49 protein-coding genes, 2 tRNA genes and 1 riboswitch (1 of these 52 only partly in view) are annotated in these 56,472 nt (G+C 68.7%); of the genes, 21 read left to right on the top strand and 30 right to left on the bottom strand.

What is annotated here, in order from left to right; genetic code table 11:
- Nucleotides 1–2,161 (bottom strand): isopeptide-forming domain-containing fimbrial protein (locus WFH23_RS13630; RefSeq protein ID WP_336662935.1); only part of this gene is annotated, 2,161 nt, incomplete at its 3' end.
- 268 nt (nt 2,162–2,429) lie between these two features.
- Between WFH23_RS13630 and WFH23_RS13635 the strand changes: the two genes are divergently transcribed.
- Nucleotides 2,430–3,698, top strand: coding sequence for an MFS transporter (locus WFH23_RS13635; protein WP_336662936.1), 1,269 nt, complete (start codon nt 2,430–2,432; stop codon nt 3,696–3,698).
- 1,328 nt (nt 3,699–5,026) lie between these two features.
- Here the strand turns inward: WFH23_RS13635 and WFH23_RS13640 are convergent.
- The 4 genes from WFH23_RS13640 to WFH23_RS13655 form a co-directional block, all read right to left on the bottom strand.
- Nucleotides 5,027–5,117 (bottom strand) — tRNA-Ser (locus WFH23_RS13640).
- A gap of 61 nt (nt 5,118–5,178) precedes the next feature.
- Nucleotides 5,179–6,510 (bottom strand): LCP family protein, encoded by a 1,332-nt coding sequence (locus tag WFH23_RS13645; protein ID WP_336662937.1) that lies wholly within the window; start codon nt 6,508–6,510, stop codon nt 5,179–5,181.
- Between the two features lie 167 nt (nt 6,511–6,677).
- Nucleotides 6,678–8,288, bottom strand: coding sequence for a hypothetical protein (locus tag WFH23_RS13650; RefSeq protein ID WP_336662938.1), 1,611 nt, complete (start codon nt 8,286–8,288; stop codon nt 6,678–6,680).
- Nucleotides 8,289–8,402: 114 nt separating this feature from the next.
- Nucleotides 8,403–11,087 carry a LuxR C-terminal-related transcriptional regulator gene (locus tag WFH23_RS13655; protein ID WP_336662939.1) on the bottom strand — a complete coding sequence of 895 codons (2,685 nt, stop codon included), beginning with the start codon at nt 11,085–11,087 and terminating at the stop codon, nt 8,403–8,405.
- 95 nt (nt 11,088–11,182) lie between these two features.
- Between WFH23_RS13655 and WFH23_RS13660 the strand changes: the two genes are divergently transcribed.
- The 9 genes from WFH23_RS13660 to WFH23_RS13700 all read left to right on the top strand — a co-directional run bounded on the left by WFH23_RS13660 (nt 11,183) and on the right by WFH23_RS13700 (nt 22,463).
- A complete protein-coding gene (locus tag WFH23_RS13660) occupies nt 11,183–12,061 on the top strand; it encodes an exodeoxyribonuclease III (RefSeq protein WP_090152843.1) in 879 nt (292 codons plus the stop codon).
- A gap of 83 nt (nt 12,062–12,144) precedes the next feature.
- Entirely contained in the window at nt 12,145–13,002 is an 858-nt protein-coding gene (locus WFH23_RS13665) for an exodeoxyribonuclease III (RefSeq protein ID WP_336662940.1), read from the top strand.
- 93 nt (nt 13,003–13,095) lie between these two features.
- The gene (trpS, locus tag WFH23_RS13670) at nt 13,096–14,103 is read left to right on the top strand and encodes a tryptophan--tRNA ligase (protein WP_090152850.1); all 1,008 of its coding nucleotides are present in this window, start codon (nt 13,096–13,098) and stop codon (nt 14,101–14,103) included.
- 32 nt (nt 14,104–14,135) lie between these two features.
- Complete coding sequence (locus tag WFH23_RS13675; RefSeq protein ID WP_336662941.1) at nt 14,136–16,292, top strand: bifunctional lysylphosphatidylglycerol flippase/synthetase MprF; 2,157 nt, start codon at nt 14,136–14,138, stop codon at nt 16,290–16,292.
- Nucleotides 16,293–16,428: 136 nt separating this feature from the next.
- A riboswitch (FMN riboswitch) is annotated at nt 16,429–16,569 on the top strand.
- Between the two features lie 59 nt (nt 16,570–16,628).
- Nucleotides 16,629–17,789 (top strand): bifunctional diaminohydroxyphosphoribosylaminopyrimidine deaminase/5-amino-6-(5-phosphoribosylamino)uracil reductase RibD, encoded by a 1,161-nt coding sequence (ribD, locus tag WFH23_RS13680; RefSeq protein ID WP_336662942.1) that lies wholly within the window; start codon nt 16,629–16,631, stop codon nt 17,787–17,789.
- Nucleotides 17,789–18,454, top strand: coding sequence for a riboflavin synthase (locus WFH23_RS13685; RefSeq protein ID WP_090152861.1), 666 nt, complete (start codon nt 17,789–17,791; stop codon nt 18,452–18,454). Before ribD ends, WFH23_RS13685 begins: the two co-directional genes overlap by 1 nt.
- Complete coding sequence (ribA, locus tag WFH23_RS13690) at nt 18,451–19,761, top strand: GTP cyclohydrolase II (protein ID WP_090152864.1); 1,311 nt, start codon at nt 18,451–18,453, stop codon at nt 19,759–19,761. Before WFH23_RS13685 ends, ribA begins: the two co-directional genes overlap by 4 nt.
- A gap of 60 nt (nt 19,762–19,821) precedes the next feature.
- Nucleotides 19,822–20,310, top strand: coding sequence for a 6,7-dimethyl-8-ribityllumazine synthase (ribH, locus tag WFH23_RS13695; RefSeq protein ID WP_090152869.1), 489 nt, complete (start codon nt 19,822–19,824; stop codon nt 20,308–20,310).
- Between the two features lie 179 nt (nt 20,311–20,489).
- Entirely contained in the window at nt 20,490–22,463 is a 1,974-nt protein-coding gene (locus WFH23_RS13700; protein WP_336662943.1) for an ABC transporter ATP-binding protein, read from the top strand.
- 21 nt (nt 22,464–22,484) lie between these two features.
- Here WFH23_RS13700 and WFH23_RS13705 read toward each other — a convergent pair whose 3' ends face one another.
- Complete coding sequence (locus tag WFH23_RS13705) at nt 22,485–23,612, bottom strand: acyltransferase family protein (protein ID WP_336662944.1); 1,128 nt, start codon at nt 23,610–23,612, stop codon at nt 22,485–22,487.
- A 40-nt stretch (nt 23,613–23,652) separates the two neighbouring features.
- Here WFH23_RS13705 and WFH23_RS13710 point away from each other — a divergent pair, with 40 nt between their 5' ends.
- Complete coding sequence (locus tag WFH23_RS13710) at nt 23,653–24,261, top strand: SOS response-associated peptidase family protein (protein WP_336662945.1); 609 nt, start codon at nt 23,653–23,655, stop codon at nt 24,259–24,261.
- A gap of 47 nt (nt 24,262–24,308) precedes the next feature.
- Here the strand turns inward: WFH23_RS13710 and WFH23_RS13715 are convergent.
- The 4 genes from WFH23_RS13715 to WFH23_RS13730 all read right to left on the bottom strand — a co-directional run bounded on the left by WFH23_RS13715 (nt 24,309) and on the right by WFH23_RS13730 (nt 28,140).
- A tRNA-Thr gene (locus WFH23_RS13715) sits at nt 24,309–24,383 on the bottom strand.
- A gap of 71 nt (nt 24,384–24,454) precedes the next feature.
- On the bottom strand, nt 24,455–26,056 hold the full coding sequence (locus tag WFH23_RS13720; protein ID WP_336662946.1) for an alpha/beta hydrolase: 1,602 nt from the start codon (nt 26,054–26,056) through the stop codon (nt 24,455–24,457).
- Nucleotides 26,053–27,222, bottom strand: a complete 1,170-nt coding sequence (locus WFH23_RS13725) for a DNA polymerase III subunit delta' (protein ID WP_090153052.1) — start codon at nt 27,220–27,222, stop codon at nt 26,053–26,055. The genes WFH23_RS13720 and WFH23_RS13725 overlap by 4 nt, the downstream gene beginning before the upstream one ends.
- 294 nt (nt 27,223–27,516) lie before the next feature.
- Nucleotides 27,517–28,140, bottom strand: a complete 624-nt coding sequence (locus WFH23_RS13730; protein WP_090152886.1) for a YigZ family protein — start codon at nt 28,138–28,140, stop codon at nt 27,517–27,519.
- A 52-nt stretch (nt 28,141–28,192) separates the two neighbouring features.
- On the opposite strand from WFH23_RS13730, the gene WFH23_RS13735 reads away from it, so the two are divergent.
- Together WFH23_RS13735 and WFH23_RS13740 are read left to right on the top strand one after the other, a co-directional pair.
- Entirely contained in the window at nt 28,193–28,573 is a 381-nt protein-coding gene (locus tag WFH23_RS13735) for an RNA-binding S4 domain-containing protein (protein WP_090152888.1), read from the top strand.
- A 110-nt stretch (nt 28,574–28,683) separates the two neighbouring features.
- Nucleotides 28,684–29,631 carry a 3-methyladenine DNA glycosylase gene (locus WFH23_RS13740; protein WP_336662947.1) on the top strand — a complete coding sequence of 316 codons (948 nt, stop codon included), beginning with the start codon at nt 28,684–28,686 and terminating at the stop codon, nt 29,629–29,631.
- On the opposite strand, the gene WFH23_RS13745 is transcribed toward WFH23_RS13740, so the two are convergent.
- Both WFH23_RS13745 and WFH23_RS13750 read right to left on the bottom strand, forming a co-directional pair.
- Nucleotides 29,628–30,677, bottom strand: a complete 1,050-nt coding sequence (locus WFH23_RS13745; RefSeq protein ID WP_336662948.1) for an Rv2578c family radical SAM protein — start codon at nt 30,675–30,677, stop codon at nt 29,628–29,630. The two genes, WFH23_RS13740 and WFH23_RS13745, sit on opposite strands and share 4 nt — an antisense overlap.
- Before the next feature lie 54 nt (nt 30,678–30,731).
- Nucleotides 30,732–31,664 carry a helix-turn-helix domain-containing protein gene (locus WFH23_RS13750; RefSeq protein ID WP_336662949.1) on the bottom strand — a complete coding sequence of 311 codons (933 nt, stop codon included), beginning with the start codon at nt 31,662–31,664 and terminating at the stop codon, nt 30,732–30,734.
- A gap of 213 nt (nt 31,665–31,877) precedes the next feature.
- Between WFH23_RS13750 and fdhA the strand changes: the two genes are divergently transcribed.
- Entirely contained in the window at nt 31,878–33,089 is a 1,212-nt protein-coding gene (gene fdhA, locus WFH23_RS13755; protein ID WP_200331989.1) for a formaldehyde dehydrogenase, glutathione-independent, read from the top strand.
- Nucleotides 33,090–33,163: 74 nt separating this feature from the next.
- Here the strand turns inward: fdhA and WFH23_RS13760 are convergent, their stop codons facing one another.
- From WFH23_RS13760 to WFH23_RS13780, 5 genes are all read right to left on the bottom strand, one after another.
- Nucleotides 33,164–33,466: a chorismate mutase gene (locus WFH23_RS13760; protein ID WP_090152909.1), complete on the bottom strand. Its 303-nt coding sequence runs from the start codon at nt 33,464–33,466 to the stop codon at nt 33,164–33,166.
- A 12-nt stretch (nt 33,467–33,478) separates the two neighbouring features.
- On the bottom strand, nt 33,479–34,765 hold the full coding sequence (locus WFH23_RS13765; RefSeq protein WP_090152914.1) for an adenylosuccinate synthase: 1,287 nt from the start codon (nt 34,763–34,765) through the stop codon (nt 33,479–33,481).
- Between the two features lie 106 nt (nt 34,766–34,871).
- The gene (locus tag WFH23_RS13770) at nt 34,872–35,288 is read right to left on the bottom strand and encodes a DUF3151 domain-containing protein (protein WP_336662950.1); all 417 of its coding nucleotides are present in this window, start codon (nt 35,286–35,288) and stop codon (nt 34,872–34,874) included.
- Between the two features lie 39 nt (nt 35,289–35,327).
- The gene (locus tag WFH23_RS13775) at nt 35,328–36,095 is read right to left on the bottom strand and encodes a hypothetical protein (protein ID WP_336662951.1); all 768 of its coding nucleotides are present in this window, start codon (nt 36,093–36,095) and stop codon (nt 35,328–35,330) included.
- 40 nt (nt 36,096–36,135) lie between these two features.
- Complete coding sequence (locus WFH23_RS13780; protein ID WP_090153057.1) at nt 36,136–36,624, bottom strand: YajQ family cyclic di-GMP-binding protein; 489 nt, start codon at nt 36,622–36,624, stop codon at nt 36,136–36,138.
- Nucleotides 36,625–36,888: 264 nt separating this feature from the next.
- Here WFH23_RS13780 and WFH23_RS13785 point away from each other — a divergent pair, with 264 nt between their 5' ends.
- A complete protein-coding gene (locus tag WFH23_RS13785) occupies nt 36,889–38,265 on the top strand; it encodes a dicarboxylate/amino acid:cation symporter (protein ID WP_336662975.1) in 1,377 nt (458 codons plus the stop codon).
- Nucleotides 38,266–38,485: 220 nt separating this feature from the next.
- On the opposite strand, the gene WFH23_RS13790 is transcribed toward WFH23_RS13785, so the two are convergent.
- From WFH23_RS13790 to WFH23_RS13800, 3 genes are read right to left on the bottom strand one after another with little or no spacing between them, the layout of a single operon-like run.
- Nucleotides 38,486–39,196, bottom strand: a complete 711-nt coding sequence (locus WFH23_RS13790; RefSeq protein ID WP_336662952.1) for a hypothetical protein — start codon at nt 39,194–39,196, stop codon at nt 38,486–38,488.
- Nucleotides 39,193–40,107, bottom strand: a complete 915-nt coding sequence (locus WFH23_RS13795) for an ABC transporter ATP-binding protein (protein ID WP_090152937.1) — start codon at nt 40,105–40,107, stop codon at nt 39,193–39,195. The genes WFH23_RS13790 and WFH23_RS13795 overlap by 4 nt, the downstream gene beginning before the upstream one ends.
- Nucleotides 40,104–40,463: a GntR family transcriptional regulator gene (locus tag WFH23_RS13800; protein WP_336662953.1), complete on the bottom strand. Its 360-nt coding sequence runs from the start codon at nt 40,461–40,463 to the stop codon at nt 40,104–40,106. The genes WFH23_RS13795 and WFH23_RS13800 overlap by 4 nt, the downstream gene beginning before the upstream one ends.
- 199 nt (nt 40,464–40,662) lie before the next feature.
- Here WFH23_RS13800 and WFH23_RS13805 point away from each other — a divergent pair, with 199 nt between their 5' ends.
- Nucleotides 40,663–41,481: a siderophore-interacting protein gene (locus WFH23_RS13805; RefSeq protein WP_336662955.1), complete on the top strand. Its 819-nt coding sequence runs from the start codon at nt 40,663–40,665 to the stop codon at nt 41,479–41,481.
- 206 nt (nt 41,482–41,687) lie between these two features.
- Here the strand turns inward: WFH23_RS13805 and WFH23_RS13810 are convergent, their stop codons facing one another.
- The 4 genes from WFH23_RS13810 to WFH23_RS13825 form a co-directional block, all read right to left on the bottom strand.
- A complete protein-coding gene (locus WFH23_RS13810; protein WP_090152945.1) occupies nt 41,688–42,326 on the bottom strand; it encodes a response regulator in 639 nt (212 codons plus the stop codon).
- Nucleotides 42,326–43,597 (bottom strand): sensor histidine kinase, encoded by a 1,272-nt coding sequence (locus tag WFH23_RS13815; RefSeq protein ID WP_336662957.1) that lies wholly within the window; start codon nt 43,595–43,597, stop codon nt 42,326–42,328. The genes WFH23_RS13810 and WFH23_RS13815 overlap by 1 nt, the downstream gene beginning before the upstream one ends.
- 273 nt (nt 43,598–43,870) lie before the next feature.
- On the bottom strand, nt 43,871–44,794 hold the full coding sequence (locus WFH23_RS13820) for an ABC transporter permease (protein WP_090152950.1): 924 nt from the start codon (nt 44,792–44,794) through the stop codon (nt 43,871–43,873).
- Nucleotides 44,791–45,675, bottom strand: a complete 885-nt coding sequence (locus tag WFH23_RS13825; protein ID WP_090152954.1) for an ABC transporter ATP-binding protein — start codon at nt 45,673–45,675, stop codon at nt 44,791–44,793. Before WFH23_RS13825 ends, WFH23_RS13820 begins: the two co-directional genes overlap by 4 nt.
- A 138-nt stretch (nt 45,676–45,813) precedes the next feature.
- On the opposite strand from WFH23_RS13825, the gene WFH23_RS13830 reads away from it, so the two are divergent.
- Nucleotides 45,814–46,884 (top strand): threonine aldolase family protein, encoded by a 1,071-nt coding sequence (locus WFH23_RS13830; protein ID WP_336662958.1) that lies wholly within the window; start codon nt 45,814–45,816, stop codon nt 46,882–46,884.
- 22 nt (nt 46,885–46,906) lie between these two features.
- On the opposite strand, the gene codB is transcribed toward WFH23_RS13830, so the two are convergent.
- From codB to WFH23_RS13855, 5 genes are all read right to left on the bottom strand, one after another.
- Entirely contained in the window at nt 46,907–48,196 is a 1,290-nt protein-coding gene (gene codB, locus WFH23_RS13835) for a cytosine permease (protein WP_090152962.1), read from the bottom strand.
- A complete protein-coding gene (locus WFH23_RS13840) occupies nt 48,193–48,699 on the bottom strand; it encodes a nucleoside deaminase (RefSeq protein ID WP_090152965.1) in 507 nt (168 codons plus the stop codon). Before WFH23_RS13840 ends, codB begins: the two co-directional genes overlap by 4 nt.
- A gap of 187 nt (nt 48,700–48,886) precedes the next feature.
- Nucleotides 48,887–50,425, bottom strand: a complete 1,539-nt coding sequence (locus WFH23_RS13845; protein ID WP_336662959.1) for a tripartite tricarboxylate transporter permease — start codon at nt 50,423–50,425, stop codon at nt 48,887–48,889.
- A 2-nt stretch (nt 50,426–50,427) separates the two neighbouring features.
- On the bottom strand, nt 50,428–51,084 hold the full coding sequence (locus WFH23_RS13850; RefSeq protein ID WP_336662960.1) for a tripartite tricarboxylate transporter TctB family protein: 657 nt from the start codon (nt 51,082–51,084) through the stop codon (nt 50,428–50,430).
- Complete coding sequence (locus tag WFH23_RS13855) at nt 51,081–52,082, bottom strand: tripartite tricarboxylate transporter substrate binding protein (protein ID WP_336662961.1); 1,002 nt, start codon at nt 52,080–52,082, stop codon at nt 51,081–51,083. The genes WFH23_RS13850 and WFH23_RS13855 overlap by 4 nt, the downstream gene beginning before the upstream one ends.
- Before the next feature lie 202 nt (nt 52,083–52,284).
- Between WFH23_RS13855 and WFH23_RS13860 the strand changes: the two genes are divergently transcribed.
- Both WFH23_RS13860 and WFH23_RS13865 read left to right on the top strand, forming a co-directional pair.
- Entirely contained in the window at nt 52,285–53,520 is a 1,236-nt protein-coding gene (locus tag WFH23_RS13860) for a sensor histidine kinase (RefSeq protein ID WP_336662962.1), read from the top strand.
- Nucleotides 53,517–54,263 carry a response regulator gene (locus WFH23_RS13865; RefSeq protein ID WP_336662963.1) on the top strand — a complete coding sequence of 249 codons (747 nt, stop codon included), beginning with the start codon at nt 53,517–53,519 and terminating at the stop codon, nt 54,261–54,263. Before WFH23_RS13860 ends, WFH23_RS13865 begins: the two co-directional genes overlap by 4 nt.
- A 20-nt stretch (nt 54,264–54,283) precedes the next feature.
- On the opposite strand, the gene WFH23_RS13870 is transcribed toward WFH23_RS13865, so the two are convergent.
- Nucleotides 54,284–54,901: a LysE/ArgO family amino acid transporter gene (locus WFH23_RS13870; RefSeq protein WP_090152989.1), complete on the bottom strand. Its 618-nt coding sequence runs from the start codon at nt 54,899–54,901 to the stop codon at nt 54,284–54,286.
- A gap of 87 nt (nt 54,902–54,988) precedes the next feature.
- Here WFH23_RS13870 and WFH23_RS13875 point away from each other — a divergent pair, with 87 nt between their 5' ends.
- Together WFH23_RS13875 and WFH23_RS13880 are read left to right on the top strand one after the other, a co-directional pair.
- Nucleotides 54,989–55,870: a LysR family transcriptional regulator ArgP gene (locus WFH23_RS13875; RefSeq protein WP_211649528.1), complete on the top strand. Its 882-nt coding sequence runs from the start codon at nt 54,989–54,991 to the stop codon at nt 55,868–55,870.
- A gap of 44 nt (nt 55,871–55,914) precedes the next feature.
- Nucleotides 55,915–56,472, top strand: partial view of an AEC family transporter gene (locus WFH23_RS13880; RefSeq protein ID WP_336662965.1) — the 5' portion only. The gene runs 426 nt beyond the window's last position; the window shows 558 of its 984 coding nt (coding positions 1–558); the start codon lies at nt 55,915–55,917; its stop codon lies beyond the right edge, outside the window.

The following is a 56,472-nucleotide window of genomic DNA, read 5'->3' on the forward strand; positions in this document are numbered from 1 at the left end:
CGAGCACGGTATCACCCGTGTTCTCAGCCGTCACCGTGTACGTCACCGTATCACCGGCATTCACCGCGGCACCCGATGCAGGATCAGCGGACTTCGACACCGCGAACCCGGAGGCGAGCACGGGATGCACCGTCTCAACGGGAGCAGGCACAATGGGCGTGCCCGGCACCATGGGCCCCTCGGGATCGGCGGGGTTCTGAGTCAGAGGCGTCGCTGATCCGCTTGCCACGTTGTTGAGCACGACGCTGGAAGCGTCTTCGGCGACCGTCACCGAGTAGGTGATCTCGACCGCGGCGCCCGCTTCGAGGGTTCCGCTCCAGTTCAGTTCGGTACCCGTGATCGTCACATCGCCGACGCTCGCCAGCGCATCACCGTTGTAGGTGGCGTTCGCGAGTACCTCTGAGAGGTCATCGGAGATGCTCACCGGATCGAGGAGCGTTGCTCCCGTATTGCTGCCGGTGACGGTGTACGTGATCGTGTCACCGGGCTCCACGACGGTGCCTGATGCGGGATCCGCAGACTTCGAGATGTCAAAGCCCGCGACCGGATGCTCGGTCACGACCGCTGGGGGTACGAGCGGATCGCCCGGCCCCGGCGGGGTGCCGGAGGCCGTCACGCGGTTCTCCAGCTGCTCCCCCTCGACACCGTCGTTGACGACGACCGAGTAGGTGATGGCCAAGGTCTGGCCGGGCTCGAGTGCGCCGCTCCAGGCGAGATCGTCGTCTGAGATCGTCGCGGGATCCGAAGTGATCTCGGTACCGTCGATGACCGTAGTCACGTCGTCCTGATACGTCGCATACTCGAACACCTGGGAGAGATCATCGGCGACCTCGACCGGGTCGAGCACCGTTTCTCCGGTGTTCTCGGCCTCCACCGTGTAGGTGATCGTATCGCCTGGCTCGACAGCAGCGCCGCTCGCCGGGTCCGAGGTCTTGCGCAACTCGAGCCCTGGGACAGCGGGCTCGACCGCGTCATTGGTGATCGTGCAGATCACATTCTCGCCGCGCTCCACCGTCGGGAAGACGACGCTCCACGATGGACCCGTTCCTGTCGTGGCCACTGGCGAGCCCGAAGAATCGACGCAGACCGCAGACGAGTTGTAATTCGCAAGGTCTGCACCGCCGGCTCCGATTTCGGACACCGTGTAGCTGCTGCCGCTCTCCACGAACACCGGGCCGGCGATCGCAGTCTGCAGGCCGTTGCTCGAACCGGTGGTGGTCGCCGCGTGGTTCTCATCAATCGTGTCGCCGTCGATGTCGAGCGTGAACTGATCGCCCTCGTCGAAGCGGTCGACGATGTTCTTCTGCACCGTGAGCGTGTTCGGGAAGGAGCAGCTCGACATGTCGGTGTTCGAGAAACCGGGTGTGGGGATCGTTCGCGTCATCTGCCCCGATGCAAGGTCGACCTCGCTGATCGAGGTGCTCTGGGACACGAACAACTTGCCGTTCGCACCGAACGCGATGCCATTGCCCTGCGTACCTGCGGGAAGCTGCGTGACTCGAGTCAGGGGGACGTCGTCCGTGCTCGCGGCAGTGGGCACGTTCTCTGGCTGGACGACGAAGATGTCGCGCTCCGCGAGCACGTAGAGTTCGCCGTTGGCACCGAATGCGAAGTCACCGTTGCCGTCCACTCCGGTGGCCAGTACACCCACCTGGCCGATGGCCTGGCCCGTCTCCGGATTGTAGGCGCCCAGGTAGGAGTTCGCGGAGCTGCCGGAGTAGTAGTAGATACCGGTGGTCGGGCTGACGGCGCCGCGGATGAGCACGCCGGGCACGTTCGGATCGCCGAGCGCTTTGGTCTCGGTCTGTTCCGTGGCGGCATCGTAGATTGCGAGCTGCTTGTTCGCTCCGCCGCTCCCATTGCTATTGTCAAGCGTGAATGCGAGGTTGCCGTCGCCGGAGATGCCGAGGGCGTTCGCGCGCTGGCCTGAAGCGTGAACGGCGCCGAGCCCGCCGCTGCCCGCCGAGACATCAACCGAACGGATCTGGCCCGCTGCGTTCTGCGTGTAGATCGTGCTCGCATCACAGGCGAACTGCGCCGCTGCGGCGGGGGACGAGCCCGCGCCTGCGGTTACCAGCGAAGTGGCGACCACGGCGGCAGAGGCGATGAGGGCACCCCACCGTTTCACCGCGCTACTTAATCTCTTACTCATGCTCTTCATACGCTCCCTGGCTTCGGCGGGCAAGACGTAACCCAGCCCTCGGCGACCGTAGCAACGACGATTCGTGCACCAGGAAGAGGCACTTTATGCGCGCTCATCGGGGGAATTGAGAAGTGTGAAGCCCCGAAGGGAGGCACGCAGACGCAGCGATTTCACCCTTTTCACGTCAAGATTCACCCTGTCGGAAAATGCCGCGTGTCGTAAGCTACATCGTGTTCAGCTCGCGACGACGAGTGACAGGAGCAGCGTAGATCTCGGGGAGCGCGACGTGCGAAATGTGGTGGTCTTCGCCGTCATCAATCTCGTCGTGCTCGGCTCACTCACCGGGCCTGCCGTCATAGGTCTGCCGATGCTCGTGGAGCGGCTCGTCACCGACGACACTCGCACCGCTACGCTCGCGTTCGTCATCACGTGCGGTGCTGTGACGGCGATCGTGGCGAATCCACTATTCGGCATCATCTCGGACTTGACCTCGGGTCGCTTTGGCAAGCGCCGCCCCTGGTTGATCGGCGGCGTTGTCGTCGGCCTCGGTGGGAGCGCGCTCGTGCTCACCGCCGAATCAGTAGCAGCACTCATGACCGCCTGGATCATCGCGCAAACCGGCTACAACGCTTCTCTCGCCGCAGTAGCCGGGCTGATCGGCGACCAGGTCGACGAGCGGCAGCGATCCTCGGTTTCGGGCGTATTCGGCGCAGCAGCGTTTCTCGGCACCCTTCCACCCCTGCTACTCGCCGCCATCATTCCCACGAGGCTCGATGTGATCATCCTCGCGATGCCCGTCGTGGCCGTGATAGTGGTCACTATCTGCTGCACGGTCGTCTCTGATCCGCCGCTGACACGTGACATGCGTTCCCCTCTTCCCCGCGGCGCCGCGCGTGAACTGCGGCGAATCGTGCACAACAGCCAGTTCATGTGGATCTGGCTGCAGCGATTTCTCATGCAGCTCGCCTTCTCGCTCGTCACCTCCTTCACCCTGTACTTCGTCATGCTCAGGGTCAGCCGGTCGCCCGAAGAAGCGACGCCCATAGTCGCAATCAATACTTTCATCGGCGGAACGGGAATCGTGATCGCAGCGGTAGTCGTCGGATTCACCGCGGGGAGACGCGGCAGTTATGGGCCGTACCTCGTCGCTGCGGCCTGCGGACTCGCCCTCGCGGGCGTACTGCGAGCGACAGCAGCGAGCGAGGCACATCTATGGATCGCAGCAGCGGTCGGCGGGCTCTCACTCGGAGGCTTCTTCGCGGTCGACCTCGCGCTCGCACTCCGCACGGTTCCGCGTGGATCTGCAGGAAGCCATCTCGGCATGCTGAACATCGCGGAGACCCTCCCCCAAGCGATCGCTCCGGCCATTGCCGTGACAATACTCGCCTCCGCAGGTCCAGGTCCACTCGCTGGAGTCTCTGACAACTACGGCACGCTCTACCTCACGGCTGCGCTCATCGCGCTCATTGCGCTCATCCCTATGGCTTTTCTGCGGAGAGTGCTCACTCGAACGGCGCCGGCAATTCCTTCACGACTTCAGCGGGCTCGCTCTTGAGCGTCATGGGGGTCAGTGCAGCGGATACCCGTGCGCGTTCCCATCCGGAGCTTCATTCGTTGGCACGCTTATGACCGACCGTGAGACCGTATGCTGCTGAAGGCTTCGTCGGAAACAATCGGTGCGTATAGCCCGTCAACTCAAGAGTCGGCCTGCGCTGGCCCTTCCAGACGCACGTCGCGCGCTCAACTCAGTGAAGGACGAACGTGAAGAAGTTGTTTGGTGTGTTGGTGTCGATCAGCATGGTATTGACGGCCGTCTACGTGGCTCTCGTGTTTCACACCGACCCGGCATGCCAGGTCACTCACCGGCTCTGCGTTGCGAAAGTCGCGTGGCTCCACTAGTCGGTTTGCCACAGGGGACTTGTGCAGCCGTCGCGCATGCCAAGTTCTTGCACTAAAGTGCGCCAGCATTTGGGCAAGAGGCCAGAAGTCGTTTCGAACTCGATGCTCCGGCGATCCCGCACAGAGGTCGTCGAGCGAGACATGGATCCGACGCCTGCGATGAGGAATCCACGCATATCAGCCTCGCTGAGAAGCCGATTACATCATGCTGGAACGAGAATGAACTGACACTTGCCGCATTCACCCTTTGGCTTCGTTTATTTTGGCCGGAGAGCCGCACCACAGGATGCAGGATGCAGGATGCAGGATGCAGGATGCAGGATGCAGGTACAACGTACGCCAACGGAGGTGCGATCGTGGTCTACCCGATGAGTCCTGAAATTCTCGCTCTTGAGCTTGGTCATAAAAATGGTCGACACCCTGGAGAGAGGGTGCGGAGATTTCTTCGTTCAAGGTATCCCGACCACCCTAAGTATCAGCCGTGGATCATCAATCAAGACATGGCTGACGCCGCTAGGGCTCACTTCACGGTCCGCGCACATTTCGACCGTCGTTCTGGCCGACGCCCGAGGATTCTCTGACAGTAGCTTCGTTCGACCTTTGACCAGGCGGGTCTATCACGTGCGCCGCGCGCTGCGCGGAATACGCGAGACAACTAACACGCCTCGCTCTCGGTCTTGACCGCAGTAACCCCGGCGGAGGTCTTCCTTATCGAGCTACGCGTTCACGACGACCCAAAGAGCTACACCTAGGAAAATTCGAAATCCTGCTCGCTCGGACACGCTTCTGCGACAGCGACAGCGACAGCGACGTGTGCCCTGACCCATTTGACAATGACCTGGAAGCGCTCACGGATTGGGTTGATGCGGCGACCACGGCGCAAGGTGTTGCCAGTTTGTTGCCAGAAGCTCGCAGGCAAAACAAAAGAACCCCCGAACTCCGCTGATCTCTCAGGGCGTTCGGGGGTTCTGTGTGTTGTTCAATTGGCGGAGACGGGGGGATTTGAACCCCCGGTCGAGTTAACCCCGACCCTTCATTAGCAGTGAAGTCCATTCGGCCGCTCTGGCACGTCTCCATACACGAACAACGTCATCCACTCTACCCGAATGAACGGGCGCGGTGGAAATCGATCGGGCTCAGTACGCGGTGCGACCGAGGGAGCAGACCGACTTGTCCGCCTGCACGCCGGTCACGTTGTCGGGCAGCGGGGTCTCCCCCGCGCCGCCCCCTGTCGCCGGGTCCGTCGGTTCAGCAGCCGGGTCAGCAGCCGGGTCCTCGACCGCCGGGTCCGGGATCGGCTCGCCCGTATTCGGGTCGATCGCGGGCGCCTCTTCCGTCGCCGGAGTCTCGGCTCCCGTCTCGGGTACGGTGCCGTCGTCGGCCCCTTCGACCTCGACGCCTTCACCGACGCCGTTCACCGCGAACGGCTGGCCGCTCTTGATGACCTCGAACAGCGCGTTACCGCTCGTGTAGTCGGGCGTGAGCCGGCCCGACTCGTAGGGGTGGTCGAACGATGGGTACTGCACGAAGTTGATGTTCTGCAGGTCGATGTCTTTCACCGTGTTCGCGACCTGCTGCATGAACTGCACGCTCGCCATGTTCTTCGACATGGTCATGTTCTCGACCGCAGCCTTCGCGAGCCCGTACACCTTCACCGGATCGGAGAGCGTGTCGGCGCTCTTCATCTTCTGCACGAGCGCAGACATGAAGACCTGCTGGTTGCTGATGCGACTGGTATCGCCGCCGTTGCCGACGCCGTGGCGGGTGCGCAAGAACTGCAGCGCCTCGAGCCCCACGAGAGTGTTCTCACCGGCGGGGAGGTCGAGATCGGTGTGCTCGTCGACGATCGGCTGCGCAAGGCAGACCTCGACGCCGCCGATCGCGTTCGAGACGCCGATGACGCCGTCGAACGTGATCAGCGCAGCGTTCGGAATCTCCATGCCGGTGAGTTCAGACACCGTCTCGGCGACGCAGGGCAATCCTCCGTTTGCGAGGGTCGAGTTGAGCTGCTGCTCGCTCATCGCCGAGAAGTAGTCGGGTTCGCCGTTCGGTCCGGGGCAGCTCGGAATCGGCAGCATGAGGTCTCGCGGGAAGCTGACGACCGTCGCATTCTTGTGGTCGGCAGACACATGCAGCATCATCGTGACGTCGTTGAGCTCGCCCTCTTCGCCGTCGTCGATCTCCTGGCCGGCCCGTGAATCGGAGCCGACGAGCAGAATCGTGAGGGGCCCGTCGATCGTGGCATCGCCCACGCCCACAGCGGTCGACTCGTTGCCGAGCTCGACCGTGTCGATGTCTTGCACCAGGCCCCAGACGGCGTACGAGACGGTCGCGACACCGCTGAGCACCACGACGATTGCGGTGGTGAGCAGCACGCGGAGCGCGTTGCCCCATGCGCTCGAACGACGGAGCTTGCCATGTCGCACGAACGAGTGCCGTTCGAGTGCTCCAGCAGGTTTCTGTGTCATTCAGCTTCCCAGGATCGCGCGGGCAGCGCTGATCGCGCCCGACATAACGATTCAATGTACATGGTGGCACTGGGTGTGCCCTTGGAAACTCAGCTGAGCATGCCGGTGCACGACGCACTGGAGGCATCGGGGGAGATCCCCGATGCCTCCAGTGCGTCGTGTCGCGACTACGAGCGACGAGTACGCGTCAGCGATACCATCAGCCCACTCCCGACGATCAGCGCGAGGGCTGCCGCTCCCAGCAGGGCGGCGTCACCGGACGCTCCCGTCACTGCGAGCAACGGCTGCTGCTGCGTCACGTGCATCGGCGCCGCGGGTGCGGGCTGATGCGTCATCGACGGGACGGTCGGTGGCTGGACGAGGCTCGGCTCGACCGGCACGGCCGGTGGTGCAGGCGGCGCAGGCGGTGCAGGCGGTGCAGGCGGCTCCGGCGGGGTCACCGGAGTCACCGGCTCGCACCGCTCGAGGACCACGGAGCCCGAAGCGACGGTCATGCCGCCCCTCAGCAGTTCCACGGTGTAGGTTCCTGTTCCGCTGAGCGGCAGTGCGTAGCTTCCGTTTCCGTCCACCGGCACAGAGGCTGTCTCACCCGATCCGCCGCTGATCTGCAGGAGGTACCCGCCCTCGTCGGCCAGTGCTGCGCCGTCCTCCGGCGGGACGAGTCCGCTGACGATCACTGAGATCGTGCCCGGCAGCTCCGCGTCGACCTCGACGCAGGCGAGGTCCGGCACCTCGATGACAGGCTTATCTGTTCCGCGCGGGTCGGGGCACCGAGCAATGACGAAGCTCGCTGAACCGGCGACGGTGTCGCCGTTCCCGATGGTGACGGAGTAGCTGCCGACACCGCTGACGGGAACCGCGTACACGCCGTTCCCGGTCACGTCGACCGAGCTGCTCCCGTTGGCTTCACCGGTCACGGTCAGCGTCCAGCTGCCGGCTTCGGTGAGGCCGGAGACCGTGACGGCGACGGTCTCGGGCAGCGGGGCATCGATTGCGACGCAGGCAATGGGATCGATGGTGAGCACGGGCGAACCGGGGTCGGGATCAGGATCGACCGGCTTGCAGCCGTTCGCCCAGATCGCTTGACCTGCTGCATCCCAGTTCTGGCCGCCGTATGACATCTCCGAGCCGTGCTCGTTGTAGGTGAACGGGGGGATGATGTCGCGGCCGCCCTGGTGGCCGATGTGTCCGCTGGCCGTGCCGTTCGCGTTCACGGTGTGGGAGACGTACGGGTTCTTCTCCGAGCCGGTGGCGTGGCACAGCGTGACCTTGTTATGCGGGTTCTCGCTGCCGTTGCCGGTCTTCGTCTTGGCGTCCTCCGCTGGAGCGGGCTCGGGTGCCGCCGAGGGTGCGACCGGCTCTGCGGCAGGTTCGACCACGGGTTCCACCACCGGCTCGACGACCGGCTCGACGACCGGCTCCACCACCGGCTCGACGACGGGCTCGACCACCGGCTCAACGACGGGCTCGACCACCGGCTCCACCACGGGCTCGACCACCGGCTCGACGACAGGCTCCACCACAGGCTCCACCACCGGCTCTGGAACGGGTACCGCGGCGGGCTGCGCGATCTGTGGTTCCGGCTCCGTCACCGCGCCGGCATCGGCGGCGGAAACCTCGACGGTGCCGTCGACCGGGGAGAGCGGTTCTGCCGCGACGGCAGCGCCGATACCGGGGCCGAGCGTCAGCGCAACGGCGCCGACGAGAGCAATCAACCAGCGACTGCGTTGCAGACGGGGTGCGGCTCCATCGCCGTTGCCCCGAATCGATGTATGCATGATTCGTCTCGCTTCTCAGGTGCGCATGGCACTTGAGAATTCCCCCGGGCCGCGCGACTTCGGTCAACCTGATCGCAGGCTACGTGCGCGATTTCCGGGGCGGATCCGGGGGAATTACGTACTTTTCGCGGGCGCCATCACGGAGCGATTCCGTGCCACCCACTCGCGCAGTTCATCGCGGTTCTCGACCCCGATCTTGCCGAAGGCGTGCGAGAGATGCGTCTCGACGGTGCGGGCGGAGATGGAGAGTCGCTCGGCGATGAATCGGCTCGAGTATCCGAGCGCAACGAGCAGCACGACTTCGCGTTCGCGGGGCGTCAACCCACCGGCTGGGGGGAGCGGAAGCCAGACTCCGAGATCTGCGAGCAACCGGATCTCGGGTTCGTCCTGCCCGGCGGATTGCTGCTCGGCAGCGGTGCCCGCTCGTGAGCGAGTACCGCCTCCGGCCGCTGATCCGGCCCCGTCCGCGCGAGCGAGCCGCTGCATGTGGAAGACGAGCGCCGCCCCGAGGGGACCATCGACACGGGACGCCAGGTGCCGCGCATGCTCGAGTTCATCGGATGTCGCACTGCGGGACTCGAATGCGCGCGCGTGCCGTGCGAGCAGTTCGATGTACGGCAGGTGCTCCTGCGCAGCCCACTCGGCGATGTCGGCCGCGCCGGTGACCGCGTTCGGATCCCGCAGCCATTGTCGGGCGCGGAGCGCGAGCATCCGTCGGTGTCCGCTGAGCGCCATCGCTACCCCGCGTTCCGGCGACTCCGATGCGGCGAGCGCGCGCAGTGCGGGGTCGCGTTCCCCCAGCACCGCGAGAGCCAGTGCGATGGCGGCCTGAACGAGCGGCGCGAGGGAGTACGGGTCGCTCGCGCCGAGGCGATCCGCCAGTCGATCACCGCTCGCGGCCGCCTCGGTCCATCGCCCCTCCTGCACCGCGAGCAGCATCGCACCGACCTCGACGAGCCCGGAGTAGTGCGCTTCCGCGTGCGCATCTGCCGACGCTTGACCGGAGAGCTCCTCGTACACGCGCCGCGCGCTCTCGCGGCTGCCGCTGACCCAGTAGCCCAGCAAGGTGCAGAAACCGTGGATGTCGACCAGATCGCTCCGAGAACGAGGCCCGAGGCGGCTCAGCGCCTGCGCATGCTCGGCGCTCGCCACGGCGTCCTCGAACGCGCCGCGCTGTTCCAGGATGAGGGAGGCCATCGCACGACCGGGGGATCTGGCCCACTCGATGCCGAGATCCGGCGAGAGTTCGAGCGGCGGGCATGCGTCCGCCGCCTCGCGCAGTCGGCCGGTGTAGGCGAGCACGTGCACGCGGGTGCTCCCGAGCATCGCCATGGCGGCGTCGTTCGACGCTCGCACTTCGAGCGCGTCGAGATCGCGGAGCACGGCGTCCAGATCGCCGCCGTCTCGCACCCGTTCCCGTGCGACGGTGGTCGCGAGCCCGATCTCCAGCGTCGCGGGCATCTCATCGCGGCGCTGGGCGTCGTCGAGCAGTTCCTCGATGCGGTCGAGCGTGCCGCGTCGGGAGGGTTCGTCGCCGAGCAGCCGAGCGATGCGCACGGCTCGAAGCGCAGCGCTTCCGGCCTGCGCCCCGTCGGCATCCGTGTGCGCGGCGATGACGCGCGCGAGACGCAGCAGCAGACGCGGGTCGCCGCCCGTGGCCATGGATTCGAATGCGCGCCAGATCCAGGCGAACGGCACGTTCCGGCCCGCGGCCGTGCCGAACACGACGAGCCGGATGAGTCGCTCGGTGTCGAGCACCGGGTCGACGCCAGCGCGATCCTCATCGAGCAGGGTGAAGATGCGGTCGTCGAGTTCGATGCGTCGCACCGGCGATATGCCTGCCCGCAACGATGCGGCGAGCAATGGATGCCCGAGCGTGAGCGAGGGGGTTCCCGAGCGCGACTGCGTGACGACGAGGCCGCGTTCGAAGAGCGCCGTGAGCGCGCCCGCATCGACGCTGCGCAGCAGCGCCGTCTCGATGATGGGCTCCGCCTGCGCGATGAACTCCAGCGCCCGCCATTCCTCGTCGGTGCACGAGTCGGCGAGCAGGTGGGCGTACTCCCCCGTCACGACGTCGTGCAGCCGTGCCGCCCACGCCGTGCCGTGGCTGCGGCGGAGCTCCCCGCTCCGGTCTGCGGCGAGCGCGAGCACCGCGAGCGCGTACCCGTTGCCGCCCGAGACCGTGTGCCACCGGCGGAGCGTATCGGGGTCGATGCGGTCGACGCCGAGCATGGTGCAGAGAAACAGAGCGCTCTCTTCGAGGTCGAGGGGTCCGACGGTGAGGCGACGCACCTGCGGCCCGCTGCCCACGCGCTCGATCGCACTCGACAGCTGACGCGCGGTGGCGATGATGCGCAACGCGCGGGTGCGCGCGAGTTCGGTGAGGATGCGCAGATCCTGCGGGGAGTACTCGTCGATGTCAGGAGCGACGAGGATCACGGGCGCCGCCGGATCCGCGCGCCCGATGGTGGCGCGCACCTCTTCGACTCGGTCGGCGGGCGAGGCGTCTCCGAGCGCGTGCTCCCCCGCAGACTGAGACGCATCCGCGGCGAAAACGGAGGCGATGCCGCTCGCAGGGCGCGGGGGCCGCGGCAGCACGTGCACCGAGACGACGCCCGGATGCTCGTGGGCGAGCGCCAGCGCGGCCTGTTCCGCGAGGTATCCCTTGCCGTTCCCCGCTTCTCCGAGCAGCAGCGTGACCGACCCTTCGGCGCGCGCGGTCTCGACGACGTCTCGGAGCCTGCGTCGTGGAACCGCGATGCGCTCCCCGACCGGACCGCCCTGCCCCCGCGCCGCCATGACGCTCCCTCCGCGCCCCGAATCCTCGCGGGCCTTGCCCAGAGTCTGACTCGGGAAGCGGAGTTGCGCAAGCGCCCAGCGGTAGGCTGATTCGCATGCGCATCGCCACCTGGAACGTCAATTCGATCCGCACTCGTTTCGGCCGCGTGGTCGACTGGCTCGTGCGAGAAGACATCGACGTGCTGGCGATGCAGGAGATCAAGTGCCGCCCCGAGCAGTTTCCGATCGCCGCGTTCGAGCAGGCCGGCTACTCGGTCGAGATCCACGGGCTCAACCAGTGGAACGGCGTGGCGATCGCGAGCCGTCACGAGATGACGGACGTGGCGCGAGAGTTCGACGGAATGCCCGGGTTCGGCAAGCCGGTGAAGGGCCAGGAGGCCGTGCAGGGCTTCGGCCCGAACGAGCTGCCGCACGAGGCCCGTGCGCTGGGTGTCACGGTGGGCGACCTGCGCCTGTGGAGTCTCTACGTGCCCAACGGCCGCTCGCTCGACGATCCGCACTTCGCCTACAAGCTGGCGTGGCTCGAGGCGCTCCGCGAAGACACGCGCGCCTGGCTCGATGAGGATCCGCAGCTGCCGCTCGCACTCATGGGCGATTGGAACATCGCGCCGCTCGAGACGGACATGGCCGATCCCTCGTTCCGTCCGGGAGCCTCCACGCACGTCTCCCCGGAGGAGCGCTCCATGTTCGCCTCCTTCGAAACGCTCCTCACCGACGTCGTGCGCCCGATCGTGCCGGAGGGCTACACCTTCTGGGACTATCAGGCCGGCAAGTTCCCGAAGAACCAGGGCATGCGCATCGACTTCATCATGGGATCGCCCGCGTTCGCCGACGCCGTGACCGGCGCGTCGATCGAACGCGACGAACGCAAGGGCGATGCGCCCAGCGACCACGTTCCGGTCGTCTGCGACATCGACGTCGATCTGCTCGGCGGCACCTTCGACGACGACGACGACCGCCCGATGGTGTTCTGACGCGTTCGGCGCCTCACGGCCCGGCCGGGTCGAATACCGGCGGCTCTCGATGCTGCCGGCGCTCCCGACGTAGACTGGCGGGTATGGCTGAAACCTTGCGCGTCGCATCCGTCAACGTCAACGGCATCCGGGCCGCATTCCGGAAGGGCATGGGCGAGTGGCTCGATGCCCGCGGTGTCGATGTGCTCGCGCTGCAAGAAGTACGGGCGGACGATGCCCACCTGACAGAGCTCCTCGGCGACGAATGGCACTTCATCCACGACCCCTGCCAGATCAAGGGCCGCGCCGGAGTCGCGATCGCGAGCCGCGTGCCTGCGACCGCGCACCGCGTCGGACTCGGGGCGCTCGCCGCTCAGGAGCAGATCCAGTCGTCGGGTCGGTGGCTCGAGGCCGACTTCGATCTCGGCGGCACCCCCCTCACGGTGGTCAGCAACTACACGCACTCCGGCGAGGTGGAGACCCCGCGCCAGGAGGCGAAGTGGGCCTTCCTCAACGCGATGGGGCAGCGCATGCACGAACTCGCGGCAGAGCGCGAACTCGTCGCGATCGTGGGCGATTTCAATGTCGGGCACCGCGAACTCGACATCAAGAACTGGAAGGGCAACGTGAAGCGCGCCGGCTTCCTCCCCCGAGAGCGCGCCTACTTCGACCGCTTCTTCGGCGCTGCGGGCGAGCCCGTCGTCGGCGTCGACGGCACCGACGGCGTCGGCTACGGCTGGGTCGATGTGGGGCGCCGCTTCCACGGCGAGGTCGATGGGCCGTACACCTGGTGGTCGAACCGCGGGCAGGCGTTCGACAACGACACGGGCTGGCGCATCGACTACCAGGTCGTCACGCCGGCGCTCGCCGAGCGCGTCGAGTCGTACACGGTCGATCGCGCCGCGTCGTACGACGCGCGATGGTCGGATCACGCAGCAGTCGTCGTCGACTACCGCGTCTGACGCGCGGCGCGAGCACCTCCGGCCGATCCGGCCCTGGCACGCGCCTCTTCCATCCCCACCCACGCTTCGCAGCATCTCCCGCAAGGAACTCCCATGAGTGCACACTCCAAGCCCGTCCTCTTCTCCGGCATGCAGCCCTCGAGCGATTCGCTCCAGCTCGGCAACTACATCGGCGCGCTGAGCCAGTGGACCCAGATGCAGGAGGACTTCGACGCGTTCTTCTGCGTCGTGAACCTGCACGCCATCACGGTCCCCCAGGACCCGGCAGAGCTGATCGCCCGCACCCGACGCACCGCGGCCCAGTACATCGCCGCCGGCATCGACCCGGAGAAATCGACGCTGTTCGTGCAGTCGCAGGTCTCGGCGCACGCGGAGCTCGCCTGGGTGCTGAACACGGTGACCGGGTTCGGCGAGGCCAGCCGCATGACGCAGTTCAAGGACAAGTCGCAGAAGAACGGCGCCGACGCCGCCTCGGTCGGGTTGTTCACGTACCCCGTGCTGATGGCCGCCGACATCCTGCTGTACCAGGCCGAGAGCGTGCCCGTCGGTGAAGATCAGCGCCAGCACGTCGAGCTCACGCGCGATCTCGCGAACCGCTTCAATTCGCGATTCGGCGACACGTTCGTGGTTCCCGAGGCCCAGATCCCGAAGGGCACCGCGAAGATCTACGACCTGCAGGAGCCCACCGCCAAGATGTCGAAATCGGCGGAGTCGGAGGCGGGCCTCATCAAGGTGCTCGACCCCGCGAACGTCACGAAGAAGAAGATCATGCGAGCGGTGACCGACGCCGATGGCGAGATCCGTTTCGACCGCGAGGCGAAGCCGGGCGTCGCGAATCTGCTGACGATCTACTCGGTGCTGAGCGGCCGCCCGATCGCGTCACTCGAGCAGGAGTACGCAGGCCGCGGCTACGGCGACCTCAAGAAGGGCCTCGTCGAGGTCGTGGAGGAGAGCCTCGCGCCCGTGCGCACGCGCACCGAGGAGTTGCTCGCCGACCCGGCTGAGCTCGACCGGTTGCTCGGTCGCGCTGCGGAACGGGCCGATGAAGTGGCGAATCGCACCCTCGACCTCGTCTACGAACGCATCGGCCTCATTCGCTAGCCGCCTCGCAGTCCGCTCTTTAGACTGAGCCCATGACTGCCCCCGTGGTGCCGAAGAGCGCCGACGAGCCCGTTGCACGCACTCGATCACGCGTGGGGCACGTGCTTCGCAGGACGCCGTTCACCGCGTCGTTCATCGTGGCTCTCCTGGCCGTCGGGCTCGCCACCGGGACCCTCTGGAGACCGACCGCGGAGCAGAGCTGGTATTCGCAGGTCGCCACGGGCATCCCGTCGTTCGCCGACGGTCGCTGGTGGACGCTGCTGACATCTCCGTTCTTCGTCGATCACCCGCTCGTCTACCTGACGCTGCTCCCCCTCGTCGTAGGCGGGCTCGGCTGGGCCGAGTGGCGATTCGGGTCGTTGCGGACGGTGGCGATCGCACTCGGCGGCCACATCGTCGGAGTGCTCGGCGCGGCCGGGATCCTCCTCCTCGTCTCGTCGACCGGGTGGCACTGGGCCGTACGACTCACCGAATCCGTCGATGTCGGGCCGTCGTGCGCGGCGTTCACCGCCCTCGTGTTCGCCATCGCCACGCTCCCCGCCCCCTGGCGCCTGCGCGCGCGCATCGCGATCGGGCTGTGGGTGGGCATCTCCGTGCTCTACCTCGGCGAGCTCTACGATCTCGAGCACGCCGTCGCGATGACCGCCGGCCTCGCGGTGAGCGGATGGCTGCCGGCCTTCCGGCACCCCGCGGGGCGCCCCACCCAGCGCGAGTGGCGCCTGATCGGGCTCTCCGGACTGGTCGCCGTCGGCGTCATTCAGGTGTTCGATCTCATCGTCCCCTTCAACGGGCCGCTGGGCGAGAACCACCCGACGGCGTCGCTGATCGACGTGGCGATCGACGTGATCGTGATCGCGCTCGTCGCGAACGGCATCCGAAAGGGCTACCGGGTCGCCTGGATCGGCGCGCTCGTGCTCGGCGGGTTCAACCTGCTGACCGCGGCGCTCGGGTTCGCTCTGCTCCCCGCGCTCGTCGACACGGGAGCGCTGGATTCACCGCGGCAGGTCTTCGCGCTGCTGCTCGCTCCGGCGTTGCTCTGGGCCGCGATCCTCGTCTTCCTGGTCATCGGTCGAGGTGCGTTCCGCGTCAGATTGCGCCAGTCGCGACGCGTGCTGCCCGCAGCGGCGCTCACTCGCGACGAGCTCGTGCACCGGCTCGAGCGCTTCGGGGGAGGCACGATCTCCTGGATGTCGACGTGGGAGGCGAATCAGCGGATCGCGAGCGGCACCGGTGCGATCGCCTACCAGTCGCACGCGGAGGTCGCCATCATGCTCGGCGATCCGATCGTCCCGGAGGGCGGCCACGCCGACGCCCTGGAGCAGTTCGCGCACGCCACCCAGCAGGCCGGCCTCATACCGTGCGCGTTCTCGGCCGGCGGGGTCTCGGCCGCGGCGAAGCCCGACGGGTGGCGTTCGGTCATCGTCGCCGAGGACACGATCGTCGATCTGCCCGGGCTCGCGTTCACGGGCAAGGCCTGGGGCGCGGTGCGCACCGCCATCAACCGCGCCGGCCGCGAGGATATCTCGTTCCGCATGGTGCGTCTCGCTGAGCAGCCGTGGAACGTACTGGCGCAGGTGCGTGCGATCTCCGAGCAGTGGACCGGCGACAAGGGCCTGCCCGAGATGCGCTTCACACTGGGCACGGTCGAAGAGGCGCTGGATCCGGCGGTCTACGTCGGCCTCGCCGTCGATGCGGGCGGCAACCTGCACGGGATCACCTCGTGGCTCCCGGTCTACGGGCCCGCGGCGGCGCGCGACGACGGCTCGGGCGAGACCGAGCCGCGCATCGTGGGCTGGACGCTCGACCTCATGCGACGCCGCGACGGCGGCTTCGGACCGGTCATGGAATTTCTCATCGCCTCGTCGGCACTGCATTTCTCGGAGGCGGGCTACGAGTTCGTCTCGCTTTCAGGGGCGCCGCTGGTGCGACCCGAGGACGCGCAGGCGGGGCCCGTCGATCAGGTGCTCGACCAGCTGGGCGCGCTCATCGAGCCGCTCTACGGGTTCAAGTCGTTGCACCGCTTCAAGCAGAAATTCAACCCGCGCTCCGAGCCGCTGTACCTGCTCTACCGCGACGAGGGCGATCTGCCCCGCATCGGCATCGCACTCACGCGCGCCTATCTGCCGGACGCGTCGCTGCGCGACCTCGTCTCGTCCGCGGTCGGCATGTCGTCGCACGGCGCATCCTGATCGCGTTCCTCGAACCCGTCGCGGAAGGCTGTTGAGAGCTGGCGCGGAACACTGCGGAGCGTTGCGGAGTGTTGCGCCCCGGGCGAAATATCCGCCATCGAGTGCGCGCTGGACCGTGCGGGCGACTACGATGAGGATCGTGTTCCGGGGTCGGTGTGATTCCGAACCGGCGGTGAGAGTCCGCGAGCGTCGCTCCAGCGATGTTGAACCGGTGGAACTCCGGTACCGACGGTGATGGACGCCTCGTGCGTTCGAGTCCGGATGAGAGGAACGCGTGAGTCACGGACGTCCGTGGACCCTTGCGCACCCGGCACTGAGTGAAACGGTGGACCGGGGATGCTCGAGCAGAGCCTCATCGAGGATGGGATGCGCCGCGGTTTCGCCATCGCACGGCGCGGGCCCTCCGACACCCCGAATCCCCAGGTCGGCTGCGTACTGCTCGACCGGGCGGGCCGCATCGTCGCCGAGGGCTGGCACTGCGGCGCCGGCACTCCGCACGCGGAGGTCGACGCGATCTCCCGGCTCCCCGGCGAGTGGCGCGATCGGGCAGGAGAACTCACCGCGGTCGTCACCCTCGAGCCCTGCAACCACACCGGTCGCACCGGCCCGTGCGCCGCAGCGCTGATCGCCGCTGGTGTCGGGGCCGTCGCGTACGCACTCTCCGATCCGGGCCAGGAGTCGTCCGGCGGAGCTGACACGCTGCGCGCGGCAGGCGTCGAGGTGCACGGCGACGTGCTCGCTTCAGAGGCTCGCGAGTTGCTCCGCACGTGGCTCGCGAAGCAGGATCCCACGGCCGCACCGCGTGCGGCGGCTCGACGTCCCCCCGCCGACGCCTCCGCGCGCCCGCAGGTCATCGTCAAGTGGGCGCAGACCCTCGACGGCCGCGCAGCCGCGAGCGACGGGTCGAGCCAGTGGATCACGGGAGCCGAGGCTCGCGCAGACGTGCATCGCCGACGCGCGGCAGCCGACGCGATCCTCGTCGGCACCGGCACGCTCCTCGCCGACGATCCGGCGCTCACCGCCCGTGCCGCCTCGGGCGACCTGCTCGTACCCGCGGTCGAGCAGCCGATTCCGGTCGTGCTCGGGCGCCGTTCCATTCCGGACGGCGCCCGTGTTCGCGCCCACCCAGCGCTGGCAGCCAACGACCTGACCGAGCCGCTGCACTACAGCGGCACCGATCTCGTCGCCGACCTCGCCTCGCTCGCCGCGCGGGGCGTGCGCAGCGTCTTCGTCGAGGGCGGACCCGCGGTGGCGAGCGCGCTCATCGCGGCGGGCCTCGCCGACCAGGTACTCGTGTACGTCGCTCCCGCGCTGCTCGGAGGCGGGCGCCTGGCGATCGGCGACCTCGGGATCCCGAGCATGTCGGGCATCCAGCGCCTCGCCGACGCTCGTCTGGAGCCCCTCGGCGACGACGTACTCGTGACCGCCGCGCTCCCCGCACTCCACTCCGCGCCCCTCATCCCCCGAGCTCTCGGCTCCGCCACGGAAGGATCCTGATGTTCACTGGACTCATCGAAGAAATCGGCGAGGTCGTCTCGGTCGAACCCGTCGACGATTCACTGCGACTCGTCATCGCCGGGCCGCTCGTCACGAGCGACGCCGCCCACGGCGCATCCATCGCAGTGTCGGGCGTATGCCTCACCGTGATCGATCGCGGCACCACGGAGGACGGCCGCGGCACCTTCACCGCCGACGTCATGGCCCAGTCGATCGCGATGTCGACCATCGGCGACCTCGCTGCCGGCGCCCGCGTCAATCTGGAGCGCGCGGTGCGCGTCGACACCCGCCTCGGCGGCCACATCGTCCAGGGGCACGTCGACGGTACCGCCACCCTCATCTCCGCGACGCCCCACGAGGCCTGGCGGGTGCTCCGGTTCTCGCTCGACCGAGCGCTCGCTCCCCTGCTCGTCGACAAGGGATCGGTCACGCTCTCCGGGGTATCCCTCACCGTCTCGGCGATCGCCCCCGAATCGGAGCCGGAGCAGTGGTTCGAGGTCTCCCTCATCCCCGAGACGCTCACCGCGACGATCCTCGGGGACCTCGAACCCGGCGACCGCGTCAACGTCGAAACCGACATCCTCGCCCGTCACGTCGCCCGCATGCTGCGCCTCGGCGTCACCGATGCATCAGCCCATCCGAACACCGAAGGAACCCGCGCATGAGCACCACCGACCCCGCGGCCACCCCGCGCACCGCAGCCCCCCGCACCCCCGGGATCTCGACGATCGAATCGGCCATCGAGGCGATCCGCGCCGGCCGGCCGGTGATCGTCGCCGACAACGAGGATCGCGAGAACGAAGGCGACATCATCATCTCGGCCGAGCTCGCGAGCTCCGAGTGGATCGCGTGGACGGTGCGCTGGTCGTCCGGTCTCCTCTGCGCCCCCATGACCAACGCGATCGCCGACGAGCTCGATCTACCCATGATGGTCTCACGCAACGAGGACGTGCGGGGCACCGCGTACACGGTCACCGTCGACGCGGCCAACGGCGTCACCACCGGCATCAGCGCGAGCGACCGCGCCACCACGCTCCGCGCGCTCGCGAACCCCGAGGCGAAGCCGACCGACGTGCGCCGCCCCGGCCACGTCCTGCCGTTGCGAGCGGTCGACGGCGGGGTGCGCGCCCGCGACGGGCACACCGAAGCCGGCGTCGAGCTCATGCAGCTGGCGGGCCTGCGGCCGGTCGCGGCCATCGCCGAGATCGTCGCGGACGACGGCGAGATGATGCGCCTGCCGGAGCTCATCACCCTCGGCAACCGCGAGGGCGTGCCAGTCATCACGATCGAGCAGCTCATCGCGTACCTCAACGCCCACGATCCCGAGGGCGCTCCCGCGGTGCAGCAGCAACGCCGCGGCGTGAGCCTGCGCGCCGACACGCTGCTGCCGACCGAGCACGGCGAGTTCCGTGCAATGGCCTACCGCGACCGGCGAGCCGGCATCGACCACATCGCGCTCGTCGCGCCGCTGCCCGACGGCTCACTGCCCTCGGGCGAGACCCTCGTGCGCGTGCACTCCGAGTGCATCACCGGCGAGGCGTTCGGCTCCCTGAAGTGCGAGTGCGGCCCGCAGCTCGACGCCTCGCTCGACCGCGTGCACGAGACCGGCGGCGTGGTCGTCTACCTGCGGGGGCAGGAGGGTCGCGGCATCGGCCTGGCCAACAAGCTGCGCGCCTACCAGCTGCAGGAGCAGGGCGTCGACACGCTCGACGCCAACCTGCAGCTCGGGTTCCCCGCTGACGCCCGCGACTACACGGCTGCGGCGGAGATCCTCGCAGACCTCGGCATCGACCGGGTACGCCTCCTCACGAACAATCCCGAGAAGGTCTCCCAGCTCGAAGCGCACGGCATCGCCGTGACCGAGCGCGTGCCGCTGCTCGTCGGCGTCACGGAGGAGAACCTCGCGTACCTCGCGGTCAAGCGCGACCGCATGGGCCATCAGCTGCCCGAGAACGTGCGGGACGCCCAGTAGGCGGCGATCCAGCGCTCGATCACCAACCCAACCCACACCCCCGATTCGAAGGAGCACATCATGAGCGGAGCCGGAGCCCCGGATCTCACCGTCGACGCCACCGGCCTGCGGGTCGCCATCATCGCCGGCAGCTGGCACGCCGAGATCATGGAGCACCTCGTCGCTGGCGCCCAGCATTCGATCTCGGCAGCCGGAGCCGAGCACGAGACCTTCACCGTGGCCGGCGGGTTCGAGCTGCCGCTCGCGGCCCAGGTCGCCCTGGCGCCTCGTGAGGCGGGGGGCGGCGGGTTCGACGCTGCCGTGTGCCTGGGCATCGTCATTCGCGGCGGCACACCGCACTTCGAGTACATCAGCTCCGCGGTCACGGACGGCTTGACGCGCGTGCAGCTCGACGCGGGAAAGCCGATCGGGTTCGGCGTGCTGACCACCGACACGGAGCAGCAGGCGCTCGACCGTTCCGGCCGCCCGGGCGCTCCAGAGTCGAAGGGTCGCGAGGCCGCCGAGGCCGCACTGCACCTCGCGGTCGCCCTCCGCCGCATCTCGGCGTAGGCGCGTCACGTCCCTCTTCCCCTACCCACTTTCTGCGAGCCGGGTCACTTTCGGAGGGTGTTGCGGCCGGGCACGGGTCCAACACGCTCCGAAAGTGACCCCGCTCGCGAGAGGCGGTCCGCAAGGCAAGGGGGCGTCGCTCGGCGCTGCCGATCAGCGCGACGGCGTAGGCTGGGCGGGTGACCCGGCCAGCAGCATCAGCAGAACATTCCGCCGCAGACGACACCGCATCGGCCGGCAGCGCGACGACCACCGCCGCACCCCGCGGGCCGCGGGCCTCGTTGCGAGAGCTGCTCCCCTATCTCTTCGAGCAGCGCCGCCTGCTCGTCGTCGCCCTGGTGCTCGGCCTCGTCGCCGCGGTCGCCTCGCTCGTGCAGCCGCCCCTGCTCGGGCAGATCATCACCCGCGTCCAAGAGGGCCTGCCCCTGGCCGGCCTGCTCGGCCTGCTCTCCGTGATCGTCGTGGTCGGTGCCGTGCTCAGCGGCCTGCAGCACTACGTACTGCAGCGCATGGGCGAGGGCGTGGTGCTCACGAGCCGGAAGCGCCTGATCGCCAAGATCCTCCATCTGCCGATCGCGCAGTTCGATCGCCGCCGCACCGGCGATCTCGTCTCACGCGTCGGCAGCGACACGACGCTGCTGCGCGCGGTGCTGACGCAGGGCCTCGTCGAGGCGGCCAGCGGCATCCTCATCTTCGTCGGCGCCCTCGTCGGCATGCTCGTGATCGACCCGGCGCTGTTCGGGATCACCTTCAGCGTAATCGTCGTCGCGCTCGTGGTGGTCGTCGCGGTCTCCTCCCGGATCCGCCCGGCGGTCGCTCGCGCGCAGGAGAAGGTCGGCGACCTCGCCGCGCAGGTCGACCGGTCCATCTCGTCGATCCGCACCATCAGGGCGGCGGGGGCCGCCGAACGCGAGCAGGCCGCGACGGAGCGCGACGCGACCGAGGCGTATCTGCTCGGCATCAAGGTCGCTCGCATCTCGGCGTTCATCGTGCCCGTGTCATTCCTCGCGCTGCAGCTCTCGTTCCTGATCGTGCTCGGGCTCGGCGGGTTCCGGGTCGCCACGGGAGCGATCACCATCGCCCAGCTCGTCACGTTCATCATCTTCCTGTTCTTGATGGTGACGCCGCTCGCCCAAGCGTTCGGGGCGATCTCGGCCGTCAACCAGGCACTCGGAGCGCTCGGCCGCATCCAGGAGATCGCGAGCCTGGAGACCGAGGCGGAGCGCGACGCCGCCCGTTCCCCGCTCGGCCGTCTCGTGCCGCTCGCCGAGGTCCGCGACGACGGTGCGCCCGCGATCGAACTCGCCGATGTGCGCTTCACCTACCGTTCGGCCGCACCTGAGCGCGCCGACGCGCGCGAGCTCGTGCGCGGAGGCCGAGGTGCGCGCCGCGACGCTGAGGCCGCTCCCGCTGCACTCATCGAGACCGAGGTGCTGCGGGGGGTGAGCTTCACGGTGCCCCGCGGATCGCGGGTCGCTCTCGTCGGCCCCTCAGGTGCCGGCAAATCGACGATCCTCGGGTTGATCGAGCGCTTCTACGACCCCGAAGCGGGAACCGTCGCACTGCACGGCGCCGATGTGCGCACGCTCGATCGGGGCGAGCTGCGCCGCCAGATGGGGTACGTCGAACAGGATGCGCCCGTGCTCGCGGGAACGCTGCGCGAGAACCTGCTGCTGGCTGCACCCGAGGCGAGCGACGCTGCTTGTGAGCGCGTGCTGCGCGCCGTCAACCTGGGCCGCCTGCTCGAGCGCGGAGGCGCGTGGAAGACGGGGGATGCGAGTGCTGCGCTCGCCACTGCGCTCGACATGCCCGTCGGCGAGAACGGCGTGATGCTCTCGGGCGGCGAGAAGCAGCGACTCGCGATCGCGCGCGCCCTGCTCACGGCTCCGCCGATCCTGCTGCTCGACGAGTCGACCGCCAGCCTCGACGGCGTGAACGAGCGCCTCATGCGGGAGGCGCTCGACGCGGTCTCGACGGGGCGCACCCTCGTCGTGATCGCGCATCGACTGTCGACGGTCGTCGACTCGGACAAGATCGTGGTGCTCGACGAGGGACGCGTCATCGGCGAGGGCACGCACGAACAGCTCATCGCGAGCACCCCGCTGTATCGCGAGCTCGCGCAGCATCAGCTGCTCGTGCCCGAAGATCGCTGAGCGACGCCTGCAGCTGCGGCGTCAGGGACCGCCGCGATCAGCGTCTTGACGCGCGCTCCCGAACAGCCAGTCGACATTCGGCGTCAGTATCCAGCGGAAGGCGCGTTCGACGGGCGCGAGAGCGAGCACCGCCGCGAGCGAAACGGCTCCGGCGATCAGGATCACGACGCCGGACGCGCCGAGGCCGCCGATCGTATCGATCACCCCGGTCTGGCGCAGCGCCCAGACGATGGGCCCGTGCAGGAGGTAGACGGAGAGGGTGCGCGCGCCCCAGTCGGTGATGACGAGCCGGCGACGCGGGGTCACCCCGAGGACCGCGAACGTCATCGCTGCCGCGATCACGAACAGCGCCGCGGTGACGGCGACTCCCCCCAGTGAGGTTTCGAGCCAGTGGTGCGGCGCCCAATCACCGATCGGCGCTTCGGAGAAGCGCGCGCCGTAGCCGTCGCGCCAGGTCAGCCAATCATCGACGCGCCACCACGACCGCAGGCCGGGCACTGCGATGAGGATCGCGGCGACGAGCGCCAGGATGCCCCACGACACGGTGCGCACCCACCGGTGGGGCAGCGCGAACCACTGGCCGTTCAGCCATCCCCGGTTTCTCGCGAGCCAGCCGAGGACGAAGAACGGGAGGAACGTGAGCGTGCGGGCCGCAGAGAATTCGGTGCCGATCACCGGGATCACACCGCCGACGAGCGCGATCGCGACCGACACGACCAGCGGGCGACGCAGCTGGGCGAGGTACGGCAGCATGATCCGCATCGTGACGATGCTGACGAGGTACCAGAGCGTCCACGACGGCGAGATCAGGAACGATTCGGCTGGTGTCTCCTCGACGACGGCGAATCCGATCACCGCCCAGATCCCTTCCCAGAGCACCCAGACCACGATGAGCTGCACCGTCGCGCGGATCGTCTTCGACGAGGCGTTCGCGCGAGAGAAGTAGCCGCTCAGCAGGATCAACGCCGGCATGTGGAACAGGTAGAGGTAGGTGTAGACGCCGTAGGCGAGGGCCGTTTCGTGACGAACGGTGGAGATCGTATGGCCGACGACGACGAGCGCGATGAGCGCGAAGCGGGCGTTGTCCCAGAAGGCGACGCGGGGCGCCCCTGCCTGTCGGGCCGCCGATGCCGTCGTCGGAGAACTCATTTCTGTAGCCTAGCGACGCCGCCCGGCGTATTCTGACCGCATGTGCGCTTCTTACGGCCTCGGCGGCTCGCTCCCACTCGATCTCGAGCCGCTCAGCGAACCGGGCAGTGCAGCGCTCATCGATGCGTGGCTGGAGCAGCGGTCGGGCAACGCGAAGATCACGGGCAAGAACGCGCGCAACCTGAATCCGGTGATCACCGCCGATGCGTCGGGCGAGCGCCACGTGCAGCTCGCCTGGTGGTGGCTCTGGCTCGATGCGAGCGGTCCGGTGAAGTTCTCGGCGTTCAACTCTCGCGACGATCGGCTGCTGCGTTCGTGGAAGCGCCCGTTTCAGCACCGTGCGATACTGCCGGCGACCTGGTACGTCGAGAAACAGGGGCGCTTCCGTCTTCCGAGTGACGAGGCGTTCGGGATCGCCGCACTCACGTCGACGGTCACGCTCGAAGACGGCTCGGAGCTCATCAGCTATTCGATGGTGACGCGGGACGCCGTGGGTGAGGCCGCGGAGGTCTGGCCGCGCATGCCGCTCGTGCTGCCCCGCGAGATGCACGACGAGTGGCTGGATCCTGAGCGCCCGGGAGACGCGGCACTCGTCTCAGAGGTGCAGCACGCTTCGGACGGGATCTCGCGCGAGCTGACGAGGCGATGACGCGCCGGCGACCCACGCAGAAGGCCCCCGCCGGAGCGAGGGCCTTGTGGAGCCGACTTCGGGATTTGAACCCGAGACCTGTTCTTTACGAGGGAACTGCTCTACCCCTGAGCTAAGTCGGCGGAGTGCGAGAACGCTCTCGCACACGAGAGATCACTTTAGCACGTTCTGGCACCCGGTTCGCACACGTCGTTCACGAGCACTGCGGGTCGGAGGTCGGCACCGCCCCGGTGAGGAGGTACTCGTCGATCACGCCGTTGATGCAGGCGCTCTCGCCGTAGGCGGTGTGCCCCTCGCCGTTGTAGGTCACGAGCACGCCGCTCTCGAGCTGCTCCGCGAGCGACTCGGCCCAGCGATACGGCGTTGCGGGGTCCCCGGTGGTTCCGACGACGAGAATCGGATCGGCGCCGGCGCCCGTGACGGGCCCGCGCTCCGCCGCCGGCTGCTCGGGCCACGCCGCGCAGGCGAGGTCGCCGTAGCCTTGGAACCGTCCGATCGTCGGCGCGATCTCGGCGAGCTCGGCGGCGTCGGCGCGCATCTGATCGCGGTCGACGTCTCCGGCCGGGTAGTCGAGGCAGTTGATCGCAGTGAAGGCCTCGGTGGAGTTGCTCCGATACGTCCCGTTCTCCCGGTCGTAGTAGAAGTCTGCGAGCGTGAGCCCGATGTCTGGATCCCCCTGCGCCACCGACGAGAAGAGCTCGTCGAGGTAGCCCCAGTTGCTCTGCGCGTAGAGCGGAGTGATGATCGCGGTGAGCATCGTCGATGCCGTGAAGGAGCGGCCGTCAGACCCGGTCAGGGGTTTCGCGTCCACCTGGTCGAGCAGTGCGCTGATCTGCGCCATGCCCACGTCGACGGGTCCGTTCAAGGGGCAGTCCTGCCGCGAGATGCAATCGGCGACGTAGGTGCGCAGCGCCGTCTCGAAGCCGCGTGTCTGCTCGCGCACGACGTCGGAGAGGCTGGCCGCGGGGTCGATCGCACCGTCGAGCACCAGGCGGCCCGCACGCTCGGGATAGGCGTCCGCGTAGCGCGCACCGATGTAGGTGCCGTAGGAGTACCCCAGGTAGTTGAGCTTCGGATCGCCGACGATCGCGCGCAGCATGTCGAGGTCTTGCACGGTCTCCGCCGTGCTCACGTGCGCCAGCAGGTCTCCGGTCTCTTGGAGGCAGGCATCCCCGAAGGCCTGCTCGTGCGCGAGCGCCGCCTCCATCCATGCGTCGCTGCCGACGTCGAGGTCGGCCTCGGCTGGGTCGACGCCGAAGAGGTACTCGTCCATTCTGGCGTCGTCGAGACAGGTCACCGGCGACGAGGCCCCCACCCCTCGCGGGTCCCACGCCACGACGTCGTAGGCCTCTTGCACGTCGGGCTGCACGGCGCCGTCGGCGCCGCCCGAGAGGTAGTCGACGCCCGAGGCGCCGGGGCCGCCGGGGTTCACGAAGAGCGTGCCGGCGGCTTCACCCCCGAGCGCCTCCTGTTTCACGAGCCGGAGCACAATGGTCTCCCCCGACGGCTGATTCCAATCGAGCGGGGCGTGCACGACGGCGCATTCGAGGCCGTCCTCGCACCCGACCCATTCGGGTTGCTGCGCGCCGAAGCCGGCCACGGTGCCGTCGGGGAGGGCGGGGAGCTCGGGCTCCGGTGCCGTCGCCTGCTGCAGGAGTGCGGCGATCGGTGCGCAGCCGGTGACGGTGAGGGCCGCGACGGTGGCGAGTGCGGCGAATCCGAGGACGCGACGGGCGCGGGTCGAGCGCGAGTCGCGCTCACGATCATTCGCGAAGCGACGCAACGGGCGGTTCATCGAAGCGCTCCGTTCTCCGACGCCCCGAGCACGAGCATGTCGGCGGTGCTCTGGGTGGCGAAGAGGGCTTCGAGCACCAACCCGGGCGTGATGCCGCGCCCGAGGCGCTCCCGAGCGACCTCCACTGCGGCGACGACGGCGAGCGCGCGCTCCGCGCCCCATCGGTCGGCGAGTTCGGCGATCGCCGGCTCGCGTTCGAGGTTGATCAGCTCCGGTGATGCGCGCAGTGCGGTGAGCAGCACGTCTCTGAAGAGCGAGAGCAGATCGGTGAGGATCCGATCGATGCCGTCGCGCAGGCTTCGCGTCGCGCGGCGCTTCTGGTCCTCTTCGAGCGCGCGGATCTGGCTGCGCATCTGCGGGGGGATCGCCGCCCCTGCGGGGAGGCCGAGGCTGCGCAACGCGTCTTCGCGCTCGCGCTGGTCCAGGGTCTCGGTGAGCGCGGCAGCGTCGGCCTCTGCGATCTTCACGAGCGTCGCCGCGGCGCGCATGCCGTCCCCCAGCGTCTGAACGCTGAGGGCGACGTCGATCGTGCGCTCTCGGCGCGCCAGCGCGTCCGCGTCGCTCGCGAGTCGTCGGGCCATGCCGATGTGGCTCTGCGCGAGCCGCGCCGCCCGTTCCGCGACTCGGGCATCGATGCCATCGCGCTCGTGCAGCAGTCGCGCGATGTCGGCGGCGCCAGGCGTCACGAGGCGCAGCGATCGGGCGCGGGAGCGAATCGTGGGGAGCAGGTCGGCTTCGCTCGGCGCGCAGAGAATCCAGACGGTGCGCTCGGGCGGCTCCTCGAGGGCCTTCAGCAGCACATTGGATGTGCGCTCCGGCATCCGGTCCGCGTCTTCGATCACGATGACCCGGTATCGGCCTGCAGCCGGGGAGTAGTGGGCCGTCGTGACGATATCGCGTGCGGCCTTGATGTCGATGAGGAGCTTCTGCGTCGTGAGGACGCCGAGATCGGGGTGCGTGCGGGCGCGCACCTGGGCGAAGACCGCGTCGCGATCCTGCCCGCGCGCAATCAGGGCCGCGGCGAAGCGGAACGCGAGATTCGAGCGACCGGAACCGGGAGGACCCGTGATGAGCCACGCGTGCGACGGCGTCGTATCGAGGGCTGCGGCGGCGTCGAGGGTGCGCACCGCCTCCGGTTGACCCACGATCTCCGCCCAGTACTCCACCCCGGAATCGTATCGCGCCCCGCCGACACCGCGATGGGTGACCTCCCCTCGGCGATGCGAATCGCTCGACCCGTCCCGCACCCGCACCGCCCGCGTCCCGGCCGAGGGTGAAACCGCGGGTGAATAGTGCGTCGGGCCCTCCCGAAGACCGCACCCCGGGCATATGCTCTTCAGTGGTTGAAGATTCGTTCCCCCGAGTTCAGACCACGCTCCCGAGCCGTGTTTCCCCATATGGCACGGGAGACACGCCCCCGAACCTGTCCCCCAGGATTTCGGGGGCTTTTTCGTGCCCGCTCAGCGGAGATCGACGTACTCGGCGGTTCCCGCTTCCACTGCAGCCGCTCCCGCGCTGAGTTCCGCGGCGAGCGATGCCAGCACGGCGACCTCCTCCTCGGCGACGGAGATTCGCTGCAGCACCCGATCCGTGTACTCCGCTGCTCCCACCGCCCATCCCCGGCGACGCGCCTCGGCCTCGATCTGCGGCGCGATGTCGTACGCGCAGCTCACGGTAACGGATCGCCGCATCGCCCGTCGTTGCCGGCGCGCCCGCTGCGTCGCGATCGCGACACTCGACCGGTAGGCGCGCGTCAGCCCTCCGGCGCCGAGCAGCACGCCGCCGAAGTACCGCGTGACCACGGCCACCACGTCGCTGAGCCCGGCCGATACCAGGGCGTCGAGCATCGGGGCTCCAGCTGTGCCGCTCGGCTCGCCGTCGTCGTTCGAGCGCTGCACCCGCCCGTCCGGCCCGAGCACGAACGCGGAGCAGTGGTGCCGTGCGCGCGGGTGCTCTGCGCGCACGCGGGCGATCACCGCGCGCGCCGCGTGCTCGTCCTCCACGCGCTCGAGCCGCACGAGAAATCGTGAGCGGGAGATCTCCTGCTCGGCGTCCACCGGGGCCGCGATCGTCTCGTATTCCATCGCCCTCGCTCCGACCAGGGGCCTCGCTCCCGCCCCGACTACCATCGAGTCTATGGGCGGTGAAAGCGTACGGGTAGACACGTGGGTCTGGGGCGTGCGCCTCGCGAAGACTCGGAGCCAGGCCACGACTGCGTGCCGCGCCGGCCACGTCCGGGTGAACGGCGCGACAGCGAAGGCGTCGCAGGCGGTGCGGCTCGGAGACGAGGTGCGCGTGCGTCAGCACGGTTTCGACAAGGTCTACCGCGTCACCGGCCTCCCGGTGCGCCGCGGAAGCGCTGATGAGGCGGCGAAGCACTTCGAAGACCTCACGCCTCCTCCGCTCCCCCGAGTGGAGCGGCCGGCTGAGATCGTGCGCGATCGCGGCGCCGGCCGGCCGACGAAGCGCGAACGGCGCGACATCGACCGGCTGCGGGGCCGCGACGGCGAGGGCTAGCCCGCCGCCACCGATTCCGCCTCACGTCGTCGTCGCACGATCAGCAGCGCTCCCGCCCCGGTGAGCAGCAGGATCATAAGCGTGCGGGTTCCGAGCGTTACACTCGCTGGGTGCCGGCTCCCGTTGTTCTCGCGTCATCCGAGTGGTGTGCGCATGCGGAATCCCATGCGAGCCGGGCCCGCGCACTCACCGCCGCACACCTCGACCGCCGGCTCCGGCACGAGCGTCACCCGGTCGAGGATTTCCTCTGGACCTACTACTCCGTGAAGCCGTCTGAGCTCGCGAAGTGGCATCCCGGCGCCGGGGTGCGGCTCGCTGAGGCGCACGATCGCGCGACGTGGAAGTACTACCGCGCGGTCGGCACGGATCCGATCAGTGCTGGCAACGCCGACCGTCGCGTCAGCGCTGCCGAGGTTGATGTGGGTGCGTTCTTCGCGCGCCGCGGCGGCACGGTCGATTACGTGGAGCGGCTGCTGAGCGAGACGCTCTCCCGGCCGCCGCGCTTCGGATGCTTCGGCTTGCACGAGTGGGCGATGGTCTACCGCATGTCGCCCGAGCAACTGCGGCACACCTCGCTCCCCCTCCGCATCGGGCACGCGGCGACCGACCACGTCGTCGAGACGCACCCGATCAGGTGCTCCCATTTCGACGCGTACCGCTTCTTCACCCCCGATGCGGCGCCGCTCAACACGATGCGCCCGACGCGCGAGACGCAGCCGGAGACCGAGCAGTCAGGCTGCCTGCACGCCGGCATGGACGTGTACAAGTGGACGGCGAAGCTCGGGCCCATCGTCCCAGGCGAGGTACTGCTCGACGCCTTCGTGCTGGCCCGCGATATTCGCGAAGTCGACATGCGAGCCTCCCCCTACGATGTGAGCGCGTACGCGGGCGTCGACGGACGGCCGCTCGCCGCGGTGGCGATCGAAACCGCAGCGGGGAAGCGCGAGTACGCGCACCTCCAGCGCGGCTTCGCCGAACGCGGCGATGCGCTGCGTCGACGTGTGCTCGACGCGATCGCGGCGGCTCGCGCCGCCGTCGCGCCCGATGCGCAGCGTTAGAAGAGTGTGGGCGCGGGCACGCCGGGGGTCGCCTCCGCCGCCGCGTTCTGCGCGAGCGTGCGCGTGCGCGAAGTGCCCGTGCGCTCGAGGCCGTATCTCGAGATGAGCGGCCTGATGCGTGCGGCGAGTTCCACGCGGTACGCCTGCGGCGCCCGGCTCGATGCGCCCGGGTACAACGATCGGTAGAGCGGCAGCAGCTCGCGGTGCTCCCGTTCGAGCCATTCGAGAAACCACGGCTTCACGTGCGATCTCAAGTGCAGTGCTCCGTAGACGACGGATCGCGCCCCGGCATCGCGAATGTCTCTGATCAAGCGCTCGAGCTGGTCCGGTCCATCCGTCAGACCGGGGAGCACGGGCATGATGAAGACGTCGGCCGCGAGGCCCGCGTCCCGGGCGGCCGCGATCGTGTCGAGCCGCGCGCGAGTGGTCGGAGTGCCCGGTTCGATCGACTGCTGCAGTTCGTGGTCGCCGACGGCGATCGACATCGCCAGCTCGACGGGCACCCGTTCACTGGCGTCGACCAGCATCGGCAGGTCCCGCCGAAGCAACGTGCCCTTCGTCAGGATCGACATGGGCGTGCCACTCGCGGCGAGCGCTGAGATGATGCCGGGCATGAGACGGTACCGCCCCTCGGCCCGCTGGTACGGGTCGGTGTTGGTGCCGAGCGCGACGCACTCGCGCCCCCATCCGGGCCTCGCCAGCTCGCGCCCCAGCACCTCGGCCACGTTCACCTTCACGACGATCTGCGCGTCGAAGTCTTTGCCGGTGTCGAAATCGAGATACCGATGCGAGCCGCGGGCGAAGCAGTACACGCACGCGTGCGAGCACCCCCGGTACGGGTTGATGGTCCAGGAGAACGGCATCGACGATTCGCCCGGCACACGATTCAGCGCGCTCTTCGCGAGCACTTCATGGAACGCCATGCCAGCGTATTCCGGTGATCGCACGGTGCGGAGGTGCCCGGGGACTGCGGCCACCTGAGACATCGACAGACCGGCCAGCGCCCCATCCTCGGGTGCCGCAACCGATTGCCCACTCCACCTCATGCGAATATTCGAACATATGTTCGAATGGATTGCAAGTGAATCGCCAGCCGATGGCTATTCGTGCGACTCGCCCGCCACGCCGCGGCGCCACTGCGTCGGCGAGCAGCCGTAGCTGCGCGTGAACGCCCGGATGAACGTCGCGGAGTCGGAGTACCCCGATTCTCCGGCGATCGCGCGCACCGTCATGCCGCTGCGAACCCGCTCATCGAGCAGCTCCGTCGCACGACTCAAGCGAACGCGCCGCAGGTACGCCGCCGGCGAGTCCTCCGCTTCGGCGAAGAGCGCGTGCACCTGACGCACCGAGAGGAAGTGATGCGCCGCCAGGCGGTCGACGGTGACACCGGGATCACCGCAGTGCTCTCGCAGCCAGCGCTGCAGCACCGCGAGGCGCGCCCGGCGATCCTCATCGGGCGCCCCCTCCTGCGCGAGGGCTCGCATCACGACAGCGAGCGTGTCGCTCACGGCCCGCGCGATACCCGCCCCCGAGTGGGCGTCGAGCGAGAGCTGCCGCGATTGCAGGCTGAACAGCAGCGCGCGCAGGGCCGCCTGGCCCGGTACCGAAGACTCCATCAACCGCGCGACCGAACTGCCGATCGCGCGGTCGGAAAGCCCCAGCGACTCCCGGGTCAGCTGCAGCACGATGAGATCCTGCCCCTGCGTCGGCACCGACATGCGATACGGCTCCCCGGCATCGACGAACGCCAGCGCACCGGCGCCGAGCCGCGCGCCGCGGCCGCGCTGCGTCAGCGTCCAGGATCCGCGCAGCTGCATCATCACGAGCAGGTGATCGGTGGCGTCGGCGTCGACGAGGGCGCGCGGACGCTCGGCCTCGTGCGCGTCGAACGCCACGCGACTCACCCACATCGACGGAGAGATGCGGCGCTGGGCGATCCGGGCCGAGAAACGGGACCCATCCGCACGGCAGCGGAGCGGGACGAACATGCGACTGGCCAGGCGCTGCCACGCTTCGATCCCGTGCACGCTCATCGGCTCCATTGGCATCCCCCGGCGCTTCGACACTGCTTTGCTGCAATCCGCCATCACGCACCCGATCAGCGCCGCTCACTCGCGCAGATACTGCCAATGCTCCTGCAGAGGCGGCACATGCCGACGGGCATTCGGTGCCATACCGTGGTGTTACCGGTGATGCTACACGGTACGCAGCGGCGCAACGCAGCGCCTCGTCAGAATGGAGTCGCCATGTCAGGCAACAGGATCGTCGTCTACAAGGGCCCGGGCGAAGTGGCGGTCGAGAACTTCGACTACCCGACGCTGGAGCTGCCGCAAGAAGTCGCTGAGGGGCTCGGGATCAAGCGATCCGCCCCGCACGCCGTGATTCTCAAGCTCGTCACGACCAACATCTGCGGGAGCGATCAGCACATGGTGCGCGGCCGCACCACAGCGCCCGTCGGCCAGACGCTCGGGCACGAGATCACGGGCGAGGTCGTCGAGGTCGGCGACGACGTGCTCTTCCACAGCGTCGGCGACATCTGCTCCGTGCCGTTCAACATCGCCTGCGGCCGCTGTCGCATGTGCAACGAGGGCCAGACCGGGATCTGCCTGAACGTGAACCCCGCGCGTGCGGGCGCAGCCTACGGGTACGTCGACATGGGCGGCTGGCTCGGCGGTCAGGCCGAGTACGTCATGATCCCTTACGCCGACTTCAATCTTCTGAAGTTCCCCGACCGCGATGAGGCTCTGGAGAAGATCCTCGACCTCACGATGCTCTCCGACATCTTCCCGACCGGGTACCACGGCGCGGTCTCGGCTGGCGTCACCACCGGATCGACCGTCTACGTGGCGGGTGCCGGGCCGGTCGGCCTCGCGGCGGCGTACTCCGCGCAACTGCTCGGCGCCGCGACGGTCATCGTCGGCGACATGAACGCCGACCGCCTGCGGCAGGCCGAGAGCTTCGGCTGCGCCGCGGCAGACCTCTCGAAGGGCGACGCACTCGCCGACATCATCGCCGACATCGTGGGCGAGCCCGAGGTGGACGCCGCCGTCGACGCCGTCGGGTTCGAGGCGCGAGGGCACGGTCATGATGCGGCAGAGGCTCCGGCGACTGTGCTCAACGACGTCATGAGCGTCGCCAGAGCCGGCGCATCGCTCGGCATTCCGGGGCTCTACGTCACGGGCGACCCCGGAGCCGTCGACGAGGCGGCGAAGCACGGGCAGATCGGCGTGCGCCTCGGCCTCGGCTGGGCGAAGTCGCACCGCCTCGTGACGGGCCAGTGCCCGGTGAAGAAGTACAACCGGCAGCTGATGAACCTGATCCTCGCCGACCGCGCGCACATCGCCCAGGCGGTCGGAGCGACGACCATCAGCCTCGACCAGGCGGCCGAGGGCTACGCCCAGTTCGACGCGGGCGCCGCGCAGAAGTTCGTGATCGATCCGCACGGCATGGTGTCGTAACCCCGAGCGGCGTCAGTGATGCGCGGTGCGCGTTCTCATCGGCGTGCACCGCGCATCACTGCGTCGGGGCCGACTTACGCGTTGTGCTCGTCGGCGATCTGCGTGTGGTGCTGAATCACCTCGGCGACGACGAAGTTGAACCACTTCTCGGCGAACTCCGGGTCGAGGTGCGCGTCGACGGCGAGCCCTTTGAGCCGGTCGATCTGACGCGATTCCCGCGAGGGATCGGCGGCCGGCATGTCGTGCTCCGCCTTCAACTGCCCGACCTCCTGCGTGCAGCGGAATCGTTCGGCGAGCATGTGCACCAGCGCCGCATCGATGTTGTCGATGCTCGATCGCAGCCGTTCGAGGCGTTCGAGGGGGGTCGGCTCGCTCACGCGGTCCTCCGCCTATCCGAGGAGGTCGTGCAGCACCACGACCTGCTCGCGCTCGGGGCCGACGCCGACGGCCGAGATGCGCGATCCGCTCATGCCCTCGAGCGCGATGATGTAGTCCTGGGCGTTCTTCGGCAGATCCTCGAAGCGACGGGCGCCCGAGATGTCCTCGTTCCAGCCCGGGAACTCCTCGTACACGGGCTTCGCGTGGTGGAAGTCGCTCTGGTTCACCGGCATCTCGTCGTGCCGCACGCCGTTGACGTCGTAGGCCACGCAGACCGGGATCGTCTTGAGGCCGGAGAGCACGTCGAGCTTCGTCAGCACGAAGTCGGTGACGCCGTTGATGCGTGCGGCATAGCGGGCCATGGGCGCGTCGTACCAGCCGCAGCGGCGCGGCCGCCCAGTGGTGGTGCCGAACTCGAACCCCTGCTTGCGCAGGTAGTCGCCGGACTCGTCGAACAGTTCGGTCGGGAAGGGTCCGGCGCCCACGCGCGTGGTGTACGCCTTGACGACGGAGATCACGCGGTCGAGCGCGTGCGGCGGCAGCCCCGAACCGGTGCTCGCGCCGCCGGCCGTCGCATTCGAGGAGGTGACGAACGGGTAGGTGCCGTGGTCGATGTCGAGCATGGTCGCCTGTCCGGCTTCGAACAGCACCGTCTTGTCGTCCTGCATCGCCTCGTGCAGCAGCAGCGCCGTGTCGCACACCATCGGCTCGAGCATCTCGCGATAGCTGAGCAGGTCTTCGACGACCTCGTCGGCGGAGATGGCGCGGCGGTTGTAGATCTTGACGAGCACCTGGTTCTTGAACTCGAGCGCGGCCTCGACCTTCTGCCGCAGAATGCCCTCGTCGAAGATGTCTTGGATGCGGATGCCGACACGGTTGATCTTGTCGGCGTACGCGGGACCGATGCCGCGACCCGTCGTGCCGATCTGACGCTTTCCGAGGAAGCGCTCCGTCACCTTGTCGAGCGTGCGGTGGTACGCCGTGATGACGTGGGCGTTCGCGCTGACCTTGAGCCGCGAGACATCGACGCCGCGGCCGCCGAGCGCTTCGAGTTCACCGCGGAGCACTTCGAGGTCGACGACGACGCCGTTCGAGATCACCGGGGTCACGCCGGGGGTCAGAATCCCTGACGGGAGCAGGTGGAGCGCGTACTTCTCCGCCCCGACGACGACGGTGTGGCCGGCGTTGTTGCCGCCGTTGAACTTGACGACGTAGTCGACGCGGCTGCCGAGGAGGTCGGTGGCCCGACCCTTCCCCTCGTCGCCCCACTGGGCACCGGTGATGAGCACTGCGGGCATTTCAGCCCCTTCCTTCGGCAACGGCACGTACCGGCCCAGTCTAGCGAAGGGCCGCCGTCTCCCGGCGGAGCCCGCCGTCCGGCGACGAATCGCCGGGGCGGAACGGTCAGCGCTCCCGTTCGATCGCGGCGATCGCCGCCGGGTCGGCGCCGTCGAGGAACTCCGTGAGCCGCTCGACCTCGCTCGCCTCGCCGATGCGCTCGGCCGCGCGTCGCAGCGCGTACAGTGCGCGCAATACCCCGCGATTGGGCTCGTGCGACCACGGGACGGGGCCCGCCCCGCGCCATCCGGCCTTGCGCAGCGCGTCGAGGCCCCGGTGATAGCCGACGCGCGCGAAGGCGTACGCCTCGATCTCGCGCCCCTCGGCGTCGGCTGCGTCGGCGAGCAGCGCCCAGACGAGCGGCGACTCCGGGTGCTCGCGCACGACGGCGTCGAGGTCGCGCTCCGAGTCGAGCGCCTGCGACACCGCGGTGTCGGCAGCCAGGAGAGTGGGTTCTGGTTCGAGCAGATTCGCGCCGATCATCCTGTCAGTGTAGCGATGCGGCTCCGAGGAGACGCCGGTTCACGCCTGCAGCCGCATCGACATGAGGATGCGCTTGAGCGTCGCGTACTCTTCCGACTGCATGAAGGCTTCGGCTTCCGCTCGACTCGCGAATACGCGCCCGCTCGAGGTGCTGTCGACCTGCATCCAGTCGGCGGCGACAACGGAATTCGACGGCGTCGCCCCCGTGCCGCCGAGCAGCCGGTTGTAATACATGCAGCTGTCGCGCGGGGTGAAGTTCGCGAGCGACAGGCTGGCCACGGCGCCGTCTCCGAGGTTCGAGACCCGGTACACGAACCGCGCGTCCGTGGTCGGCGCGCCTGCCTCATCGGTGGGTTCGGGCACGAACCCCGCGATCTCGACCGGCTCCGCGTCGAGCTCCTCGATGTGCAGGGTGGCCATTTCCGGAGTGCATGCACCGCCCAGCCCGGTGACCCGGTTCGAGAAGTAGAGCTGTGCAGCACCGTCCGGGTCCACGATCTGCGCTTGGAAGAACCCCATCTCGTCATAGGCGGAGGGCAGGCGCACCAACGACCACCCGGAGGGCAGCTCGAAGCTCACGGGACCGGCCGCGTCACCTGCGCGATCCCACGGCTCCGGGGTGGGCTCCGGCGGCGTGGTGGGCTCCGGAGTCGGCGCCGGTTCCGATGTCTCGGTCGGAGTGGCGGAGGGATCGGACGTGGACGGAGTGCTCGTCGCTCCGGGCGCAGTCGAGGGCTCGGTCGCGCACCCGGTCAGCAGGATCGCACTGCACAGCACCGCGGCAGCGCAGGTGAGGATCGTTCGCATGCGCTCACCGTAGCGCTGACCGTTCCGTTGACGCGAGTGGTCAGCGGTAATTCACGAACTGCAGAGCGACGTCGATGTCAGCGCCCTTGAGCAGCGCCATCGTCGCCTGCAGGTCATCGCGGCTCTTGGAGGAGACGCGCAACTCGTCGCCCTGGATCTGGGACTTCACGCCCTTCGGGCCCTCGTCGCGGATCAGCTTGTTGAGCTTCTTCGCGGTGGCCTGATCGATGCCTTCCTTCAGCTGCGCGTCGATGCGGTACTCCTTGCCGCTGGCGTAGGGCTCACCGGTGTCGAGCGCCTTCAACGAGAGCCCGCGCTTGATGAACTTCGAGTGCAGCACGTCGAGCACGGCGTTCGCGCGCTCTTCCGTGTTCGCCTTGATCTGCACCTTCTCACCGGAGAGCGAGACGTCGGCGCCGACGCCCTTGAAGTCGTAGCGCTGCTCGACCTCCTTGCGCGCCTGGTTCACCGCGTTCTCGACCTCCATCGAGTCGATCTTGCTCACCACGTCAAACGAAGAATCAGCCATGCCCCCAGCGTACCCGAGGGGCAGCGCCGCCACCCCCTCCCGATCCGGGTCGCTCTGGGAGGGTGTCGGCTCCCGAAGGAACTGCGACACCCTCCCCGAGTGACCCGCCGCACGGGAAGCTACAAAAAGTGATGACACGTATTCGCTGAACGAATGATTTGCTAAGCTGTCTGGGTTCCGCACGCCGCACCGCACTCGAAAGGACTCCTCACCGTGTCTGCAACTCAGGCCGCCCCGCATCGGGCTCGCCGCCTCCCCCGCTGGATGACGTCGTTCGGGTGGCAGATCCTCGCCGCCCTCGTCATCGGCCTCGTGCTCGGCGGCGTCGCCATGTCGCTCGGCCCCGACGCCGAGGACAACCCCAACGGCCTGCACGCCACGCTGGCGACCATCGGCGACAGTTACGTCTCGCTACTGCGCGCGGCAGTGATCCCGCTCGTCTTCACGGCGATCGTCTCGAGCATCGTCGGGTTGCGCAAGGTGACGAATGCGGCTCGCCTCGCGGGCCAGACTCTGCTCTGGTTCGCCATCACCGCGCTGATCGCGGTGACCATCGGCATCGTGCTCGGCGTCACGCTGCAACCCGGCTCGACCGCATCGCAGACCGCGCTGACCCCCGAAGAGCCCGGTTCGGTCGGCACCTGGTGGAACTTCCTCACCGGCCTCGTCCCCGCCAACTTCCTCGGACTCGGCGTTTCCGGCAGCGTCGATGCCGGCAGCGGCGCGCTCTCTGCGAGCCCGAGCTTCAATGTGCTGCAGGTCATCGTGATCTCGGCCGCCGTGGGCATCGCAGCGCTCAAGATCGGCGAGAAGGCCGAACCGTTCATCGTGCTCACGGAATCAGCGCTCGCGATCATCCAGAAGATCCTGTGGTGGATCATCCGCCTCGCCCCGATCGGCACGATCGGCCTCATCGGCAACGCCGTCGCCGAGTACGGGTGGAACCAGATGGGCACGCTCACGTGGTTCGTCGCGGTGCTGTACCTCGGACTCGCGCTGGTGCTCTTCGTGGTCTACCCGATTCTCGTGAAGTCGCACGGCCTCTCCGTGAAGCAGTACTTCTCAGGAGTGTGGCCGGCCGTGCAGCTCGGCTTCGTGAGCCGCTCGTCCATCGGCACACTGCCGCTCACCCAGCGCGTCACCGAGCGCAACCTCGGCGTGCCGCGCGGCTACGCCTCCTTCGCCGTGCCGCTCGGAGCGACGACCAAGATGGACGGGTGCGCCGCGATCTACCCGGCAGTCGCGGCGATCTTCATCGCGCAGTTCTTCGGCATCGACCTCACGATCGTGCAGTACCTGCTCATCGTCATCGTCTCGGTAGTCGGCTCCGCGGCGACCGCGGGCACGACGGGCGCGACCGTGATGCTGACGCTCACGCTGTCGACGCTCGGGCTTCCGCTCGAGGGCGTCGGGCTGCTTCTCGCAGTCGACCCCATCATCGACATGGGTCGCACGGCCGTGAACGTCGCCGGTCAGGCGCTCGTTCCCGCAATCGTCGCGAAGCGCGAGGGAATCATCGACCTCGATCTGTACAACGCGCCACGTCAGGGGCTCGCATTCGACAACACCGACGTCGAGGAGCACCGCGCGTCGGAGGAGGCGTCGCAAGACGAGCGCGAAGCGACGCTGCGCCGGGGCTGACACTCGGCCCTCCCGAATCATGCGCTGAGCATCGGAGACGGGGGGGGGGGGGGGGGGGGGTGGGGGCCCCCCCCCCCCCGCGCGCCCGCGCGGGCGGGGGGCCCCCCCCCCCCCCCCCCCCCACCGCGGCGCGCCCCCGGCGCCGGGGGGGGGGGGGGGGCCCCCCCCCCCCCCCCCCCCCCCCCCCGCTCGGCGTCGTACGGCAGGAGATGCGCGGCCGCTATCGCACCGCTGCGCGCCGCATCGCGAACCAGGTGACGACGAGCGCCAGCACGATCGTGACGATCGCCCCCAGAGCGATGTCTGCCCGGGTGATGCCCATCACGATCTCCGGCAGTTGCGGTGCGAACACCAGGAGGAGAATCGCGAGCACGAGCCCGATGGCCGATCCCACGATCGCCGGGCCCTTCGCCCCAAATCGCACCCAGATCGCACCGAAGAAGCCGCCGATCGTGAGGCAGAAGAGCACTCCGAGGAAGCCGGTGACGGCGAGCACCCACGGGTCGCCGGCGCCGAGCAGATACACGTCGAGCACGTACACCGACATGAACCAGTGGTCCGTGGCGAGTTCGATGCCGAGCAGTAGCACCAGCAGGAGCGCGATGTACGCGGCCTGCAGCACGTTCGAGAGCATCGTGCCGAGGATGAAGTTGCGGCGCGTGGTTCCGAGGGTCAGCGCGAAGGGATAGGTCGTCGCCACGGCCTGCACGCCGTAGTAGACGAGGAATCCGGGCAGCGACCAGACGACGCCGCCGTTCTGCCGCGCTCCGTCGACGTACTCGGCACCGCCCGCGCCTCCCGTGGCGCGCTGGATGGCGAGCGCGATGACGATCGAGATCACCATGACCAGTGCGAGGATGACGATCGGAACTGTGACGAAGCTCCCGATCTTGTTCATGTGCAGGCGAGTCACATTGATGATGCGGTTCATGCTGCGCTCCGTTCCATATGCGTGTCCGCCCCGTCGTCCGCGACGGTGTCGCCGAGGCCGTAGGCGGCGACGAGATCTTGCAGTGATACGGGGGCGAGTTCGAGCCCGCCGGCCTCGGCTCGATGCTGCGCCGTCATCGGCGTGTTGACGACCGCTGTTGCGAGGCCGCCGACGCGTCGGCGTGACAGCACCGGCAGTCCTGAGAGGAAGCCGTCGACCTCACTCGCCTTGCCCGCGACCTGGAAGGCGCTCCCGCGCATCGCATCGACGTCTTCGTGCCGAACGATGCGCCCCTGGTCGATCACGATCACGCGCTCGAGCAGCCGGTCCATCTCATCGATGAGATGGGTGGAGAGCACGACCGTGCGAGGGCGCTCCGCGTAATCGCGCAGCAGCTCGTCGTAGAAGATCGCCCGCGCCGTCGCGTCGAGACCCAGGTAGGGCTCGTCGAAGAAGGTGATGGGCGCCCGGGAGGCGAGTCCGAGCACGATGCCGAGCGCCGACATCTGTCCGCGCGAGTACTTCTTGATGATCGGCTTGGACGGGATGCGGAACGCGTCGATGAGGCGATCCGCGACCTCCTGATTCCAGTTCGGGAACGAGAATCGTGCTGCTCGGGTAGCGAGTTTCAGGGTGTAATCGTCGGGGTATCGCTGGTTATCGCGCACGAAGCACATCTGCTCGATGGTCTCGGCGCGCTCGAAGGGATCGTGGCCGCCGACCTTGACCGAGCCAGAGCTCGGCCGATCCTGCGCCGTGATCAGCGACATGAGGGTGGTCTTGCCCGCGCCGTTGCGGCCGAGCAGCCCGGTGATGGTGTTCGCGTGCACCTGCACGGTGACGTCGTCGAGCGCGGTGGCGCCGCGATAGCGCCGCGTGAGCCCGTGCGTCTCAATAGCGATCTGGGTCATTGTTCCGCTTCCTGTTCGATGAGCCGGATGACATCGGAGTGGGTGAGGCCGAGGGCGGCGGCTTCATGGAGCAGCGGCCGCACGAATCGCTCGGTGAGGCCCTGCTGACGCTCCTGAGCGATACGGGCCCTCGCGCCTGCGGCGACGAACATGCCGATGCCGCGTTTCTTGTAGAGGATCCCCTGATCGACGAGCAGGCTGAGCCCTTTGCCCGCCGTCGCGGGGTTGATGCGCATGTGCGCGGCGAGCTCGTTCGTCGAGGGAACCTGCTCGTCCTCGTCGTACGTGCCGCGCAGGATGTCGTCTGCGAGGCGGTCGGCGAGCTGGAGGAAGATCGGACGGTTGTCATCGAACACTCCTCACCTCGTTTCAGTCGGGGTCGCTGACTCGGACGGATTCGCCTCGCAGCTTCCTTGGTTAGTTACTTCACTAATGAACCTACATACCGCCGCCGAGTCTGTCAACGAGCACTTGCGGAGCATTCATCTGATGAACTACCGTTGGGGTGCTCCGGCCGCGTCATGCCGCCGACTCCCGCGAACCGAAGGATCCGCCATGCCCTCCAGCAACATCGTCGTCGCCCACGCGGAGACCGGTCTCGTCACGGCCGAGGTGCTGCGCGCCGATCGCATATCCCCCGGCTTCGTGCGCCTCACCGTCGGCGGCGACGACTTCTCACGCTGGCGTCACCTCGGCTTCGATCAGTGGTTCAGACTCGCCATGCCCGTTGCCGGCGAAGCGACCCGATTCGATCGCATGTCCGATCGATTCGATACTCGCGGGTACCTGAAGTACCTGGCCCTGCCGAAGGCGACGCGGCCCGAGATCCGCAACTACACCGTGCGGGCGTTCCGACCCGAGACGAACGAGATGGACATCGACTTCGTCGCGCACGAATCGGACGATCCGGCGCACGCGGGCGTCGCCGCGCCCTGGGCCACGTCGCTCCCCATCGGCGACCGGGTGGCGCTGATCGATCAGGGATGCGGATACCGCGCGGTCGAGGACGCCGATCGCGTCGTGCTGGCGGGCGACGAGAGCGCGCTCCCCGCGGTGCTCGGCATCCTGCGCGACATCGGACCGGAGAGCACGGGCCACGCGATCATCGAGGTGCCCAACGCTGCGGATTGCCAACCGGTCGAGGCCCCGAGCGGCGTCGACGTGCAGTGGATCGTTCGCGAGCCGGGCGCTCACCCCGGATCCGCGGCCCTCGATGCGCTTCGCGAGCTCCCGGCATCAGCCACGGCCGGCCCCGTCTCGGCGTTCGTCGCAGGCGAGCAGCAGCTCGCAACCGGCGGCCGCCGTCATCTCGTCAACGAGTGCGGCGTCGCCAAGCAGGCGGTCGATTTCTGCGGATACTGGCGGCACCGATAGAGCTCCGAAACGGACCGATCCTGGCCCCGAATGACAACGGTGTAATTCTCCACAGTGCCGCTACAGTCCTGTGCACAACCATCCCGAGAGCCACTCGGGGAAGCGCGCACCAACCCTCACGAACGCCGTGATTCCGCCGGAGCATCGACCATCCACAGTGTGAATCACACCCGTGTAGTTATCCACAGGGGCGGCGCAGCGCAGCGCTACAGGATCCCGCACTCCATCGCGCGCGTCACCGCTCGCGTGCGATCCGACACGCCCAGCTTCTCGAACGCTCGCAGCAGGTGAGTCTTCACCGTCGACTCGCCGATGAACAGCCGCCCCGCGATCTCCGGGTTGCTCATCCCATCCCCGACCAACCGCAGAATCTCGACCTCCCGAGGAGTGAGCCGCGGGCCCCGCTCCGCGCGATCCTCAGGGCCGGCGTGAGCCCGAGCGACCAGCTGCGCGGCGATCGACGGCGCGAGCACGGTCTGCCCGGCGGCAACCGCGCGCACACCGGCCGCCAGCTCGTCAGCGGGTGCAGCCTTGACGAGATACCCGTTCGCCCCGGCCTCGATGGCGGCGAGGATCTGATCATCCTCCTCGTACGTCGTGAAGACGAGCACGCGCGGAGGCGACGCCGTGAGGCGGGTGAGTCGACGGGTGGCCTCGACGCCGCCCATTCCCGGCATCCGGAGATCCATGAGCACGACGTCCGGGCGCGCGGCCGACACCAGGTCGAGCGCGGCTTCCCCGGAAGCCGCCTCGCCGACCACCTCGAAATCAGGCTCCGTCGCGAGCAGACCCGCGATACCAGCACGCACGATCGGGTGATCGTCCACGACCAGAATGCGCACCATCAACGAACCCCTTCTCGCTCGTGACCGGGCGCGGCCGCCGCAACGCTCGCCGGCAGTCGCACCTCCAGGCGTGCACCGCACCTCGGCCCACCGCCGAACCGCACCTCACCGCCCACTCCTCGGATGCGGTCGGCAAGGCCCGACAGGCCGTACCCGCCGACAGAGGCCCCGCCGCCCGCGGCTTCCGGCCCCACCCCGTCGTCATCGACTCGGAGGACGACGGATCCGTCATCACCGCGCACCAGCATCACCGAGATCCTCGCCGCCTGCGCGTGCTTGCGCGCATTCGCCAGGCCCTCCTGAGTCGCCCGCAGCAGCATCACCTGCCGCTCGCGGTCCAGCTGCAACGACTCGAGCTCGCACGTCACCAGCAGCCCCGTATCCTCCCTGAGGCGGGTCACCGTCCGCTCGATCGATGCCTCCAGGCTGCCGTCGCCGAGCGGTTGGGTCGTCGCAACCAGCACCCTCGCCTCCTGCAACGACTCTCGGGCCGCTGAGCGCACCCGTTCGAGCCGATCCCGCGCGGCAGCGGCATCACCTGCGGCGAGCGCGCGATCCACCTGCTCGCTCAGCATCACGAGACCGGTGAGCGTCTGCGTGAGCGTATCGTGCAGGTCGCGCGAGATCCGCTCCCGCTCGGCAGAGGCACCGGCGGCCTCCGAGAGCGCGGCCACTTCGTGCTGCGAGCGCCGCAGCGCCTCCGCGAGTTCGCGGTGACGCTCCCCCTGCGCGTGAATGCCCGTGATCCACGTTCCCATGACCAGCGCGAAGACGAGCGAGAGGGCCGAGACGGCGAACGCACCCCAGAAGCCGCCGGCGCGACCGAAGGGATCACCCGGGCCGACGAAACCGATGCACACCGCCACCGCGAGTGCCGCACTCCACGCGACCGCTTCTCGATAGCGGCGCGCGACCGTCCAGACCAGCGGATACCCGATGGTCTGGAGCGTGGCGTACGAGGTCACCCCGAACGTCGCAACCCCCACCAGCAGCACCAGCCCGACCAGGAAGAGCGCATCGGCAGCGGTCGCAGGCAGATCGCGCACGGCTCGAAGCATCACGCGCCGCCCGACCGCGAGATACCAGAGCGCGAGCACCGCCAGCGGCGCGAAGGTCCAGGCCACCCGATCCGGCGCCGCGGGCGCACCGTCGAACTGCAGCTCGCGACCGCCGACGATGCCCATCGCGACGAGGGTGACCACGACGCCGGCATCCCACCAGCGCAGCGGAAAGCGCCCCGACGCGATCCCCGGTGTCTCCAGCTGACTCATGGCATCACTCTCTCACGACCGCCGCTCACCCCGCGCTCCGCTCCGTGGGCTGCCGCCGTGGGCGGCACCAGCCGCGGTCGCGAATGCTCACGCATTCGCCTATGACCGCCGCTCACCCCGCGCTCCGCTCCGTGGGCTGCCGCCGTGGGCGGCACCAGCCGCGGTCGCGAATGCTCACGCATTCGCCTATGACCGCCGCTCACCCCGCGCTCCGCTCCGTGGGCTGCCGCCGTGGGCGGCACCAGCGGCGGTCGCGAATGCTCACGCATTCGCCTATGACCGCCGCTGCCATCTGAACGTGAGGAGGCTGAGCGCGAGGCCCGCTGCGAGCCAGGCCGCCAGGTTCAGGGCGACGAGACCGAGATCCCACGACTCCCCGAGCTCCTGCAACTGGAAATGATCGGGCAGGAACACCGAGCGCATCCCCTGCGCCAACCACTTCAACGGGAACAGGCTCGCCACCTGCTGCAACCACTCCGGCAGCATCGAGAACTGCAGGTACACGCCCGAGATGAACTGCAGCAGCAGCACCACCGGCAGGATCACCGCTGTCGCACTGCGCGACGAGCGGGGCAGCGCCGAGAGTGCGACGCCGAGGAGGGCCATCGCGATGATCCCGAGCCCGAACAGCCAGGCCAATCGCCCCCACAGCTCCGGCTCCGTCGGAAGCTCCACCTGGAAGGCGACCACGGCGAACGCGATGAGCAGCAGCAGCTGAGCGAGGGCGGTCACGAGGATCATGCCGATCTTGCCGATGAAATAGCTCACCGGCGACAGCGGAGTGCCGCCCAAGCGCCGCAACCATCCGTCGCTCCGCTCGCGGGCGATATCGGTGGCGAGATTCTGCACTCCGATGAGGAGCAATCCTGCAGCGGCCATGCCGGGGAGGTAGTAGGCGGCCATCGTCACGCCCCCGGTGCCGTCTGCACGCGCACCGACCTCGCCGGACGTCTGAAAGGCGACCCCGAAGATTCCCAGCATCACGAGCGGGAAGAGGAACGTGAAGAAGACGGCATCTGGCGTCCGGAAGTAACCGCGCAACTCGAATCCGATGTTGTTCCACCCCGAGCGGAGGATCCCGGGGAGCCGGGGTGCGACGCCGTTCGAGTGGGGCCCCGAGTCGTCCGTTCCTGCCGCTCGCGCTGGCCCTGCCACCTGAGCGGGACCCGCCCCCCGTTTCGCATCGTTCGTCGTCATCGTTCCGCTCCGTTCGCGCCGATCAGGTTCAAATAGATGTCTTCGAGTGCCGGGCGTCGCACTTCGAGCTCGGCCGGCCCGGTCGGGATGCCGATCTCTCGCGCCTCGTGCATCAACCGTTCGACGACCACGCCGGGCACAGCGGTGCGCTCCTCGTGACGCACCCCCGCGGCGTCGCGCCAGCTGACCACCGGGGTGCGAGCCTCGGCGCCGCCGAGCAATTCGGGCGTCGCCTCGGCGACGATCCTGCCGCCGGAGAGCACGCCAACGCGATCGGCCAGGTACTCCGCCTCGTCGAGATAGTGGGTGGTGAGCAGCACCGCAGCGCCCTCACCCGTCAGGCCGTCGAGCATCGCCCAGAAGTGACGCCTCGCTTCGGGATCGAAACCGGTGGTCGGCTCGTCGAGGAAGACGAGCTCCGGCCGCCCGATGATGCCGAGTGCGACATCGAGCCGCCGCTGCTGTCCGCCCGAGAGCTTCGTCGCCCGCGTCTTCGCCTGCTCCGTGAGCCCGACGAGATCGAGCACCTCGTCGACGCCGCGAGGGTTCGGGTAGAGCGTCGCGAAGTGCGCGATCAGCTCGCGCGGGGTGTAGGGGCCGGCGTCCCCGGTCGACTGCGCCACGATGCCGATCCTCGACTTCCACGCGCGCGGCGCCGAGAGGGGGTGCTCGCCGAGCACCGAGATGTCGCCGCTCGTCGCTCGTCGCACGCCTTCGAGCACCTCGATGGCCGTGCTCTTACCCGCGCCATTCGGCCCGAGCAGCGCATACGTCTCGCCTCGGGCGATGTCGAGGTCGACGCCGTCGAGCACCCGTCGCGATCCGTACTGCTTCGTGAGCCCGCGCACCGAAACGGCCGCGGAGCTGAGTGTGCTGTTCATGTTTCCAGACTGCCCGTCGCGGCGGCTGACGGGAACGACCGGATGGGCGACCTGATGTCCACCGATCGGAGGACCCGCGCCGGGTTCCGCGTGGGGTCCGCGCTCCCGCCGCGGGCTCGCCGAGCGTAGGCTGGAGCGATGAGCCAGCACGCCGCATCGCCAGAAGCAGCCACCGCGCCAGTCTCCCGCGCGTTCGCCTCCGACAACTGGTCGGGCGCGCATCCAGAGGTGATCGAGGCGCTCGCGCTCGCGAACGCGGGCCACGTCCCCGCGTACGGCGGCGACCCGGTCACGGCCCGCTTCCAAGAGGTGGCTCGGGAGCTGTTCGGCGTCGAGGCGGAGGCGTTCCCCGTCTTCAACGGCACCGGCGCGAACGTGCTCGCGCTGCAGGCCGCACTCCCCCGCTGGGGCGCCGTCATCTGCGCTCGCACCGCGCACATCAATACCGACGAGGCGGGTGCCCCGGAGAAGACCGGCGGTCTCAAGCTTTTCGGCATCGAGACGCCCGACGGCAAGCTCACCCCCGAACTCGTGGCTCGCGAGGCGTGGGGCTTCGGCAGCGAGCACCGGTCTCAGGCGGGCGCGGTGTCGATCTCGCAAGTGACCGAGCTCGGCACGGCCTACACCCCCGATGAGATCCGCGCCCTCGCGGATCAGGCGCACGAACTCGGCTTGGTGCTGCACGTCGACGGATCCCGGCTCGGCAATGCGGCAGCGCACCTCGGCGCGTCGCTGCGCGAGCTCACCACCGACGTCGGCGTCGACCTGCTGAGCCTGGGCGGCACGAAGAACGGCCTGTTGGGTGCGGAGGCCGTCGTCGTGCTGCGGCCGGAAGCTGCTGACGGGATCCGCTATCTGCGCAAGATCGACCTGCAGCTCGCCTCGAAGATGCGCTTCATCTCAGCGCAGCTCGTTGCACTGTACGAGGGCGACCTGTGGCTGCGCTCCGCAACGCGTGCGAACGAACTCGCGCAGCGCCTGGCGTCGGGCGTGCGCGCCCTCGAAGAAACCGTGCCCGGGGTCAGGATCGCCCACCCCGTCGAGTCCAACGCCGTATTCGTCGAGCTGCCCGCCGAGGCCGCAACGCGGGCCCAGTCCGCGTTCGTGTTCGGCGCGTGGCCGACGCAGCCCGGGCTCTACCGCCTGATGTGCGCGTTCGACACGACCGAGGCGGACGTCGACGCACTGCTGGCCGCGCTCGCCAGCTGACCCGCTCAGCCCGCGAACGGCTTCAGCCCGCGAGCGGCCGCCGGGGCGACAGCCGCGCCAGGGCGAATGACAGCACCAGGGCTGCGACGACACCGATGATCGGAGGAATCCCGATCCCGAATTCGCCGGCGAACCAGGCGAGCGCGCACGAGATCGCGTAGACGCCCAGGTTGACCCAGTTCGCGCGCGGCAGCGCCTCCCCCTCTGGCATCTGGGTGCGCCGCCACCGTGCGAGGTAATCGCCGATGATGACGCCGCCGAGGGGCGGGATGAACGTGCCGAGCAGCCCGAGGTACTGGGGCAGGTGCTCGTTGACGCCGAAGAGCGCGAGCACGGTGCCAATGATCGAGCCGATGATCACGAACCGGGTCTTGCTGGGCTTCTCGAAGAGCTCGGCACCGGCGACGCCGAATGAGTACGCCGCGTCGGCATTCGACTTCCAGAGGTTGCCGAAGAGCAGGAAGAGCCCCCAGCCGACGAGGCCGAGGTTGAAGAGCACGAGCACGAAGTCGCCTTCGCCGAACGTGATCGCGCCGACCGCGCCGAAGAAGATCATCAGCCCGTTGCCGATCAAGAATCCGATGACGCAGGCGAGCACCGCCTGGCGGCCCGTACGCCCGAAGCGCGTCCAGTTGGGCGCCTGCGTGCCAGCGGAGACGAACGTTCCGACGACCGTGGTGACGGCGACCGCGATCGGCATCGACATCGACGCATCCGGCTGCACGGCGGCGAGACCGGCCCAGCCGCCCACCTCTTCGAGCGACCGGAACATCACCCAGAACGCGAGGATGAGGATCAGCGGAGTCGAGATCAGCGATACCCAGTACATGCCGCGGTACCCGTAGACGGCGGTCGCGCACATGAGCGCGCTCACCACCACCATGACCGCGGCTTTCGCGGCGAAGCTCTCCCACCCGAACGCCTGCGCGGTGAGCTCGCCGATCGTGCCGATCACGACGCCGTACCAGCCGATCTGCGTGCCTCCGAGCAGGATCGATGCGAGCTTCGAGCCGCGGCTGCCGAGCGTGTACCGGGCCATCACCACCGTGGTGAGTCCGGTGCGCGCACCGATCCATCCGAGCACCGCGACGTATGCGCCGAGCACGGCGGAGCCGAGCAGGATGACGACGAGCAGATCGTTCAGCGCGAACGACTGCCCGAGCGCGGCGCCCGCGAGCATGGTCGGTGTGAAGATGGTGAAGCCGAGCAGCACCACCATGAGCGAGAAGAATCCCTTGCGTGCGTGCTGCGGCACGGGGGTGACCGGGTAGTCCCGGTCGATGACCGTCTCGGTCTCGGGTGCTGCGCTCACTCGCCGACCCGGGCGCCGCCGGCGAGCTCGTCGGTCTCGATGCCGATGTCTTCGGCCCAGATCTCGGGGCGTTCGCGCATCATGCGATCCATCAGGTCAATGCAGGTCGCGTCGTCGGCGATCACGAGTTCCGTGCCGTTGCTCGCGAGCCAGGCCTCGGAGGCTTCGAAGCTGCGGTGCTCGCCGATGACGATGCGCGGGATCTCGTACAGGATCGCCGTGCCGGCGCACATGGTGCACGGCGAGAGCGTCGTGTAGAGGGTGCACTCCCGGTAGACGCTCGCCGGGAGGCGACCCGCGCTCTCGAGGCAGTCGGTCTCGCCGTGGCGGATCACGCTTCCCATCTGCACGCGTCGGTTTCGACCGACGGCGAGCACCTCGGGTCCGTCGGCGCCGTGGCGCACGAGGGCGGCGCCGATGGGCACCCCGCCTTCGTCCCAGCCCAGCTGCGCCTGTTCGATGGCGAGGTCGAGATACGTTCGGTCTTGAGCGGAGATCGGCATGACTGCAATCGTATCGCCGTGCGAGCGCTGCGGCGTTCCTCGCGGCGTTCCTGACCCGGCGCCAAGTGTTCGGTGAGAGGTGGGGGGGGGGGGGGGGGGGGGCGCGGGCGGGGGGCGGCCCCCCCCCCCCCCCCCCCCCCCCCCCCCCCCCCCCCCCCCACCTCTCACGGAGACCGCACCCGAGCGCCTACGCCCCGACCGACTGCCGATCGGCCGCCTCGGCCGCCTTCGCGCGGCGCCGACCGACGATCCGCCCCCGCACCGCGAAGACGAGCACGAGCAGCAGCAGTCCGTACAGCGCCATCGTGATCGGCCCGCTCACCAGCACCGAGAAATCGCCGTTCGCGCTCATCGCGGCGTCGCGCAGGCTCGTCTCCGCAAGCGGCCCGAGCACCATGCCGATGATCAGCGGTGCGATCGGGAAGTCGAGCGCCCGCATCAGGAATCCGACGAATCCGATGCCGAGCAACAGGAACAGGTCGAAGATCGAGCCCGACGTGGCATAGATTCCGAGGGCGCAGAAGACCGTGATTCCGGCATACAGGTACGGCCGCGGGATCAGCAGCAGCTTCGCCCACAGCATCGCGAACGGCAGGTTCAGGATGAGCAGCACGATCATCGCGATGAAGAAGCTCGCGAGCAGCACCCACACCAGGTCCGGGGCGCGCTCGAAGAGCAGCGGGCCCGGCTGCAGGCCGTACTGGCGGAAGGCGGCGAGCATGATCGCGGCGGTCGCCGAGATCGGGAGACCGAGTGCGAGCAGGGCGCCCATCGCCATGCCCGTCGTCGAGTTGCCGGCAGCCTCGGGGGCGGCGAGACCGCGGATCGCACCGGTGCCGAAGCGGGGCGTCTTGCGACGCGCGTCGAGCCGCTTCTCGAGACCGTAGGCGAGAAAGGTCGGGATCTCCGAGCCGCCGGCCGGCACCACGCCGAACGGGACGCCGATGACGGTGCCGCGCAGCCACGCCGGCATCGCCTCACGGAACTCCGCCTTCGACAGCCACGGGCGCCCCTTCGGCTTGATGATCGCCTTGTCGTTCATGTGCCGTTCGAGGCATGCGACGTAGATGACCTCGCCGAGCGCGAGCACCGCGACGGTGACGGTGACCAGCGAGATGCCGTCGAACAGGAACGGGGAGTCGAGGGTGAAGCGCGGTGCGCCAGAGGCGCCGTCGATCCCGATCACCGCGATGCCCAGACCGATGAAGAGCGCTGCGAGTCCCTTCACCGCGTTATCGGTGACCACCGAGGAGGTTGCGACGAACGCGAAGACCGCGAGCGCGAGGAACTCGGCGGGGCCGAAGCTCGAGGAGAAGTCGGCGAGCGCCGGCGCGAGGAACACGACGAGGATCGACGCGATGAACCCGCCGACGAAGGCGCCGATCGCAGCGGTCGCGAGCGCCTGCGCGGCCTTGCCGTTCAACGCCATCTTGTGGCCCTCGAACGTCGAGGCGATTGCCGAGGCCTGGCCCGGCGTGTTCATGAGAATGCCCATCGTCGAGTCCCCGAAGAGCCCGCCGAAGTAGACGCCGGCAAACATGATGAAGGCGGCCGTGGGCTCGAGCGAGAACGTGACCGGCAGCAGCAGCGCCACCGCCATCGACGAGCCGAGGCCCGGCATGACGCCGACGGCGGTGCCGAGGAGGCAGCCGACGAGCACCCAGACGAGGTTCTGCCAGGTGAGGGCTCCGGCGAAGCCCTCCATCAGGAGCTGGAGTGATTCCATGGTCAGAACCCCCCGCCCAGAATGCCCGAGGGCAGCGACATGCCGAGCGCCATGTCGAACGCGATGTAGGCGAGCGAGCTCACGGTGAAGCCCGTCACGAGACTCGCGATCGGCTTCTGAGAGCCGAAGCCGCGTGCGACGCACCAGAAGAGCAGGCCGGCCGCGATGACCCACCCGAGCACGTCGAGCAGGAGGGCGAACGCGGCGAACGATCCGATCACCCAGGCGAGGGACCGCCAGTCGATCTTGACCGCGCGCGCTCCATCACGCGCAGCTCCATCGCCCGTCGCTCCGTCGCGCTCCGCCAGCGCGTCGTGCTCCGAGCTGAGCAGTTCGAAGTCATCGACCTGGCGAGTCGCAGCCGTACGTGCGGCGCTGTCGGCGCGAAGCTGCCTCGCCGCGGCGAGAATGAGCAGGATCGCGAAGAGCACGAGCCCGCCGGCGATGATCGCTGGGAAGAAGCGCGGGCCGGGGAATGCGGTGCCCTCGGGAACGCGCATGGTGAGCATGCCGAAGCCGAGATAGGCGGCGAATGCCAGCAGCAGCACCGGCATGATCAGATGCTTGAGCCAGGCGGTCGTGCGCGGGCTCCCGGTCGAGAAGCGAATCTCCTCGCCGACGACCGCGGACATCGCGGTCGGGTTGCTGGTCGGCGTCATTGCCCCATCTCCTCATACAGGCGAGCGATCCGAACCCGTTCCTCCGCGAGGAACGCGTCCAGGTCGTCGCCGGTGATCACCTGTTCGGTCCAGTGGTAGCGCTCGACGGCGGCTGCCCACTCGGGCGTCGCCAGCGTGTCAGCGACGAGTTCGCTGAGCCCGGAGGTCTCTTCCTCGGTGAGCCCCGTCGGTGCCGCGAGCATGCGCCAGTTCGCGAGCGTGATGTCGTAGCCCTGCTCGCGCGCCGTCGGGATGTCGATTCCCTCGATGGGCTCCTCGGCGACGATCGCGAGCGCCCGAAGCCTGCCCGATTCGATCTGGTCGATGTTGTCGGGGTAGCCCCCGGTTGCGGCTTGGGCCGTGCCGTTCAGCAGCGCTGCGACGGCCTCGCCGCCGCCGTCCGAGGAGATGTACGTCGTCTCGGTGGGCTCGATCCCCGCGGCGAGCGCGAGATCGGTGACGACGAGCTGATCGAACGAGCCGCCTCCCGTCCACGGAATCGACTTCGGGTCGTCGCGCCAGGCCTCGACGAGGTCGTCCAGAGTCTCATAGGGCGAGTCGGCCGGCACGACGATGACGTCGTACTCCTCGAACACGACGGCGAGGGAGGTGACGTCGTCGAGCGTCGCATCCGAGCCGTACTGGATGGTGGCGGCGAGCAGCCCCGTGCCTCCCACCAGCATCGTGTTCGCCTCCCCCTCGAGCGTCGACAGGTTGCCCAGGGCGATCGTGCCCCCGGCTCCCGGCATGTTGACGACCTGCACATTGGTGCTCAGGCCGTTCGCACGCTGCGCCTGCTGCATCTCGCGCGCGACCGTGTCCCAGCCGCCACCCGCTGCGGCCGGGGCGACGATGGTCAATGACGAGTGGATGTCGCTGCCGGCCGACGCGGAGCTGATCGATCCGAATGCGGCCACGCCGACGGCGCACGCAGCGATCGCGCCGCCGATGACGCGCAGCACCGTGCGGCGCACGTTTCGTTGCGGTGTATCTGTCATGTTCACTCCTTCGTGCGGACGCCGTTGTGCCGCACTGACGCCTATAAGATGTCAACCATTTCCCGTGCGCGCCCGCTCCACGCGATTTGTGCTCATAAATGCTCACGGTGATCGCAGCGGCGCGATCCGGGGCTCGCACCGCCGCGCGGATCCGGGGCGGGCGAGGAAGCGGAAGGCGACGGTTGTGACAGGAGGTGCTGCGATGCCGCATTGGTCGACGTCGCGCTTCGCGCGGCTCGCGATCCTGCTGCTCCCGACCCTGCTCGTCCTGGCGAGCGTCGGGGTCACCACGAGCATCGCTGTCTCAGTGCAGGAGTCGAGCATTCGCGAGGCCACCGGGGAGCGGGTGCGCGACGTCGCGACCAGCCTGGCGCAGCTGGACCAGGTGCGCTCGGTACTCGAACGCACGGGTGACGACGTCGGCGATGCAACGCGCGAACTGCAACCACTGGCAGACGTCGTCGAGCAGGCGGCCGGCGTCGACTACCTGGTCATCACCGACGATCGGGGCATCCGGATCACGCACCCCACCCCCGCGCTGCGCGGCGGGCACGTGTCGACCTCGATCGACGACGTGCTCGCCGGGCAGGAGTTCCTGGGCACCGAACGCGGCACCATCGGCACCACGCTGCGAGCGAAGGTACCGGTCCGCGACGATGCCGCCGCTGTGATCGGCTCCCTCTCCGTCGGCATTCTCGAGTCGCGCATATCGGCCGATTTCGAGGGGGCGCTCCGCCAGCTGCTGCCCTGGGCTCTCGGCGCCCTGCTCATCGGCACGCTCGCGAGCTCCGCACTCGCGGCGCTCCTCGAGCGACGATTCCGCCGCCTCGATGCGCTTGCCACGGAGGCGGAGAGCATGCGGCGAACGTCCGCCGCCCTGCGGGAGCAGACCCACGAGTTCCACACGCGACTCCACGTCATCCACGGGCTCGTCTCCCACGGCGATACGACGGAGGCGCTCGCGTACATCGCCAGCGCGGCTCCCATCGACGAGAGCGATGGTCCCGCCGAGGTCCACCACCCGTTGCTGCGCGCGACGCTCGACGCCTTGCGGGCGGAGCTCGGAGGGCTCGGAGCCGTGCTCGAGACGGCCATCGACGTCGAGCGGGATGTCGACGAGGACGTGACCCTGGTGCTGGCGAATCTCTGCCGCAATGCGGGAGAAGCGGGCGCGACTCGGGTGCGCTGCGCACTCATCGAGGCCGACGGCGTGCTGCACGGCGAGGTCGCCGACGACGGACCGGGAATCGCGGCGCCGACCGCTCACCGGGTGTTCGCGCGCGGCTTCTCCTCGAAGGGCGACGCCACGGGGTTCGGGCGCGGCATCGGGCTCGACCTCGTGCGACGCGTCATCGCCGACCGGCACGGCACCGTGGAGGTCGGGCGATCCGATCTGGGCGGCGCCCGGTTCCGCTTCGAGCTCGAGGCGCGCACATGAGCCCGTCTGATCCGGCCCCCATTCGCGTGCTCGTCGTCGACGACGATGCCGGCGCGCGCAAGCTGCACGGGCACTACGTGTCGCGGGCCCCAGGGTTCGCGGTGACGGCGACGGTCGGCACGGGTCGCGCGGCCGTGCAGCACAGCTTGCGCGGTGACGTGGATCTCGTGCTCCTCGACATGCGTCTGCCCGACGTCAGCGGCATCGAGGTGCTGAACCGATTGCGCACGGTGCGGGAGGCCTCTCCCGACGTACTCGTGATCAGTTCGTCCCGCGATCAGGTGACCGTGCGGCAGGCGCTCGCGGCGCGCGTCATCGGGTATCTGGTCAAGCCGTTCACCGAGCAGGCCCTGCATGCGCGCCTCGCGAGCTACCGAGACGAACGCCGGGATGCCGCAGCCGCCGCGCGGGAAATAACCCTCGGGCAGGGGGAGATCGATCGCCTGCAGTCGACCGGGCGGATCGACCTCCGCGCACCGGCGCGCGCTGAGCGGGATCAGGCCGATGCCGCGTTGCCGAAGGGCATCTCCGAGGTGACCCTGTCGGCGGTGCTCTCCGCGCTCGATCCCGTGGCTCCGCTCTCCGCGGTGGAGCTCGCGCAACGGTGCGAGATCTCCCGCGCCACCGCGAGACGCTATCTGGATCATCTGGTCGAGACCGGTGCGATCGACCTCGCGCACCGCTACGGCAAGCGGGGGCGCCCCGAGGTGCTCTACCGCCTGGTGCCGCCGCCCGCCGGTTAGCCCTCTCCCGAGCTCTGGCCTCAGGCGCCGATGCCGCCGAAGGCGATGCGCGCCGCGATCACCAGCATCGTGACAGCCACTACGGAGTCGAGGATGCGCCACGATCGAGGGGTCTCGAAGAAGCGCGTGAGCGCTCGTGCGCCGTACCCGAGGAGGAAGAACCAGCACAGGCTCGCGAGGGCCCCGCCCAGCACGAACCACCAGCGATCCGGATCCCCCTGCGCGTTCCCCAGCGACCCCATCAGCACCATCGTGTCGAGGTACACGTGCGGGTTGAGCAGCGTGATCGCCAGGCAGGCCGTCACGGTCTGCCGCAGTGACGCGGCGTCGGCCTGTCCGGCGACCAGCCCGGCGGGGCGCAGGGCTCGACGCGCCGCCGACCAGGCGTACCAGAGCAGAAAGGCGACGCCGCCCCAGCGCACGATCTCGAGGAGCACCGGTGCGCGTTCGACGACGAGTCCGATCCCGGCGACTCCCAGCAACTCCAGAATCGCGTCGGCGAGTCCGCAGATGAGCACCACGGGAAGCACGTGCTCTCGCCTGATGCCCTGCCGTAAGACGAACGCGTTCTGAGCGCCGATGGCGACGATGAGCGATAGTCCGCTGCCCGCGCCGATGAGAAAAGGAATGATCACCATTCGAACGTACGCTGCGCGGAGGCGGAGGACCTCATTGAACCTGCGTGCATATCCTTCACCATCATGAATTCTGCTTAAGATCGGAGCATGGACTTCCCCGTCGAGCACCTCGCCACATTCGCTGCGATCCTCGACGAGGGGAGCTTCGAAGGCGCGGCGCGGCGCTTGCACATCACGCCATCGGCGATCAGCCAGCGCGTGCGCGCCATGGAGCAGCGGGTCGGAACGGTCCTGCTCCAGCGCACGCGTCCCGTCACCGTCACCGCTGCCGGAGCCGTCGCGCTGCGCGCAGCCCGTCAGGTGCAGCAGATCGCGGTCGATGTCGCTGCGGAGCTCGGCGCTGACGAGGCGACCGGCACGCTGATCCCGATCGTCGTGAACGCCGATTCGCTGGCCACGTGGTTCGTTCCGGCGCTGGCCCGAGCCTCCCGCGAAACCGGCGCCGCATTCGAGGTGATGCGCGCGGATGAGACCATCTCCACCGAGCGCTTGCGCAGCGGCGCTGCTATGGCCGCGCTCACCGCGACTTCCACCGCCGTGCCCGGATGCACCTCGACCCGCATCGGCACCGACCGGTACTTCGCCGTAGCGAGCCCAGCCTTCGCAGCGCGTCACTTCGAGGATGGCGTCACCGGGGCCGCGCTCGCCACGGCTCCGCAGCTGGAGTTCGATCGGCACGACGTGTTCCAGCAGCGATTCATCCGCCGAATCACGCGGACCACCGTCGCACCGCCGCGCCACTTCATTCCATCATCGGCCGAGTTCGCGCACGCCATCGAACTCGGCATGGGCTGGGGCATGCTCCCCGAACTGCAGTGCGCAGCCGGGCTCGCCGACGGGCGCCTCGTCGCGCTCGGCGACCGGCCGATCCTCATGCCGCTCTTCTGGCAGCGCTGGAAACTCGACTCCCCCGTGCTCGACGATCTCTCCCGGATCATCGCCGCAGAGGCAGCGGCGGCGCTCGGGTGATCTCCGGGCCTCCCCCTAGGATGGGAGGGGCCGGGAGGAGCTGAATGTTCGGAGTGCTGCAGGGGTTCGCGCTCATTCTCGGGATCATCGGAGCCGGATACCTCACCGCTCGATTCGGAGTCGTGCAGGGCGACCAGCGCCGCGTGCTGAACAATGTGGCGTTCTTCGTCGCAACCCCGGCGCTGCTGTTCACCGTGCTCCGACAGAGCGACCCGAGCGTCATCCTGTCACCCGTGATCCTCATCACGAGTCTCGCCGCTGTCATCGTCGCGGCCGTCTTCGTCATCGCCTCCCGTCTCTGGTTCAAGCGCGACCTGGCGACGACGACACTCGGCGCGGCATGCTCGGGATACGTCAACGCGAACAATCTCGGGCTGCCGGTGGCGGTGTACATCCTGGGCGACGCCGCCTACGTGGCGCCGCTGATTCTCGTGCAGCTGCTCTGCTTCGCGCCGACCATTCTGTCGATGCTCGAGGCGACGCGCACCGGCAGACTCGTCGACGGCGCTCCCGAGGCAGAGGCTGCCGCGGCGTCCGCGCCGAGGCCTCGAGGCGCCTTCCACGGCGCCCTCGCCGCGCTCGGACGCGCGGCCTCCAATCCG

Origin of the sequence: Leucobacter sp. USHLN154, from assembly GCF_037145595.1 — a bacterium.
Lineage (GTDB): Bacteria > Actinomycetota > Actinomycetes > Actinomycetales > Microbacteriaceae > Leucobacter > Leucobacter alluvii.

What these genes read in the sequence shown, in the direction of transcription:
- WFH23_RS13845 (WP_336662959.1), bottom strand. Translation starts at nt 50,425, where the DNA reads ATGGAATCACTCCAGCTCCTGATGGAGGGCTTCGCCGGAGCCCTCACC.
- WFH23_RS13770 (WP_336662950.1), bottom strand. Translation starts at nt 35,288, where the DNA reads ATGATCGGCGCGAATCTGCTCGAACCAGAACCCACTCTCCTGGCTGCC.
- WFH23_RS13855 (WP_336662961.1), bottom strand. Translation starts at nt 52,082, where the DNA reads ATGACAGATACACCGCAACGAAACGTGCGCCGCACGGTGCTGCGCGTC.
- ribA (WP_090152864.1), top strand. Translation starts at nt 18,451, where the DNA reads ATGAGCACCACCGACCCCGCGGCCACCCCGCGCACCGCAGCCCCCCGC.
- WFH23_RS13775 (WP_336662951.1), bottom strand. Translation starts at nt 36,095, where the DNA reads ATGCGAACGATCCTCACCTGCGCTGCCGCGGTGCTGTGCAGTGCGATC.
- WFH23_RS13790 (WP_336662952.1), bottom strand. Translation starts at nt 39,196, where the DNA reads ATGAACCGCATCATCAATGTGACTCGCCTGCACATGAACAAGATCGGG.
- WFH23_RS13825 (WP_090152954.1), bottom strand. Translation starts at nt 45,675, where the DNA reads ATGAACAGCACACTCAGCTCCGCGGCCGTTTCGGTGCGCGGGCTCACG.
- WFH23_RS13785 (WP_336662975.1), top strand. Translation starts at nt 36,889, where the DNA reads ATGACGTCGTTCGGGTGGCAGATCCTCGCCGCCCTCGTCATCGGCCTC.
- WFH23_RS13665 (WP_336662940.1), top strand. Translation starts at nt 12,145, where the DNA reads ATGGCTGAAACCTTGCGCGTCGCATCCGTCAACGTCAACGGCATCCGG.
- WFH23_RS13850 (WP_336662960.1), bottom strand. Translation starts at nt 51,084, where the DNA reads ATGACGCCGACCAGCAACCCGACCGCGATGTCCGCGGTCGTCGGCGAG.
- WFH23_RS13730 (WP_090152886.1), bottom strand. Translation starts at nt 28,140, where the DNA reads ATGGAATACGAGACGATCGCGGCCCCGGTGGACGCCGAGCAGGAGATC.
- WFH23_RS13750 (WP_336662949.1), bottom strand. Translation starts at nt 31,664, where the DNA reads ATGAGCGTGCACGGGATCGAAGCGTGGCAGCGCCTGGCCAGTCGCATG.
- WFH23_RS13815 (WP_336662957.1), bottom strand. Translation starts at nt 43,597, where the DNA reads ATGAGTCAGCTGGAGACACCGGGGATCGCGTCGGGGCGCTTTCCGCTG.
- ribH (WP_090152869.1), top strand. Translation starts at nt 19,822, where the DNA reads ATGAGCGGAGCCGGAGCCCCGGATCTCACCGTCGACGCCACCGGCCTG.
- WFH23_RS13705 (WP_336662944.1), bottom strand. Translation starts at nt 23,612, where the DNA reads ATGAGTTCTCCGACGACGGCATCGGCGGCCCGACAGGCAGGGGCGCCC.
- WFH23_RS13780 (WP_090153057.1), bottom strand. Translation starts at nt 36,624, where the DNA reads ATGGCTGATTCTTCGTTTGACGTGGTGAGCAAGATCGACTCGATGGAG.
- WFH23_RS13830 (WP_336662958.1), top strand. Translation starts at nt 45,814, where the DNA reads ATGAGCCAGCACGCCGCATCGCCAGAAGCAGCCACCGCGCCAGTCTCC.
- WFH23_RS13820 (WP_090152950.1), bottom strand. Translation starts at nt 44,794, where the DNA reads ATGACGACGAACGATGCGAAACGGGGGGCGGGTCCCGCTCAGGTGGCA.
- WFH23_RS13840 (WP_090152965.1), bottom strand. Translation starts at nt 48,699, where the DNA reads ATGCCGATCTCCGCTCAAGACCGAACGTATCTCGACCTCGCCATCGAA.
- WFH23_RS13710 (WP_336662945.1), top strand. Translation starts at nt 23,653, where the DNA reads ATGTGCGCTTCTTACGGCCTCGGCGGCTCGCTCCCACTCGATCTCGAG.
- WFH23_RS13660 (WP_090152843.1), top strand. Translation starts at nt 11,183, where the DNA reads ATGCGCATCGCCACCTGGAACGTCAATTCGATCCGCACTCGTTTCGGC.
- WFH23_RS13810 (WP_090152945.1), bottom strand. Translation starts at nt 42,326, where the DNA reads ATGGTGCGCATTCTGGTCGTGGACGATCACCCGATCGTGCGTGCTGGT.
- WFH23_RS13735 (WP_090152888.1), top strand. Translation starts at nt 28,193, where the DNA reads ATGGGCGGTGAAAGCGTACGGGTAGACACGTGGGTCTGGGGCGTGCGC.
- WFH23_RS13875 (WP_211649528.1), top strand. Translation starts at nt 54,989, where the DNA reads ATGGACTTCCCCGTCGAGCACCTCGCCACATTCGCTGCGATCCTCGAC.
- WFH23_RS13805 (WP_336662955.1), top strand. Translation starts at nt 40,663, where the DNA reads ATGCCCTCCAGCAACATCGTCGTCGCCCACGCGGAGACCGGTCTCGTC.
- WFH23_RS13860 (WP_336662962.1), top strand. Translation starts at nt 52,285, where the DNA reads ATGCCGCATTGGTCGACGTCGCGCTTCGCGCGGCTCGCGATCCTGCTG.
- trpS (WP_090152850.1), top strand. Translation starts at nt 13,096, where the DNA reads ATGAGTGCACACTCCAAGCCCGTCCTCTTCTCCGGCATGCAGCCCTCG.
- fdhA (WP_200331989.1), top strand. Translation starts at nt 31,878, where the DNA reads ATGTCAGGCAACAGGATCGTCGTCTACAAGGGCCCGGGCGAAGTGGCG.
- WFH23_RS13870 (WP_090152989.1), bottom strand. Translation starts at nt 54,901, where the DNA reads ATGGTGATCATTCCTTTTCTCATCGGCGCGGGCAGCGGACTATCGCTC.
- WFH23_RS13795 (WP_090152937.1), bottom strand. Translation starts at nt 40,107, where the DNA reads ATGACCCAGATCGCTATTGAGACGCACGGGCTCACGCGGCGCTATCGC.
- WFH23_RS13685 (WP_090152861.1), top strand. Translation starts at nt 17,789, where the DNA reads ATGTTCACTGGACTCATCGAAGAAATCGGCGAGGTCGTCTCGGTCGAA.
- WFH23_RS13865 (WP_336662963.1), top strand. Translation starts at nt 53,517, where the DNA reads ATGAGCCCGTCTGATCCGGCCCCCATTCGCGTGCTCGTCGTCGACGAC.
- WFH23_RS13650 (WP_336662938.1), bottom strand. Translation starts at nt 8,288, where the DNA reads ATGCATACATCGATTCGGGGCAACGGCGATGGAGCCGCACCCCGTCTG.
- WFH23_RS13765 (WP_090152914.1), bottom strand. Translation starts at nt 34,765, where the DNA reads ATGCCCGCAGTGCTCATCACCGGTGCCCAGTGGGGCGACGAGGGGAAG.
- ribD (WP_336662942.1), top strand. Translation starts at nt 16,629, where the DNA reads ATGCTCGAGCAGAGCCTCATCGAGGATGGGATGCGCCGCGGTTTCGCC.
- WFH23_RS13745 (WP_336662948.1), bottom strand. Translation starts at nt 30,677, where the DNA reads ATGAGGTGGAGTGGGCAATCGGTTGCGGCACCCGAGGATGGGGCGCTG.
- WFH23_RS13645 (WP_336662937.1), bottom strand. Translation starts at nt 6,510, where the DNA reads ATGACACAGAAACCTGCTGGAGCACTCGAACGGCACTCGTTCGTGCGA.
- WFH23_RS13720 (WP_336662946.1), bottom strand. Translation starts at nt 26,056, where the DNA reads ATGAACCGCCCGTTGCGTCGCTTCGCGAATGATCGTGAGCGCGACTCG.
- WFH23_RS13675 (WP_336662941.1), top strand. Translation starts at nt 14,136, where the DNA reads ATGACTGCCCCCGTGGTGCCGAAGAGCGCCGACGAGCCCGTTGCACGC.
- WFH23_RS13655 (WP_336662939.1), bottom strand. Translation starts at nt 11,087, where the DNA reads ATGGCGGCGCGGGGGCAGGGCGGTCCGGTCGGGGAGCGCATCGCGGTT.